The following is a 57,671-nucleotide window of genomic DNA, read 5'->3' as shown; positions in this document are numbered from 1 at the left end:
GCGTGCGGGCCGAAGGCGACCTTGATGCGCGGGTGATGCTTGAGGTCGTCGCGCAGTGCCAGGCCCTGGCGGATGGCGTCGTCGGCGTCGCGGGCGCCGGGGACCGGGAAATCCAGTACCGGCACGCTGATCTGCGCGCGAACGCCGGCCTTGTGCACCACCTCGCAGGCCACCTGCGGCAGGAAATACATGTCGGAGAAGCAGGTGATGCCGCCCTTGAGCTGCTCGGCGATGGCCAGTTCCGTGCCATCACGGACGAAGTCCTCGCTGACCCACTTGGCTTCTGCCGGCCAGATGTGCTCCTGCAGCCAGGTCATCAGTGCCAGGTCGTCCGCCAGGCCGCGGAACAGGCTCATCGCCGCATGGCCGTGGGCGTTGATCAGGCCGGGGGAGAGCAGCATGCCCGGCAGTTCGCGGGTTTCCGCCGCCGGATGGCGCAGCGCTTCGGCGCGCGGGGCGAGCAGGGCGATGCGACCGTCGCGGATGCCCAGGCCATGGTCACGCAGGACGATGCCGGCGGGCTCCACGGGGACAATCCAGGTGGGGAAGAGCAGCAGGTCGAGCGGGACTTTGGTGGTGGGCATATGGCGCATCCTGGGCGCGATAATAAAGCGCCCGAGTATAGCCGAGCGCCACCGCCGCAGGCTCGGTATACTCGGCGCTTTTACCCGCCTGCGCGGGAAGATTCCTGGGGGCCGGGAAAGGCCCGCGATTCCATTGAATTGAAGAGGTGTTCCATGCGTGAGCGACTGTTGGCGGCCGAACGGGTCACGGCCATTGATTGGCGCAAGGGCACACTCCGACTGCTGGACCAGCGCCTGCTGCCGCTGGAGGAAACCTGGCTGTCCTTTGAGACCGCCGAAGGCGTGGCCGAGGCCATCCGCCAGATGGTCGTGCGTGGCGCACCCGCCATCGGCATTGCCGCCGCCTATGGCCTGGCGCTGGGCCTGCGCGCCCGCCTGGCAGCCGGCGGCGACTGGCGTACGGCGCTGGAAGAAGATTTCACCGTGCTCGCCGAATCGCGTCCCACCGCGGTCAACCTGTTCTGGGCGCTGAACCGCATGCGTGACCGTCTGGAGCGCCTGAAGCCGGGTGAGGACCCGCTGGCGCTGCTCGAAGCCGAGGCGGTGGCGATCCACGAAAGCGACCGCGAGGCGAACCTGACCATGGCCCAATTGGGCGTGGAGCTGATCCGCAAGCACCACGGCGGCCCGCAGAAGATACTCACTCACTGCAATACCGGCGCCCTGGCCACCGGCGGCTTCGGCACCGCGCTGGGCGTGCTGCGCGCGGCGCACCTGGAAGGGTTGATCGAGCGCGTCTACGCCGACGAAACCCGCCCCTGGCTGCAGGGCGCGCGTCTGACCGCCTGGGAGCTGGCGAACGAAGGTGTGCCGGTCACCCTGAACGCGGACGCGGCCGCCGCGCACCTGATGAAGACCGAAAGCATCACCTGGGTCATCGTCGGTGCCGACCGCATCACGGCCAACGGCGATGTTGCCAACAAGATCGGGACTTATCAGCTCGCAGTCAACGCTATGCACCACGGCGTGCGCTTCATGGTGGTGGCGCCCAGTTCGACCATCGACATGGGGCTGGAAAGTGGCGAGGACATCCCGATCGAGGAGCGCGACGGTCGCGAACTCCTGGAAATCGGCGGCAAACGTGTCGCCGCTGACGTGGATGCCTACAACCCGGTGTTCGATGTAACCCCGGCGGACCTGATCGACGCCATCGTGACCGAGCGCGGCGTCGTCGAGCGTCCGGACGCCGAGCGGATGGCCCAGTTGATGAGCCGCAAGCGCCTGCATTGACGGGGCCTGCGGCAATTCATCGAGGGGCTTGGGCGAGGGTAGGGTTTGACCCTGGCTTGTGGTAAGCTCCGACGGTTCTTGATGGGGCATTTTTACGGCCCCCACAGCATCGCGGATCAACGGCCAAGTCGTTGATTTGTAGAGAGTCGGTGGCGCTTTGATAGCGCACCGCGCTCCGCCAGGCCCGGGACGGGCATGACGGAGACCCATTTGAAAAAGGAACCAGGCTTCTCATGGGCGAACTGGCCAAAGAAATCCTCCCGGTCAACATCGAAGACGAACTCCGACAGTCCTACCTCGATTACGCCATGAGCGTGATCGTCGGTCGTGCCCTGCCCGATGCGCGCGATGGCTTGAAGCCCGTGCACCGTCGCGTCCTGTACGCCATGAGCGAACTGGGCAACGACTGGAACAAGCCCTACAAGAAATCCGCCCGTGTGGTCGGTGACGTGATCGGTAAGTACCACCCGCACGGCGACACCGCGGTGTACGACACCATCGTGCGCATGGCCCAGCCCTTCTCGCTGCGCTACATGCTGGTGGACGGCCAGGGCAACTTCGGTTCGGTGGACGGCGACAACGCCGCGGCCATGCGATACACCGAAGTGCGCATGTCCAAGCTGGCCCACGAGTTGCTGGCGGACCTCGACAAGGAAACCGTCGACTGGGTGCCCAACTACGACGGCACCGAGCAGATCCCGGCGGTCATGCCGACCAAGATCCCGAACCTGCTGGTCAACGGTTCCAGCGGTATTGCCGTGGGCATGGCGACCAACATCCCGCCGCACAACCTCACCGAGGTGATCGACGGCTGCCTGGCGCTGATGGACAACCCCGAGCTGTCCGTCGACGACCTGATGCAGTACATCCCCGGCCCGGACTTCCCGACCGCCGGCATCATCAACGGTCGTGCGGGCATCATCGAGGCCTACCGCACCGGCCGTGGCCGCATCTATATCCGTGCCCGCGCCACCATCGAGGACATGGAAAAGGGCGGCAACCGCCAGCAGATCATCATCACCGAGCTGCCCTACCAGCTGAACAAGGCTCGCCTGATCGAGAAGATCGCCGAGCTGGTGAAAGAGAAGAAGATCGAAGGCATCACCGAACTGCGCGACGAGTCCGACAAGGACGGCATGCGCGTCGTGATCGAGCTGCGCCGCGGCGAAGTGGGCGAGGTCGTGCTGAACAACCTCTACGCCCAGACCCAGTTGCAGAGCGTGTTCGGCATCAACGTGGTGGCCCTGGTCGATGGTCAGCCGCGCACGATGAACCTCAAGGACATGCTCGAGGTCTTCATTCGCCACCGCCGTGAAGTGGTGACCCGCCGGACCGTCTACGAACTGCGCAAGGCCCGCGAGCGCGGCCACATCCTCGAAGGCCAGGCGGTCGCCCTGTCGAACATCGACCCGGTGATCGAGCTGATCAAGACCTCGCCGACCCCGGCCGAGGCCAAGGAACGCCTGATCGCCACGGCCTGGGAATCCAGCGCCGTGGAAGCCATGGTCGAGCGCGCCGGCGCCGATTCCTGCCGTCCGGAAGACCTGGATGAGCAGTACGGTCTGCGCGAAGGCAAGTACTACCTGTCGCCGGAACAGGCCCAGGCCATCCTGGAACTGCGCCTGCACCGCCTGACCGGCCTGGAGCACGAGAAGCTCCTGTCCGAGTACCAGGAAATCCTCACCCTGATCGGCGAGTTGATCCGCATCCTGACCAACCCCGAGCGCCTGATGGAAGTCATCCGCGAGGAGCTGGAGAAGGTCAAGGCGGAGTTCGGCGATGCCCGCCGCACCGAGATCGTCGCGTCGCAGATGGACCTGACCATCGCCGACCTGATCACCGAAGAAGAGCGCGTGGTCACCATCTCCCACGGCGGCTACGCCAAGTCCCAGCCGCTGGCCGCCTACGAGGCCCAGCGTCGCGGTGGCAAGGGCAAGTCGGCCAGTGGCGTGAAGGACGAGGACTACATCGAACACCTGCTGGTCGCCAACAGCCACGCCACCCTGCTGCTGTTCTCCAGCAAGGGCAAGGTCTACTGGCTGCGCACCTTCGAGATCCCGGAAGCCTCGCGTACCGCCCGTGGCCGTCCGCTGGTGAACCTGCTGCCGCTGGACGAAGGCGAGCGCATCACCGCGATGCTGCAGATCGACCTGGAAGCTGTGCGCGCCCAGTTCGCCGGTGACGAGAACGACGATGACGACGTGGTCGCCGAGCAGGTCGCCGAAGTGGTGGAAGCCGAAGAAGGCGAAGAGGGCGACGACGCCGACTTCAGCCAGGACGAGCCGACCGGCGCGTACATCTTCATGGCCACCATGAAAGGCACCGTGAAGAAGACCCCGCTGATCCAGTTCACCAAGCCCCGCTCCAACGGCCTGATCGCGCTGAAACTGGAGGAGGGCGATTCGCTGATCGCCGCCGCCATCACCGACGGCTCGAAGGACGTGATGATGTTCTCCGACGCCGGCAAGGTGATCCGCTTCAAGGAAAGCAAGGTGCGCATCATGGGCCGTAACGCCCGTGGCGTGCGCGGCATGCGCCTGGGCGAAGGCCAGCGGATCATTTCCATGCTGATCCCCGAGTGCCGCGAAGCGCAGATCCTCAGCGCCTCCGAGCGCGGGTACGGCAAGCGCACCCCGCTGGCCGACTACCCGCGTCGCGGTCGTGGCGGCCAGGGCGTGATCGCCATGGTGATCAACGAGCGTAACGGCAACCTGGTAGGCGCCGTGCAGGTGCTGGACGGCGAGGAGATCATGCTGATCTCCGACCAGGGCACCCTGGTGCGTACCCGCGTCGACGAAGTCCGTGGCGCTGGCCGTAACACCCAGGGCGTGATCCTCATCAAGCTGGCTGCCGACGAGACCGTCGTAGGCCTGGAGCGGGTGCAGGAGCCGACCGTCGTCGAAGGCGAAGAGATCGAAGGCGAGATCGTCGACGGCGAGACCGTCGAGGGTGAAGTAGCGGACGAGAACCAAGAAGCAGGCGAAGTCGCGGCTGAAGAAGCCCCGCAAGCCAGCGAAGACTGATAGCGAGAGTGGATGTGAGCAAGCGAGCCTTTAACTTCTGCGCCGGTCCCGCGGCGCTTCCCACCGAGGTGCTGGAGCGCGCCCGCGCCGAGCTGCTGGATTGGCAGGGCAAGGGCCTGTCGGTCATGGAGATGAGCCACCGTAGCGACGACTACGTGGCCATCGCCGAGAAGGCCGAGCAGGACCTGCGCGACCTGATGGCGATCCCGTCGAACTACAAGGTGCTGTTCCTGCAGGGCGGCGCCAGCCAGCAGTTCGCCGAGATTCCGCTGAACCTGCTGCCCGAAGACGGCGTGGCCGACTACGTGGAAACCGGCATCTGGTCGAAGAAGGCCATCGAAGAGGCTCGCCGTTACGGCAACGTCAACGTCGTCGCCAGCGCATCCAAGTACGACTACTTCGCGATCCCCGGCCAGAACGAGTGGAACCTGTCCAAGGACGCGGCCTACCTGCACTACGCGTCCAACGAGACCATCGGTGGCCTGGAATTCGACTGGATTCCGGAAGTCGGCGATGTTCCGCTGGTGGTGGACATGTCCTCGGACATCCTCTCCCGCCCGATCGACGTATCGAAGTTCGGCCTGATCTACGCCGGCGCGCAAAAGAACATCGGCCCGTCCGGCCTGGTGGTGGTCATCGTTCGCGAAGACCTGCTGGGCCGCGCCCGCAGCATCTGCCCGACCATGCTCAACTACAAGGTCGCTGCCGATAACGGCTCCATGTACAACACCCCGGCTACCTACTCCTGGTACCTCTCCGGCCTGGTCTTCCAGTGGCTGAAGGAGCAGGGCGGTGTCGACGCCATGGAACAGCGCAACCGCGCGAAGAAGGACATGCTGTACGGCTTCATCGACAGCAGCGACTTCTACACCAACCCGATCCAGCCCAGCGCTCGCTCCTGGATGAACGTGCCGTTCCGCCTGGCCGACGAGAAGCTCGACAAGGCCTTCCTCGCCGGTGCCGACGCGCGCGGTCTGCTCAACCTCAAGGGTCACCGTTCGGTAGGCGGCATGCGTGCCTCCATCTATAACGCCCTGGGCCTGGATGCCATCGAAGCCCTGGTCGGCTACATGGCCGAGTTCGAGAAGGAGCACGGCTGATGAGCGACGCTGACCAGCTCAAGGCTTTGCGCGTACGCATCGACAGCCTCGACGAGAAGATCCTCGAGCTGATCAGCGAACGCGCACGCTGCGCCACCGACGTGGCGCGCGTGAAAATGGCCGCCCTGCCCGCAGGCGAGAAGCCGGTGTTCTACCGGCCCGAGCGCGAGGCCTGGGTGCTCAAGCACATCATGGAGCTGAACAAGGGCCCGCTGGACAACGAGGAAGTCGCTCGTCTTTTCCGCGAGATCATGTCCTCCTGCCTGGCCCTGGAGCAGCCGCTGAAAGTGGCCTACCTCGGCCCGGAAGGCACCTTCACCCAGGCCGCGGCGCTCAAGCACTTCGGCCATGCGGTGATCAGCACGCCGATGGCGGCCATCGACGAAGTGTTCCGCGAAGTCGCCGCCGGCGCGGTGAACTTCGGCGTGGTGCCGGTGGAAAACTCCACCGAGGGTGCGGTCAACCACACCCTCGACAGCTTCCTCGAGCACGACCTGGTGATCTGCGGCGAGGTGGAACTGCGTATCCACCACCACCTGCTGGTGGGCGAGAACACCAAGACCAACAACATCACCCGCATCTACTCCCACGCCCAGTCCCTGGCCCAGTGCCGCAAGTGGCTGGACGCGCACTACCCGAACGTCGAGCGCGTGGCGGTCTCCAGCAATGCCGACGCCGCCAAGCGCGTGAAGAGCGAGTGGAACAGCGCGGCGATTGCCGGCGACATGGCGGCCAGCCTGTACGGCCTGGACAAGCTGCACGAGAAGATCGAGGACCGCCCGGACAACTCCACGCGCTTCCTCATGATCGGCAACCAGGAAGTGCCGCCCACGGGCGATGACAAGACTTCCATCATCGTCTCCATGCGCAACAAGCCGGGCGCGTTGCACGAGCTGCTGGTGCCGTTCCACAGCAACGGTGTCGACCTGACTCGCATCGAGACCCGCCCGTCGCGCAGCGGCAAGTGGACCTACGTGTTCTTCATCGACTTCGTCGGCCACCACAAGGACCCGCTGATCAAGGACGTGCTGGAAAAGATCAACAGCGAAGCCGTTGCCCTTAAGGTGCTGGGTTCGTACCCCAAGGCCGTGCTTTGACATGGGGCGAAATGCCCATTGGCCGTCGCAGACGGTCGATTGTGCAGGGCGCGCCGGTCTCAAGGCCCAGCGCCCCTGCCTGGTCTGGCTGACTGGGCTGAGCGGTTCCGGCAAGTCGACGCTGGCCGATGCCCTCGAGCAGCGACTGCATGCGTCCGGGCGGCACACCTACCTGCTCGATGGCGATCATCTCCGTCAGGGCTTGAATCGGGACCTCGGCTTCAGCGCTGAAGACCGCTGTGAAAATATTCGCCGCGTTGGGGAGGTGGGGGCGCTGATGGTGGATGCTGGCCTGATCACCATCGCCGCGTTCATTTCGCCCTTTCGTGCGGATCGCGACAGGGTTCGCAAGCTGTTACCCGAGCGTTTCGTGGAAGTGCATGTCTCCACGCCGCTGAAAGTGTGCGAGGAGCGCGATCCCAAAGGGCTCTACCGCAAAGCGCGAGCCGGCGAACTCAAGGAGTTCACCGGCATCGACTCTCCGTTCGAGGCGCCGCTGGCCGCCCAGGTGAGCATCGATACGTCCGTGCTGTCGGTAGAGGAATCTGTTGACCGTATCTGCGATTACATGGCTGCCGCCGGCTATATCGAGTCAGTCTGTGCGGCCCCCGTCGAGAGAGATGTCCATGAGCTGTGATTTCCTTGCCCTGGCCCAGCCGGGCGTGCAGAAACTTTCTCCCTACGTGCCCGGCAAGCCGGTCGATGAACTGGCCCGCGAGCTGAAGCTCGACCCCGCTGGCATCGTCAAGCTGGCCAGCAACGAGAACCCGCTGGGCCCAAGCCCCAAGGTCCTCGACGCCATCCGCGCCGAACTGGCCGAGCTGACCCGCTACCCCGACGGCAACGGTTTCGAGCTGAAGTCCCGCCTGGCCGCCCGCTGCGGCGTCGACACCGCACAGGTCACCCTGGGCAACGGCTCCAACGACATTCTCGACCTGGTGGCCCGCGCCTACCTGGCGCCTGGCCTGAACGCCGTGTTCAGCCAGTACGCCTTCGCCGTCTACCCGATCTCTACCCAGGCCGTCGGCGCCCAGGGCAAGGTCGTGCCGGCGAAAGACTGGGGCCACGACCTGGAAGCCATGCTGGCGGCCATCGACGCCAACACCCGCGTGGTCTTCATCGCCAACCCGAACAACCCCACCGGTACCTGGTTCGGCCCGGACGCGCTGGAGCGCTTCCTCTCGCAGGTGCCGGAGAGCGTCCTCGTGGTGCTCGACGAGGCCTACATCGAGTATGCCGAAGGCGAGGAACTGCCGGACGGCTTGAAGTACCTGGCCCGCTACCCGAACCTGCTGGTCTCCCGCACCTTCTCCAAGGCCTACGGCCTGGCCTCGCTGCGCGTCGGTTACGCGATCTCCTCGGCGCAGGTCGCCGATGTGCTCAACCGCGTTCGCCAGCCGTTCAACGTCAACAGCCTGGCCCTGGCCGCCGCCTGTGCGGCGCTGGACGATGCCGACTACCTGGCCCAAGGCAAGCGCATCAACGACGAAGGCATGGCGCAGCTGGAAAACGGCCTGCGCGCCCTGGACCTGCACTGGATTCCCTCCAAGGGCAACTTCATCGCCGTGGACCTCAAGCGTGACGCCGGCCCGGTCTACCAGGCGCTGCTCGCCGAAGGCGTGATCGTCCGTCCGGTGGGTGGCTACGGCATGCCGCAGCACCTGCGCATCTCCATCGGCCTGCCGGCCGAGAACGCGCGCTTCCTCGAAGCGCTGGCCAAGGTGCTTGCTCGTGCCTGATGTTGTTCAGCGCAAGCGCCTAGTGGTGGTGGGGCTCGGCCTGATCGGCGGCTCCTTCGCCAAGGGCATCCGCGAAAAGGGCCTGTTCGAGGAAGTGGTCGGCGTCGACCGTGACCCGCAAACCCGTCGCCTGGCGGTGGAACTGGGAGTGGTCGACCGCTGCGAGGAAAGCCTTGCTGCCGGTTGCCGCGAGGCTGACGTGATCCAGCTTGCGGTGCCGATCCTGGCCATGGAGAAGGTCCTCGGGGAACTCGCCACTCTCGACATCGGCAATGCCATCCTCACCGACGTGGGCAGCGCCAAGGGCAATGTGGTGCGCGCTGCGAAAGCCGTGTTCGGTGGCATGCCGGCGCGCTTCGTTCCCGGCCATCCCATCGCCGGTTCCGAGCAGAGCGGGGTGGAAGCGGCCAACGCGAAATTGTTCCGCCGTCATAAAGTCATCCTCACCCCGCTGGATAATGCCGAAGCGGACGCGATCCAGTGCGTCGAGAGCCTCTGGCGCGAGCTGGGCGCGGATGTCGAGCAGATGGCCGTCGAACACCACGACGAAGTTCTCGCCGCCACCAGCCACCTGCCGCACCTGCTGGCCTTCACGCTGGTCGACTCGCTGGCCAAACGCAGCGAGAATCTGGAAATCTTCCGTTATGCCGCTGGCGGCTTCCGCGACTTCACGCGGATTGCCGGCAGCGACCCGGTGATGTGGCACGACATCTTCCTCGCCAACCGCGAGGCGGTGCTGCGCATCCTCGATGTATTCCGTGACGACCTCGACGACTTGCGCGAGGCCGTCGATCAAGGGGACGGGCAACAACTGATGGGCGTCTTCACCCGCGCCCGGGTTGCCCGCGAGCATTTCAGCAAAATCCTGGCCCGCCGGGCCTATGTGGACGCCATGCACAACAATGACCTGATTTTCCTGGCCCAGCCGGGTGGCCGCCTCTCCGGGCGCGTTCGCGTACCGGGCGACAAGTCCATTTCCCACCGCTCGATCATGCTCGGCTCGTTGGCCGAAGGCACGACCGAGGTACAAGGTTTCCTCGAGGGTGAAGATGCCCTCGCCACCATCCAGGCCTTCCGCGACATGGGCGTGGTCATCGAAGGCCCGCACCACGGCCGCGTGACCGTGCACGGCGTGGGCCTGCATGGCTTGAAGACGCCGCCCGGCCCGATCTACCTGGGCAACTCCGGCACCTCCATGCGCCTGCTCAGTGGCCTGCTCGCCGCCCAGCCGTTCGACACCACCCTGACCGGCGATGCGTCGCTGTCCAAGCGCCCGATGAACCGCGTCGCCAAGCCGCTGCGCGAGATGGGCGCAGTGATCGAGACTGGCCCCGAAGGCCGTCCGCCGCTGACCATCCGTGGTGGCCAGAAGCTCACCGGCATGCACTACGACATGCCCATGGCCAGCGCCCAGGTGAAATCCTGCCTGCTGCTTGCCGGCCTCTACGCTGCCGGTGAAACCTCCACCACCGAGCCGGCCCCGACCCGCGATCATACCGAGCGCATGCTGCGCGGCTTCGGCTACCCGGTCGACGTCGAAGGCGCCACCGCTCGCGTCGAGTCCGGCCACAAGCTCACCGCCACCTCGATCGAAGTCCCGGCCGACATTTCCTCCGCCGCCTTCTTCCTGGTTGCCGCGAGCATCGCCGAAGGCTCCGACCTGACTCTGGAGCACGTCGGCATCAACCCGACCCGTACCGGCGTCATCGACATCCTCAAGCTCATGGGCGCCGACATCACCCTGGAAAACCAGCGTGAAGTGGGCGGCGAGCCGGTTGCCGACATTCGCGTGCGCTCGGCGCAGCTCAAAGGCATCGACATCCCCGAAGACCTGGTGCCGCTGGCCATCGACGAGTTCCCCGTGCTCTTCGTTGCCGCCGCCTCTGCCTCCGGCCGCACTGTGCTGCGCGGCGCGGAAGAACTGCGGGTGAAGGAATCCGACCGCATCCAGGTCATGGCCGACGGCCTGCTGGCCCTGGGCGTGAAGTGCGAGCCGACCCCGGACGGCATAATCATCGACGGCGGCAGCTATGGCGGCGGCGAAGTCTGGAGCCACGGCGACCACCGTATCGCCATGTCCTTCAGCGTGGCTTCCCTGCGTGCCGGTGCGCCTATCCGCATCCACGACTGCGCCAACGTCGCGACCTCCTTCCCGAACTTCCTCGGGCTGGCGTCCGGCGCGGGCATCCGCGTCGCCGAGGAGAAAAACTGATGAACGGCGAATGGCCGGTCCTCGCCATCGATGGCCCCAGCGGCTCGGGCAAGGGCACCGTCGCCGGCCTGCTGGCCAAGCGCCTGGGCTGGAACCTGCTGGACTCCGGCGCGTTGTATCGCCTGCTGGCGTTCGCTGCCGGTAACCACGGTATCGACCTGACCAACGAGGAAGCCCTCAAGGTTCTGGCCGCACACCTGGACGTGCAGTTCACCCATGCCAAGGGCGGACAGGGTCAGCACATCATCCTCGAAGGCGAGGATGTCACCGATACCATCCGCACGGAGCAGGTCGGCGCCGGCGCCTCGCAAGTCGCCGCGCTGCCGGCGGTGCGCGATGCGCTGCTGCAACGCCAGCGCGCCTTCCTCGAAGCCCCCGGCCTTGTCGCCGACGGCCGCGACATGGGCACCGTGGTCTTCCCCAGCGCGCCGCTGAAGATATTCCTGACAGCGTCGGCCGAAGAGCGCGCCCGTCGCCGTTACCTGCAGCTCAAGGGCAAGGGTATCGACAGCGATCAGGCGCAGCTGGCGGAAGAAATCAGCGCCCGCGACGAGCGTGACAGCCAGCGTGCCGTGGCTCCGCTCAAGCCCGCCGAAGGCGCCATCCTGGTGGACTCCACCTCGATGAGCATCGAAGAGGTCGTGGACAGTATCCTCGCCGAGGTTTCTCGTCGCGGCCTGGCGGACTAGTCGAACGGCTCATGAAAATCCCCGGCCAGCCGGGGATTTTTCTTTCCCGAGGCGGGTGCGTTGCAGGACGGATCTGACAGGCGGTCCTCCCGTCCTCCGAGGCTGGGCGAAAATGAAGGAATGAAGCTGGAGTCGTGAAGGACATCGGAAACCAGGGGCGCCGATTGACGCAACCGACGTCCGTTGCTACCATTCCAGACCTTGTATCGGGAGGGTTTCGCCCATATTGAGCGAAGCGTTCCCTTAAAATCTGAATGTGGAGCATCCGTTTCGGCGGGTGCAACAGGGGGCCGGCAGGATACCAGTCTTGATCCTGCTGGCTTCTTTTTCATCACTTGACCGTGTTCGCTGGTGGCGCGGAATCGGGCTTACAAGCCTTTGACTACAGGTATAGACATGAGCGAAAGCTTCGCAGAACTCTTTGAAGAAAGTCTTAAATCCCTCGACATGCAGCCGGGTGCAATCATCACCGGCATCGTGGTCGACATCGATGGTGACTGGGTCACCGTCCATGCCGGTCTGAAATCCGAGGGCGTCATCCCGGTCGAGCAGTTCTACAACGAACAGGGCGAGCTGACCATCAATGTGGGTGACGAAGTCCACGTTGCGCTTGACGCGGTAGAAGACGGCTTTGGTGAAACCAAGCTGTCCCGCGAAAAAGCCAAGCGTGCCGAGAGCTGGATCGTTCTGGAAGCTGCTTTCTCTGCCGACGAAGTGGTCAAAGGCGTCATCAACGGCAAGGTCAAGGGTGGCTTCACCGTCGACGTCAACGGCATCCGTGCGTTCCTGCCGGGTTCGCTGGTCGATGTGCGTCCGGTGCGCGACACCACTCACCTGGAAGGCAAAGAGCTCGAGTTCAAGGTCATCAAGCTGGACCAGAAGCGCAACAACGTTGTCGTTTCCCGCCGCAGCGTGCTGGAAGCCGAGAACAGCGCCGAGCGCGAAGCTCTGCTGGAATCCCTGCAGGAAGGCCAGCAGGTCAAAGGTATCGTCAAGAATCTCACCGACTACGGTGCGTTCGTTGACCTGGGCGGCGTCGATGGTCTGCTGCACATCACCGACATGGCCTGGAAGCGTATCAAGCATCCGTCGGAAATCGTCAACGTTGGCGACGAGATCGATGTCAAGGTTCTGAAGTTCGACCGCGAGCGCAACCGCGTATCCCTGGGCCTGAAGCAACTGGGCGAAGACCCATGGGTTGCCATCAAAGCCCGTTACCCGGAAGGCACCCGCGTTACCGCGCGCGTCACCAACCTCACCGACTACGGCTGCTTCGCCGAGCTGGAAGAGGGCGTGGAAGGCCTGGTACACGTTTCCGAAATGGACTGGACCAACAAGAACATCCACCCGTCGAAAGTCGTTCAGGTTGGCGACGAAGTGGAAGTTCAGGTTCTGGACATCGACGAAGAGCGTCGTCGTATCTCCCTGGGCATCAAGCAGTGCAAGTCCAACCCGTGGGAAGACTTCTCCAGCCGCTTCAACAAGGGCGACAAGATCTCCGGCACCATCAAGTCGATCACCGATTTCGGTATCTTCATCGGCCTGGAAGGCGGCATCGACGGTCTGGTTCACCTGTCCGACATCTCCTGGAACGAAGTTGGCGAAGAAGCCGTTCGCCGCTTCAAGAAGGGCGACGAGCTGGAAACCGTCATCCTCTCCGTTGATCCGGAGCGTGAGCGCATCTCCCTGGGCATCAAGCAGCTGGAAGACGATCCGTTCTCCAACTACGCCTCGCTCAACGAGAAAGGCACCATCGTTCGCGGCACCGTGAAAGAAGTGGACGCCAAAGGCGCTGTCATCAGCCTGGGCGGCGAAATCGAAGGCATCCTGAAAGCCTCCGAAATCAGCCGTGACCGCGTTGAAGACGCTCGCAACGTTCTGAAAGAAGGCGAAGAAGTCGAAGCCAAGATCATCAGCATCGACCGTAAGAGCCGCGTCATCTCCCTCTCCATCAAGTCGAAAGACGTTGATGACGAGAAAGATGCGATGAAAGAACTGCGTCACAAGCAAGACGTAGAAGCCACTGGTCCGACCACCATCGGTGATCTGATCCGTGCTCAGATGGAGAACCAGGGCTAATCCCTGATTCACCATCCAAGGAAAAGGGCGACTTCGGTCGCCCTTTTTCGTTTCTGCCTATCGCTGGCGCGGGCGCGCAGCGCTTTCTCCAAGCCGAGACTGGCGCTATGGTGCCCGCCCCGTTCCGGTCGCTATCTCCATGCCATATCTGCTTTTCGTCACCGTCCTCTGGGCGTTCTCCTTCAGCCTGATTGGCGAATACCTCGCCGGGCAGGTCGACAGCTATTTCGCCGTGCTGACCCGCGTGGTGCTCGCCGGCCTGGTGTTCCTGCCACTGACCCGCTGGCGCGGCGTCGAGCCACGCTTCATCGGCGGGGTGATGCTGGCAGGCGCGCTGCAGTTCGGCATTACCTACGTCTGTCTCTACCAGAGCTTCCGCGTGCTGACGGTCCCGGAGGTGCTGCTGTTCACGGTGCTGACGCCGTTGCACGTGGCGCTGATCGATGACGCGTTGAACCGGCGCTTCAATGCCTGGGCGCTGCTGGCGGCCGCGGTGGCGGTGCTGGGCGCCGGGATCATCCGCTACGACGGCGTTAGCGGCGACTACATACAGGGCTTCCTCCTGCTGCAGGTGGCCAACGCGACCTTCGCGGCGGGGCAGGTGTTCTACAAACACCTGGTACGACGCTATCCCTCGGACATCCCGCAGTACCGCCGCTTCGGCTACTTCTTCGTCGGTGCGCTGCTGGTCGCCCTGCCGGGCTGGTTGCTGTTCGGCAATCCGCAGAAGCTGCCGACCACCGACCTGCAATGGGGTGTGCTGATCTGGATGGGGCTGCTGGCCACCGCGCTCGGGCAGTTCTGGTGGAACAAGGGGGGCACCATGGTGGATGCCGGCACCCTGGCGGTGATGAACAACCTGCACGTGCCGGTGGGCCTGCTGATCAACCTGCTGATCTGGAACGAGGCCGCCGACTTGCCGCGCCTGGCGCTGGGCGGTGCGGTGATCGTTGCGTCGCTAGGCGTCAATCGCCTTGGCCTGCGTCGTCGCAAGGAGCGCTGCGCATGAATATCTCCGGACGTGGCGTAGCGCTGTCCCTGGCGTCTTCCGTGCTGTTCGTGACCCTGCCGGGTTACATCCATTCGCTGGCGCCGCTGACCAGCATCCAGGTGATCGCCCACCGGGTGGTCTGGTCGATTCCCATGGTCCTGCTGCTGGTGCTCTTCACCCGTCAGGGCGGTGTGCTGCGCGATGCGGGTCGGAGGCTGCTGCGCGAGCCATGGCTGCTGGCGTGCTTCCCGCTGACGGCGGCGATGATGCTGATCCAGTGGGGCGTGTTCATCTGGGCGCCCATGGTTGGGCGCACGCTGGAGCTGTCGCTGGGCTACTTCCTGCTGCCGCTGACCATGGTGCTCTGCGGCCGGGTGTTCTATGGCGAGCGTCTGACCACGTTGCAGGGCATTGCCGTCGCCTTCGCGCTGGCGGGTGTGCTGCACGAGTTGTGGCTCACTCGCGCGTTCTCGTGGTTCACCCTGATTACCGCGCTGGGCTATCCGCCGTACTTCATGCTGCGCCGCAAGATGGCGGTGGATTCGTTGTCCGGCTTCGTCTTCGAGATGATCGTGCTGCTGCCGTTCGCCCTGGCCGCCTTGTGGATAACTGATAGCGCCGGGGTGCTGGAAGAGGTGCCGCGCTTGTGGGCGCTGCTGCCGCTGCTGGGCCTGATCAGCGCGCTGGCGTTCGGCGCCATGATGGCGGCCAGCCGGCTGTTGCCCATGGGACTGTTCGGGATTCTGAGTTACGTCGAACCGGTGCTGCTGTTCGCCATCGCCGTGCTGTTTCTGGGCGAGGCATTCAACCCGGCGCAGATCTGGACCTACGGGCCGATCTGGATCGCTGTACTGCTGACCGGTTGGGATAGCGCGCGACTGTTGCGCCGGCAGGCGCGTCGCGGCTTGTAGATGAGGGGCAGGCGCTCTCCCGCAAGGGGAGAGCGCTCAGTATCAGTCGTAGCGACCGCCGACGTCAGCCTTGGCCAGGGTTTCCGGCAGGATGCGGCGGGCAGCGGTGTAGTGCTTCTTCCAGTAGTCGCCACTGAGGTCGGAGACACGGACCTTCTGGCCGCGGCGCGGCGCATGGACGAACTGGTTGTCACCGACGTAGATGCCGACATGGTCGACATTGCGGCGATTGTGGATGCGGAAGAACACCAGGTCGCCGGGCTGCAGATCGCCGCGGGCCACTTTCGAGTTGCCGCGCATGCTGTACATCTGCTGCGCGGTGCGCGGCAGGTCGACTTCGTCGACGTTCTGGAACACGTAGTTCACCAGGCCGCTGCAATCGAAGCCGCGCTTGGGCGAAGTGCCGCCCCAGCGGTATGGCGTGCCGATCATGCTGTAGGCACGCTGGGTGACCTGGTGCGCCTCGCTCTTGGTCGGCTTGACCGACTTGGCATTGAAGGTCAGTAGGGCACTGCCCTGGACCGGGACTCGCAGATCAACCGGTGCAGGTTGATAGGTGCGCGTGATCTTGGAGGAGGCGGTTGCCTCGGTGGCGGCCAAGAGGGTCGCCAAGCCTATGGAAAGGCATGTCAAAAGGGTACTTCGCATTCGGCATGTCTTCTTGCTGGTTGATATCGCCCAGACTCCGCTGGATCGCCATTGTTGTCGGCGTGGTTTCCTTTGGTCCGCTCAAAAATTCCACGCATTCTGAACGACTTTTCATGACAGTTCGTACCGTCTGTCGATTCTCACAATTCCCCTGTGACTTGTAGGACGCTGCGTGACATGTGTTCAGACGCATCAGTCACGGCCTGACCTTATAGCCGGAAGCCCTATAAAACGGGACTTTCGGCCACGCGACGGAAAGCTGGCGGGCTAGTAGCCAAAAGCCAGACACTTAAGGCTTCTTAAGGAAAAACCCGACGAAATGCAGGTAATTGAGCTGAAAGAATCAGCCCAGATGGGCGAGTAACGCGGGAATGACCTGTTCGCGGAGCAGCGGGGCAAGGTTTTGCGGGTAGACGCCGGTCGTGTCCAGCCAGGCGAGCTCTTCCAGCTCGGCGGCGGGTTGGACGGCATGGGGTAGGGTGGCAATGAAGACATGCGCGTCCACCCGCATATCCGGCTCGTTGGCGGCCTTGGCCTGGAAGTGGCCGAGCGGTGTCAGTGCGGAGCTTGCAAGGCGAAGGTCGAGTTCTTCGTGCAACTCGCGCAACAGGGCCTGCACGGATGTCTCGCCGGGTTCGTGCTTGCCGCCGGGCAGCATGAGGGCGCGGGTGCCACGCTTGCGTACCAGTAGCAAGCGTCCTGTGTCATCGAGCAGGCAGGCGGCGGCGATACGAATCGTGGAGCTCATGGCGAGGGCGTTTCCTTCAGAACCTGGTAGCGCATCTGTACGATGCCGCTGGGAAAGCTGCGCTGCTCCAGCAGCTGCAGGCGTTGCTCGAGCCCGATGCTGAACAGGGGAATACCGGCGCCGAGCAAGTGCGGAATGATGCTGACGATCACTTCGTCGAGCAAGCCTGCGGCGAGGAAATTGCCTGCCAGGCTACCGCCGCCTACCAGCCAGATACGCTGGCAGCCGCGTGCCTCCAGAGAGGCGAGGGCGTCTACCGGTGCATAGTGCTCAAGCTCCACCTGCGGTGCGGCCTTGGGCAGGTGGTTGGAGCGGGTCATGACCAGCGCGGGTTTGTCGGGGTACGGCCATTCGCCCTGGTTCAGGCAGAACAAGTAGGTGGCGCGCCCCATGATCAGGCCGTCGATACTGGAATAGAAGGCATGGTAGCCATGGTCATCGGTTTCGCCGCCATAGCCTTCGAGCCAATCCACGCTGCCGTCGGGGCGAGCGATGTAGCCGTCAAGGCTGGCCGCAACGTAGTAAATGAGAGATGGCACCTGTGTGCTCCTTTTTGTCAGGCTCATCAGAGCATGGCATCGCCCTTTGTAGAGCGTCGGTGCGTTTGTCGGATTATTGACGCGGCAGTGCGTCCCTGGTGGTCGGCGGCAATATTTCCAGCGAACAGGCTCGGCAAACATTAAGCTATGCAGCTATTTGGTCTTTACGTGATATCGAGGTCTGCCTTGTTCTCCCAATTCGCCCTCCACGAACGCCTGCTCAAGGCGCTCGATTCGTTGTCCTTCACCGAGCCGACTCCGGTCCAGGCCGCGGCCATTCCGAAGGCCCTGGAGGGACGCGACCTGCGGGTGACGGCGCAGACCGGCAGCGGCAAGACCGCCGCCTTCGTGTTGCCGCTGCTGCACCGTCTGCTCGCTGAGGAGAAGCCCAAGAGCGGCGCCCGCGCACTGATCCTGCTGCCCACCCGCGAGTTGGCCCAGCAGACGCTCAAGGAAGTCGAGCGTTTCGCCCAGTTCACCTTCATCAAGGCCTGCCTGATCACTGGTGGCGAAGACTTCAAGGTGCAGGGTGCGCGGCTGCGCAAAAATCCGGAAATCATCATCGGTACACCCGGCCGCCTGAACGAGCAGTTCAACGCCGGCAACCTGCCGCTGGGCGACGTGGAAGTGCTGATCCTCGACGAAGCCGACCGCATGCTCGATATGGGCTTCTCCGAGGACGTGCTCAAGCTCGCCGGGCAGTGCCCGGCCGAGCGCCAGACCCTGCTGTTCTCCGCCACCAGCGGCAACGGCCTGCACGAGATGGTCGAAAAGGTCCTGCGCGAACCGGAGAACTTGCAGCTCAACCGCGTCAGCGAGCTGAACGAGGATGTCAGCCAGCAGGTGATCCTGACCGACCACGTTGGCCACAAGGAAGAGCTGCTGCAGTGGCTGCTAGCCAACGAGATCTATGAGAAGGCCATCGTCTTCACCAACACCCGCGTCGCCGCCGACCGCCTGACCGGCCGCCTGATCGCTGCCGGGCACAAGGTCTTCGTGCTGCACGGCGAGAAGGACCAGAAGGACCGCAAGCTGGCCATCGAGCGCCTGAAGCAGGGCGCGGTGAAGATTCTCGTCGCCACTGACGTGGCTGCCCGTGGCCTGGACGTCGACGGCCTGGACCTGGTGATCAACTTCGACATCCCGCGTCGCGGTGATGAGTACGTGCACCGTATCGGCCGCACCGGCCGCGCAGGCGCCGGCGGAACCGCTATCTCGCTGGTCGGCCATGGTGACTGGAACCTGATGTCGAGCATCGAGCGCTACCTCAAGCTGCGCTTCGAGCTGCGCACCATCAAGGAACTCAAGGGCACCTACAAGGGGCCGAAGAAGGTCAAGGCATCCGGCAAGGCCGCCGGTACCAAGAAGAAAAAGGATGATGCGAAGAAGACCGGCAGCAAGTCACCGGCGAAGAAGAAGCCCGCAGCCAAGCCCAGGTCTGGCCCATCCAAGGTCGTGAGCCAGGATGGCCTGGCGCCGCTCAAACGCAAGAAGCCGGCGGCGGAGTAAGCCTTCCGCGTCACTGGAAACGCCTCTCCTGACCGAGAGGCGTTTTTGTTCGTGCGCCGCTAGCCCAGCGTTTCCGGCGGCGCCTCGTAGCTGCCGGATTCGTAGCTCACCCCGTGGCGAATCACCGGTGGCGTATCGCCGGCGTGCAGGCTAGTGACGTTGTCGATGATGGTCTTGTCCTCGAGGGTGAGACGGTCGAGCATGCGCAGGTGGCCGATCCAGTTGTCCACCAGGAACAGTTCCTGCCAGATTTCCGGGTTGCTCACGTCGCGATACAGTGCCCAGCGTTCCGCGCCGTTGCGCAACCGCAGGCGGCGCAGCGGCTTGGCGGCGCGGACGAAGTCGCGGGTGCGCTCGGCGGGAATCCGGTACTCGATGGACACCAGGACCGAGCCGCGCTCGGGGTTGAACACGAAGGTCGGCTGGCCCGGCACGCCGCCCGGTGCACGGGCGATGCTGGCGGAGTTCAGCTCCGGCAGGCGCGAGTTGTAGAGCAGTGCCACGGAGATCAGCAGCAGGCACCCGGCGGCGATCAATGCGCCTTGTACGCCCATGGTTTCGGCAAAGTGGCCCCAGAGGAAGGAGCCCGCCGCCAGCCCGCCATAGATCGCGGTCTGGTAGAGCGCCAGGGCCCGCGCCTTGACCCAGTCGGGCACAAGGATCTGCACGGCCGAGTTGTAGGTGGCCACCGCGGCGATCCAGCAGGCGCCGCCCAGCACCAGCGCGGGGAAGATCACCCAGAGGTTGTCGACCCAGCCCAGGGTCAGCATGACCAGCGCCAGGGTGGCGGCGGCGAAGCTGATCAACCGACTGCTGCCGAGCCACTGGCGAGCCTTGCTCACCACGGTGCTGGCGACGATGGCGCCCAGCCCGAGTGCCCCCAGCATGTAGCCGTAGACCGAGGCGCTACCGTCCGGGTTGCGGTGCGCCAGCAGCGGCAGCAGGGCCCAGATGGCGCTGGCCGATAGGCCGAACACCGCCGAGCGCAGCATCACCAGCCGGGTGACACTGGAGTATTGGGTGAAACGCAGCGCGGCGATCACGCCTTCGAAGATGTGTTCTGGCGGCAAGGTGCGTTTGGGTACGTCGCGGCGCCATTGCCAGATCGCCCAGATCAGCGAGGCGTAGCAGATGCAGTTGAACAGGAATACCCAGGAAGCGCCGGTGGCCGACAGCAGCAGACCACCAATGGCCGGCCCGACGGCGCGGGCGACGTTGTAGTTGACGCTGTTGAGCAGCACTGCATCGCCGAGCATGCGCGGTGGTACCTGCTCGTTGACCGCCGCCTGCCAGGCGGGAATGGTGATCGAACTGCCCAGGGACAGCCAGAGGATCGACACGATCAGCATCAGCGGGTCGAGATAGCCCATGAAGGCCAGCACCGTCACCAGTGCGGCACCGGAAAGTTCGACGCTCAAGCCCACCAGCATGATCTTGCGGCGGTCGTGGTTGTCGGCCAGCACGCCGGACATGATCGACAGCAGCACCAGCGGCAATGCCGAGGCGACCTGGATCATCGCAACCATCAGTGGGCTGGCGTGGGCCTCGGTGACCACCCAGGCAGCGGCGACCGACTGCGCCCAGGTGCCCAGGTTGGCGAACAGGTTGCAGATCCAGATGATGCGGAACGCGGCGATGCTGAAGGGGGCGAGTACGCCACTGCGAGGTTCGGCTGGATCGGGCTTGAGGGGGAGGTCGTGCTTGGGTGAAACGGACTGCAGCATGGGGACGCCCTTATTTCAAGTGGTCGGCACGCGTGTGGAACCGGTGCCTGTCCATGCCGGGCAAGTGTAGTGGCTGGGGCCGTATGCGCCATTGATGATGGTCAGGCGTGGCGTTATCGGTGACTTGTGCTGGCAAGCTTCGACAGTGCCGGCAGGGCTTTGTGTTGTTAGTCTGCGTCGGAATTTTCCGCATTGCATTGCCAAATAAGAGCGAAAAGCCGATGAAGCGTCTTTCCACCTGCCTGCTGGCTGGCCTGCTGGTCCTGCCGCAAAGTCTCTGGGCCTGGTCCAATCACACCCTGGGCAGCTACATCGCCCTGCAGCAGTTGCCAGCCGTCGTCCACGCGCCGGACGTCGAGGTCGAGCCGTTGGAGAGCTTCATCAGCCAGCAGCGTGCCGGCCTGGTGAAGCTGCTGGACGAGCAGGAAGCCTATGCGCGCGAACATTTCCGCGAGTATCCGCCGCGTCCGGATGACCTGCGCTTCACCGAAGATGGCCGCGACGATCTGCGCCAGGCCTTCCTCATGGCGCTGCGCCTGAATCCGGAGATCAAACTGGCCACCGCCGTGCAGCCTCCGCCTGGTGGTGAGTTGCCGAATCATGTGGCGTTGCAGCCGGCCGAGGTGCTGGTGTTCCGCAACCTGTCCGGCTGGAACCAGTGGCGCTTCGTGCAGTTGCAGGCTGGCGAAAAGATTCCGGCCATCGACGTGCTGGCCAGCGCCGCCGACGAGCCGGACTTCGGTCACGACATCAACCTGTTCAGCGACAACCCTGGCGAAGCCGGCCAGCGCTACGGCTTCGGCACCCAGCCGTTCGGCGACCCGCGCTACGAGTTCAGCTCCCAGGCGCCGTTCCACATGGGCTTCTACCACGAGGACGCGATCATCTTCACCGGCGCACCGTACCTGGAGCGCAACTGGCCGGAGTGGCGCGCGTACCAGTTCTTCGGCCTGGCCCGTTTTGCCTTCGACAAGGGGCACCCGTACTGGGGCTACCGCTTCCTTGGCTGGGCGATGCACTACATCCAGGACATGACCCAGCCCTATCACTCGACGCCGCTGCCGGGCGAGACCACCGCCAGCATGCTGTGGACGGCGGGCAAGTCCATGGCGGGCTTTGACGCCGACAAGCAGGCGGCGATCCGGCGCGTGGCGGACCGGCATACGGGCGTGGAGCGTTATCAGGTGGACTGGCTGCGCGAGACGCTGCGCCTGGGCGGGCAGTCGCCGTTGCTGAAGGCCTATGCGGATATCAGTACCGACGGCACCTATCCACCGTACTCGACGGAGTACCTGCGTGAGGTGGTAGCGAGTGAATCCCATGCCCATGCGGCGGCGTTCGATGCAGCGATCGGCCATTGGCTGGAAAACGAGAAGGCGCCGGCGGGGGATTTCAGCGCGGGGAACTCACCGGAGCCGTTCCGGCACGATGAGGCGTTGGATGAGCAGATTCTGCAATTGATCCGGCACTTCGGCGCACACAGTCGCAACATTGCGAAGGCGGCCCTGCAGCCGTAAAAGAGGGCTGGCCGTTGCGCCGGGGCTGCGTGGGCCCCGGCGCAACGGCACAAGTCGCTTAGCCGCCGGAGCAGCCGTTGCCCCACACCTGGTATTCGACGGTGTGGCGCTGACCCTGGGTATCTTCGTAGGTCATGCGCGCCGGCACGATGCCGCACTCGTTGGACACGTCGGTGGTCGAGATCACGTGGGCGACGTCCAGTTTCATGTCGTAGGTGTACTGCTCCACGGCCGCGCTTGGCGCCTGGTCGGCGGCGTTCACCTGCTCGGCGAGGGCGAGCGAAGAGAAGCCCAGCATGGCCAGGATGACTACAGCTTTCATGAATTTACCTGCCTTGTTCCCGGTGTCCGGACGTGACGGGTCCGTGACGTTCAGCGGATGGCTGCGTCGGGAATCGTTGGGGTTGATTACGGGTCTTGGGTGGTGTTGCGGCGCGCGCTGTAACAGCACGGAAATAATAGGATTTGCCTGACCTGAGTCATATATCCAGGCGCCAACAAGACTTCGTACTCAGAGGCAACAATCCAGGATTGACGCGGGTTGCAGGGGTGTTCTTGCGGCGGGTCGTCGCAGTTTCGGTCAAGTTTGGGACGTGGTTGCAGGGCGGGTAGGAGCAACTGTCTTAGCCAGGTGAGTCCGGTGCCTGCGCATTCCCCTCACCCCAGCCCTCTCCCCAGGGAGAGGGAGCCGTACGTGCCGGCGGACACCAGGGTTTCATCCTGCACGAATGGTCCCCTCTCCCGCTTGCGGGAGAGGGTTAGGGTGAGGGGCCCTTGATCTTGTTAGGGTGGGCTTCGGTGCGATGGTGACGACTCAATCGCGCAGCGGCGACTGCGGATCGAGCAGTGACGTGCGGATGAAGTGCAGGTAGCTGCACACGCGGCGCAAGGGTGAGGAGTCGAAGTGCGGCGGGCGGCGGTCATCGGTGTTGCGGGTTGCGTGGATCGCGTGTTCCACCGCGGCCAGCGCGCGTTGGCGGTTGCTCTCGCTGGGCTGGATGAACAGCCGGATCAGCGCGCGGCCCAGGGCGCGAATGGCCCGGCGCCAGGGCATGCGCTCGGCGTACCAGGGCTCTTTCGGCAGGGCCTCCTGCTCGCGGCGCAACTCGATGATCGACAGGCCGATCTCCTGCACCTGGAAGGTCCAGCGCAGTAGCCGGCGCTGTACGTCCGGGCGGCCTGTGGATAACCCATACGCCTGGTTCAACAGGTCGCGGGTGCCGCTCTCGAAGCTGGACGACAGGCCCTTCAGCGGATCGCTGATCACCCGTACCACGCGCAGGCGCAGCTCGGCTTCCAGGCGCTCCCACAACCATGGCCGGTTGGGTGGCAGGATGACGATCGCTGCGACCACCGCCATGCCCATGGACAGCAGCATCGCCAGGTATTCGTTGATGAAGGTGTAAGCGTCGTAGCGCGCCAGGTTCGCCGGCAGCGAGGCGATGCAGAACCACACCAGCAGGCCGACGCCGTAGCCGCTCCACTTCGGCCGGGTGATCAGGAAGGCGCCGAGGGCGAACACCGGGGCGAGCACGAAGCACAGCAGCGGGAAGCCGTCGATGTGCGGCAGCACGCGGAAGGTCAGGATGAAGCCCAGCGTGGCGCCCAGCAGCGTGCCGAGGGTCAGTTGCAGCGACAGGCGCTTGGGATTGGGTGAGGCGGAGGAGAGCGCTGCGATCAGTACCGAGGTCAGCGCGAAGGTGGCGCCGCTGAGCCAGGATGTTTCGATCCAGAACACACCGCCGACTATCACCAGCAGCGCGCAACGGAAGCCCGCGACGGCGGCGGCAAGCGCATTCGCCTTGGGCGTGAAGCGCTCCTTCCACTGCTCGCGCTCGTGCTTGTGCGCGGCGAGCGAGGCGTGGGTCTGCGCATAGTTGTGCATGTCGTCGACGAAGCGGAAGAGCAGCTCGGCGGCGGTCTCGAAATCCAACTGGTCGGCCTCCCGCGGGCAGGTGTGGCCGAGGCTGGCGCGTGCTTCGCGGATGCGCGGCATGAGGTGATGCTTGCACAGTTCGAGCTGCACGCTCAGGCGCTCGGCATCCGCTTCGGCGAGTGGCCGGCCGTGCCAGCTGGCGAGCAGTTCGCTGACATCGATCAGGCAGGGCATCAGCACTTCCAGTACATTGCTGGCCTGCCGCTCGCGCAGGCGGTCGAGCAGGCGCTGCAAGGCGTGGAAGCGTGTCGTCAGCTGCATGAACTCGCTGTTCAGCCGCGCCAGGCGGCCACTGCGCAGACGCATGTGCGGGTCTTCGAAGGCAGTGACGTTGCGCAGGCTTTCCAGGCCCACCACTTCGGCGGCAATGCGCGCACTGGCCTGCTCGAAACGCTCGCGCTCCAGCGTTCCATTGAGGCCGGCGCTGGCAAGACCGGCGAAGTCACCGAAGCGGGTGTTCAGCGCATTGCGCAGGGCGGCGGTACTGGTCTGCGGCAGGACGATGGCGCTGACCACGCCGGTGCAGAGAATCCCCAGGGTGATCTCGATCACCCGCCACAGCGCCTGCATGAAGGCGCCTTCGGGATGCAGCGTAGCGGGGATGCCGATCATCACCGCCGTATAGCCGGCCAGCAGACAGGCGTAGGCGCGAAAATCCCGATAACGCGCGGCGCCCGCGGTGCACAGGCCGACCCAGATCGCCACGCAGAGCAGGAACAGTACGCGCTCCTGGGCGAACAGGGCGATGAAGGTGACCATCACCGTGAGCCCGGCCAGGGTGCCGAGGATGCGGTAGAAACTCTTCGCCAGTACCTGGCCGCTCTGCGGCTGCAGCACGATGAAGGCGCTCACCAGCACGGTGTTGGGCTGCGGCAGTTCCAGGCGATAGGCCAGCCACAAGGCCGTGAAGGCGGTGATCAACGTCTTGACGATGAACATCCAGGTGACGCCGTCGGTGTGCGCCCAGTCGGACAGGGCGAAGCGCACCGCGGCGGCCTTGGGCAGGCGCACGGACAGACTGCTCATCAGGCTTATCTCGGCAGGCGGTGGTCGGGCTGGGCCGGGTTTTCAGAACCCTGTAGTTCGAAGGCGGAGCGAAGGGCTGGAAGCACGTTGCACGAAAGGCGGAGCACGGGTGCGAATCCTGGGGTGTCGCGGCAGGCCGCGTTGGGGAGGGCGATTCTAGAAGTGCGTCGGGGGCAGGATAAGCTGACGGATGGGCGAATTATTGTTACCTGAAAGTACAATAATCCCTGCGCCGCACCTGTGCGACAATTCGCCGCCTGTCATGAATCTGTAACAAGGCGTTGCTCGGTCGAGCGCCGTTGCAGAGGCCGCCCGCCGTGGCGCCGGGACAGGCTCTTCAGGAGAAATGATGGACCTGCTGCACAACATGCGTGCTTTCGTCTGTGTCGCCGAGACCGGCAGCTTCACTGCCGCCGCCCAGCGCATGGACCTCACCACCGCCTACGTTTCGCGGACGGTGGCCAAACTCGAAGCGCACCTGCGCACCCGATTGCTGCACCGCACCACCCGCCGCATCGCGCTCACCGAAGCCGGCCAGCGCTACCTGCAGCGCTGCCAGCAGATCCTCGGCTACATCGAGGAGGCCGAGGCCGAGGCGGGCGACGCCCACGCCCGGCCCCACGGCAAGGTGAAGGTGCATGCCATGACCGGTATCGGCCAGCACTACCTGATCCGCGCAATCTCGCAATACTGCGAGATCTATCCGGAGGTCACCTTCGACCTGACGCTGGCCAACCGTATCACCGACATCCTCGACGAGGGCTACGACATCTCCGTGGTCATCGCCCAGGAGCTGCCGGATTCGGGCTTCGTTTCCAAGCGCATCGGCAAGACCTACAGCGTGCTCTGCGCATCCCCCGAGTACGTGGCGCGGCACGGCATGCCCAAGAAGCTCGCAGAGCTCACCGATCACCGCTGCCTGCGCCTGGTGAATTCGGTGATGTCGCTGGACAAGTGGCTGTTCGATGGTCCCGACGGCCAGGAAATGGTCGGCATCAACCATAGCCACTTCCAGGTCAACACCGCTGACGCGATGACCGAAGCGGTACGCGCCGGCATGGGCATCGGTGCGCTGCCGGTGTACTCCGCCGTGCAGGGCCTGAAGGACGGCAGCCTGGTGCGCGTGCTGCCGGACTACAGCCTGTTCCACCTCAACGTCTATGCGCTGTATCCGTCGCGTCAGTACCTCGATGCGAAAATCCGTACCTGGGTGGAGTTCCTCCGTGACTGCGTGCCGGGCATGCTCGAAGAGCACGAGCGGATGATGCTCGACCACCGGACGCGGGTAACCGGCTGACGCGTCATCTCGCAGACTTGAGCTTCTGAATCTTTTCGCGCCCGGCATCTGCCGGGCGCCTCTTTTTGCTTTTTGCGTTCCGCTCTGGCGAACGCTGCTTTGGGAAAAGATGAATTCTCCGAACGCCAACATTTACGTCAGTCTCCCTGCGAGCCTGCCGCCAGGCTCACCTCGCAAGCACAAGAACAAATTGAGGGTGACGCGATGTTTGGAACCATGGGGCGGGCGATGCTCGCCGTCCTGGCGTTGGCCTGCGCTACTGCCACGCAGGCTGCCGATGAACCGCAAACTGCCAATGATCCGACTATCCATGAACCCATAGTGATCAAGTTCGCCCACGTGGTCGCGGAGAACACGCCCAAGGGGCAGGGTGCGCTGATGTTCAAGCGCCTGGCCGAAGAGCGCCTGCCCGGCCGGGTGCGCGTGGAGGTCTACCCGAACTCCTCGCTGTTCGGCGACGGCAAGGAGATGGAAGCACTGCTGCTGGGTGACGTGCAGATGCTCGCGCCGTCTCTGGCCAAGTTCGAGCAGTACACCAAGAAGGTGCAGATATTCGACCTGCCATTCCTCTTCGACGACATCCAGGCTGTCGACAATTTCCAGCGCAGCCCGCAGGGCCAGAGCCTGCTGACCAGCATGCAGGGCAAGGGCATCCTTGGCCTGGCCTATTGGCACAACGGGATGAAGCAGCTGTCGGCCAACCGCTTGTTGCTGGAGCCGGGCGATGCGCGGGGGCTGAAGTTCCGCGTGCAGGCCTCGGATGTGCTCAACGAGCAGTTCCGCACGCTACGTGCCATCTCCCGCAAGATGTCCTTCGCCGAGGTCTACCAGGGCCTGCAGACCGGTGTGGTGAATGGCACCGAGAACACCTGGTCGAACTACGAGAGCCAGAAGGTCAACGAGGTGCAGAAGTACTTCACCGAGTCCAACCATGGGCTGGTGGATTACATGGTGATCACCAACGCGACCTTCTGGAATGGCCTGCCGCGGGACATCCGCGCCCAGCTGCAGAAGATCATGGCCGAGGTCACCGTGCAGGTGAACCTGGAAGCCGAGCGCCTGAACCGTGACGCCCGCCAGCGCATCCTCGCCAGCGGCGGCAGCGAGATCCACACGCTTACCGCGCAGCAGCGCGCCGATTGGCGCGAGGCGATGCAGCCGGTGTGGCAGAAATTCCGCGACAACGTCGGCGCCGATTTTCTCCAGGCCGCCGAAGCCTCCAACCGCCCCCATTGATCCGTCCGGCTCCGCCGGATGGCGGGGCTTTCTGGAGCTTATTCCATGAATCGACTCGTGCGCGTCTGGAACCACTTCGAGGAGGGCGCCATCGCCTTCCTGCTGGCGGCCATGACGCTGGTGACCTTCGTCTACGTGGTGATGACCAACGTCTTCACCCTGTTCTATGACCTGGGCGACCGCGTGCCCTCGCTGCAAGGAGTGTTTTACGCCATCGGTGACGCCATCCTCGGCGTCGCCCAGGACATGTCCTGGAGCAACGCCCTGACCAAGGCGCTGTTCGGCTGGCTGATCTTCTTCGGCATCGCTTATGGCGTGCGCACCGCCGGCCACCTGGGCGTGGATGCGCTGGTGAAGCTGGCGCCGCGTCCGCTGCAGCGGTTCATCGGTGTGCTCGCCTGCCTCTGCTGCCTGGGTTATGCCGGGCTGTTCATGGTCGCGAGCTTCGACTGGGTTAAGACGTTGTTCATCGCCGGCATCGGCGCCGAAGACCTCGACCACTTCGGCATCCTCCAGGCCTACATCGCGGTGATCGTGCCCGTCGGCTTCGGCCTGGTGCTCCTGCGTTACCTGGAAATCCTCGTCAACCTGTTGCGCGGCCGCCAGCTCGGCCTGGGCCTTGCCGACGAGGCTGCGGAGGCCTCGAAACTGGCTGGCGAAGAAGCCGCGGAGAATCGTCCATGACCGTGATGATGCTGTTCCTCCTGCTGTTCGTCTTCATGTTCATCGGCGTGCCCATAGCCATTTCCCTGGGGCTTTCCGGGGCGCTGACGATCCTGCTGTTCAGCCCGGACTCGGTGCGCTCGCTGGCGATCAAGCTGTTCGAGACCTCCGAGGCCTACACGCTGCTGGCGATTCCGTTCTTCCTGCTCTCCGGCGCCTTCATGACCACCGGTGGCGTGGCGCGCCGGCTGATCGATTTCGCCAACGCCTGCGTCGGCCACATCCGTGGCGGCCTGGCGATTGCCGCAGTGCTGGCGTGCATGCTGTTCGCCGCGTTGTCTGGTTCGTCGCCGGCAACGGTGGCGGCGGTGGGTTCGATTGCCGTGGCTGGGATGGTGCGCTCGGGCTACCCGCGCGAGTTCGGCGCCGGGATCATCTGCAATGCCGGGACCCTGGGCATCCTGATCCCGCCGTCGATCGTCATGGTGGTGTACTCCGCCGCCACCGAGACTTCGGTGGGCAAGCTGTTCGTCGCCGGCGTGGTGCCGGGCCTGCTGCTGGGCGTGATCCTGATGGTGGTGATCTACATCGTCGCGCGGGTGAAGAATCTCCCGGCACAACCGCGCGCCAGCCTGCGCGAATGGCTGGCCGCTGCACGCCGTGCCGGCTGGGGGTTGCTGCTGCTGGTGATCATCCTCGGCGGCATCTACTCCGGCCTGTTCACGCCAACCGAGGCGGCGGCGGTGGCGGCGGTCTACTCGGCCTTCGTCGCGCTGTTCGTCTACAAGGACATGCGCCTGCGCGACTGCCCCAAGGTGCTGGTGGAGTCGGGGCGGCTGAGCATCATGCTGATGTTCATCATCGCCAACGCCATGCTCTTCGCCCACGTGCTGACCACCGAGCAGATTCCCCAGCAGATCACCGAGTGGGTGATGCAGGAGGGGCTGACGCCAATCGGCTTCCTGCTGATGGTCAACATCGTGCTGCTGGTAGCCGGCAGCTTCATGGAGCCGTCGGCCATCGTGCTGATCCTGGCGCCGATCTTCTTCCCCATCGCCATGCGCCTGGGGATCGACCCGATCCACCTGGGAATAGTCATGGTGGTGAACATGGAGATCGGCCTGGTGCACCCGCCAGTGGGGCTCAACCTGTTCGTCACCTCGGCGGTCACCGGCCTGCCGCTGGGCTCGACCATCCGCGCCGCGCTGCCGTGGCTGATGATCCTGCTGCTGTTCCTGATCCTGGTGACCTACGTGCCCTACATCTCGCTGGCGCTGCCGCACGCGCTGGGCATGTGACAGGTTGTCGCGGCCCCATGGCAGTAGGAGTTATGGGGCCCATCACTACGACTAAGGATTGGTAAGACCATGGTCGTATGGTTCGGGGAAGGGTGTCGCCGTTACAACTTAGGGCAACAAAAACAACACTCTTCACCGAGGTAAAACGCCATGACAGCGGCATCCGTGTACCCCGTGCGTCCCGAAGTGGCCGCGACCACTCTGACCGACGAGGCCACCTACAAGAAGCTGTACCAGCAGTCGGTGGTCAACCCCGACGGCTTCTGGCGCGAACAGGCCCAGCGCATCGACTGGATCAAGCCGTTCACCAAGGTCAAGCAGACCTCGTTCGACGACCATCACGTCGACATCAAGTGGTTTGCCGACGGCACCCTGAACCTCTCCTACAACTGCCTCGACCGTCACCTGGCCGAGCGCGGCGACCAACTCGCCATCATCTGGGAAGGCGACGATCCTTCCGAGCACAAGGAAATCACCTACCGCGAACTGCACGAGCAGGTCTGCAAGTTCGCCAACGCCCTGCGTGGCCAGGACGTGCACCGTGGCGACGTGGTGACCATCTACATGCCGATGATCCCGGAAGCCGTGGTCGCCATGCTGGCCTGCGCCCGCATCGGTGCGATCCACTCCGTGGTATTCGGCGGCTTCTCCCCCGAAGCACTGGCCGGGCGCATCATCGACTGCCGTTCCAAGGTAGTGATCACCGCCGACGAAGGTCTGCGCGGCGGCAAGAAGACCCCGCTCAAGGCCAACGTCGACGACGCGCTGACCAACCCGGAAACCAACAGCGTGCAGAAGATCATCGTCTGCAAGCGCACCGGTTCGAACATCAAGTGGAACCAGCACCGCGACGTGTGGTTCGAGGACCTGATGAAGGTCGCCGGCACCACCTGCGCGCCGAAGGAAATGGGCGCCGAGGATCCGCTGTTCATCCTCTACACCTCCGGCTCCACCGGCAAACCCAAGGGCGTGCTGCACACCACCGGCGGCTATCTGGTCTACGCCTCGCTGACCCATGAGCGCGTGTTCGACTACCGTCCGGGCGAGGTCTTCTGGTGCACCGCCGACATCGGCTGGGTCACCGGCCACACCTATGTCGTCTACGGCCCGCTGGCCAACGGCGCGACCACCGTGCTGTTCGAGGGTGTGCCGAACTACCCGGACATCTCCCGCGTGGCGAAGATCGTCGACAAGCACAAGGTCAACATCCTCTACACCGCACCGACCGCCATCCGCGCCATGATGGCCGAGGGAAAGGCGGCAGTCGAAGGCGCCGACGGCTCCAGCCTGCGCCTGCTGGGGTCGGTCGGCGAGCCGATCAACCCGGAAGCCTGGCAGTGGTACTACGAGACTGTCGGCCAGTCGCGCTGCCCGATCGTCGACACCTGGTGGCAGACCGAAACGGGTGCCTGCCTGATGACACCGCTGCCGGGCGCCCACGGCCTGAAGCCGGGCTCCGCCGCCAAGCCGTTCTTCGGCGTGGTGCCGGCGCTGGTGGACAACCTGGGCAACATCCTGGAAGGGGCCACCGAGGGCAACCTGGTGATCCTCGATTCCTGGCCGGGCCAGGCGCGTACCCTCTACGGCGACCACGACCGCTACGTGGACACCTACTTCAAGACCTTCAAGGGCATGTACTTCACAGGCGACGGTGCTCGTCGCGACGAGGACGGCTATTACTGGATCACCGGTCGCGTCGATGACGTGCTGAACGTCTCCGGCCACCGCATGGGCACCGCCGAGATCGAGAGCGCGCTGGTCGCCCACCCGAAAGTCGCCGAAGCCGCGGTGGTTGGCGTACCGCACGACATCAAGGGACAAGGCATCTATGTCTACGTCACCCTGAATGCCGGCGAGGAATCCAGCGAGCAATTGCGCCAGGAGCTCAAGGCCTGGGTACGCAAGGAGATCGGCCCGATCGCTACCCCGGACGTGATCCAGTGGGCGCCCGGCCTGCCGAAGACCCGCTCGGGCAAGATCATGCGCCGCATACTGCGCAAGATCGCCACGGCCGAGTACGACACCCTGGGAGATATCTCCACCCTGGCCGATCCAGGTGTGGTACAGCACCTGATCGACACGCACCAGGCCATGCGCGCGGCCTGATCTGCCAGCCGATGAAAACGCCCCGCTTGCCGGGGCGTTTTCATTTCTGCGTTTTGGCTTTTCGTAGGAGCGAGCTTGCTCGCGAACGCATGACGCCGAGCCAATCCGGTTCGCGCGCCAGCTCGCTCCTACAGTGTGCTTCCTGCCCACCGGTAACATTTCCCTGCAACAAAATGAGGCGTCAGGAAACAATTCGCACAGCTTGGGAGTGTCTTTTCTGTCAGTGCGGAATGAGTCAATATCGCGCACCCCGCGCAGTGTCAGGGTATGGGTGTTTATGGCCCAATAACTGCAAGTAAATTAGGTTTTACTCCCCGCTTTAAGATCACGTAAAATCCGCGCCGTCAAGCCGCCGGGGCTCTGTCTCCGGCGCTTCTATAATTAGTTGTCGCATTGAAGAAATAACCGCTTCGGGGCTGTCGCTAGAATGCCGCTCACCCCGGTAGGCGCGCTTTTCACAAGAATCGCGCCGGCAATGCGCAGACGAACAATAACCTTCACTTCTGCACGGGCAGCCTGGGCCAACCCCTTTCTCCTGCCAATCGAAGTCCTACCCTCGAAGGAGTTACTGATGAAGAAGTTTGCACTTCTCGGTGCGCTGGCCCTGTCCGCGCTTTCCCTGGTTGCCCACGCTGACGACAAGCCGGTCCGCATCGGCATCGAAGCCGGTTATCCGCCTTTCTCCTTCAAGACGCCCGATGGCAAGCTCGCCGGTTTCGACGTGGATATCGGCAACGCCCTGTGCGAAGAGATGAAGGTCAAGTGCACCTGGGTCGAGCAGGAGTTCGATGGCCTGATCCCGGCGCTGAAGGTTCGCAAGATCGACGCCATCCTCTCGTCGATGACCATCACCGACGAGCGCAAGAAGTCCGTCGACTTCACCAACAAGTACTACCACACCCCTGCGCGCTTCGTGATGAAGGCAGGCGTGACCCTGAATGACCCGCTGGTCGACCTGAAGGGCAAGAAGGTCGGTGTGCTGCGCGCCTCCACCCACGACCGCTACGCCACCGACGTCCTGGCCCCGGCCGGCATCGAAGTGGTGCGCTACAACTCGCAGAACGAAGCCAACATGGACCTGGTCTCCGGCCGCATCGACGCGACCATGGCCGACTCGGTCAACCTCGACGACGGCTTCCTGAAAACCGACGCCGGCAAGGGCTACGCCTTCGTAGGTCCGGAATACAACGATCCGAAGTACTTCGGTGGTGGCGCCGGCATCGCCGTGCGCAAGGGCGATACCGCCCTGGCCGAGAAATTCAACGCGGCCATCGCCGGCATCCGTGCCAACGGCAAGTACAAGGAAGTACAGGACAAGTACTTCAAGTTCGACGTCTACGGCGAGAACTGATCCACGTCCGGAAGTGGCGCAAACCCAGGCCTGACCCTGAAGTTTGTGCCACTTTTTTATTGGGGGTGAGCCTGCAATGGCGCTCGCCCTGAGCGTCCGTGTCGTTGCGGGCGGCGTCCGGTTTCATGAGGTAGGAAATTATGCTCAATGGCTACGGAGCCACCATCGTCGATGGTGCCTGGCTGACGCTTCAGCTCTCCCTGCTGTCGATGGCGCTGGCGATCGCGCTGGGTCTGCTCGGTGCGGCCATCCGCCTGTCGCCGGTGAAATGGCTGGCCTGGTGCGGCGACCTCTATTCCACCGTGATCCGCGGCGTACCGGACCTGGTGCTGATCCTGCTGATCTTCTACGGCGGCCAGGCCGCGGTGAACTGGGTCGCGCCGATGGTCGGCTATGACGACTACATCGACCTCAACCCGTTCGCCTCCGGTGTCGGCACCCTGGGCTTCATCTTCGGCGCGTACCTCTCCGAGACCTTCCGTGGCGCCTTCATGGCCATCCCGAAAGGGCAGGGCGAGGCCGGCTTCGCCTACGGCATGAGCGGGCTTCAGGTGTTCTTCCGCATTCAGGTACCGCAGATGATCCGCCTGGCCATTCCGGGCTTCACCAACAACTGGCTGGTGCTGGTCAAGGCCACCGCGCTGATCTCCGTGGTCGGCCTGCAGGACATGATGTTCAAGGCGAAGCAGGCCTCGGACGCCACCCGCGAACCCTTCACCTACTTCCTCGCCGTGGCGGCGTTGTACCTGGTGGTCACCAGCGTTTCCCTGGTGCTGCTGCGCATGCTCGAACGCCGCTATTCGGTCGGCGTGAAAGTTGCCGAGCTTTGAGTCAGAGGACGCCATCGTGATATTCGACTTCTCCGTCATCTGGGACAGCCTGCCGCTCTACTTCAGTGGCCTGCTGGTGACCCTCAAGCTGCTGGCGATCTCGCTGTTCTTCGGCCTCGTGGCGGCGGTGCCGCTGGCGCTGATGCGCTGCTCGAAGAACCCGGCGGTGAACCTGCCCGCGTGGCTCTACACCTACGTGATCCGCGGCACCCCGATGCTGGTGCAGCTGTTCCTCATCTACTACGGTCTGGCGCAGTTCGAGTTCGTGCGTGAAAGCGCGATGTGGCCGCTGTTGTCCAACGCCACCTTCTGCGCCTGCGCCGCGTTCGCCATCAACACCAGCGCCTACACCGCCGAGATCCTCGCCGGCAGCATTCGCGCCACGCCGCATGGCGAAATCGAAGCGGCCAAGGCCATGGGCATGTCGCGCCTGAAGATGTATCGCCGCATCCTGCTGCCCTCGGCGCTGCGCCGCGCGCTGCCGCAGTACAGCAACGAAGTGATCATGATGCTGCAGACCACCAGCCTGGCGTCCATCGTCACCCTGGTGGATATCACCGGCGCCGCGCGCACCGTGTACTCGCAGTACTACCTGCCGTTCGAGGCGTTCATCACCGCCGGCATCTTCTACCTGATCATGACCTTCACCCTGGTGCGCCTGTTCAAGCTGGCCGAGCGCCGCTGGCTGGCCTATCTCGCGCCGCGCAAGCACTGAGGAAACGACTGTGGAACGTATCGATCATCCGCTACCGTGGAGCAGCCTGGGCAGTGAGCGCCGCCTGAGCGTGTTCCGCTACGGCAAGGGCCCGCGCAAGGTCTATATCCAGTCCAGCCTGCACGCCGACGAGTTGCCGGGCATGCGCACTGCCTGGGAACTCAAGCAGCGCCTGGCCGACCTCGAGTCGCGCGGGCAACTGAACTGCGTTGTCGAACTGGTGCCGGTAGCCAACCCCATCGGCCTGGGCCAGACCCTGCAGGCCAGCCACCTGGGCCGTTTCGAGTTCGCCAGCGGGAAGAACTTCAACCGCGATTTCGTCGAGCTGAGCGCTCTGGTTGCCGAGCGTGTCGGCGAAAAGCTGGGCGCTGACGAAGCCGCCAACGTCGAGCTGATCCGCCAGGCCATGCGCGACGGCCTCGACGCGCTGCCGCCGGCCTCGTCCGAGCTGCAGGGCATGCAGCGCATCCTGCTGCGCCACGCCTGTGATGCCGAGGTCGTACTCGACCTGCACTGCGACTTCGATGCCGTCATCCATGTCTACGCGATCCCGCAGCACTGGCCGCGCTGGAAGTCCCTGGCCGCGCGCCTGAAGGCCGGCGTGGCGCTGCTCGCCGAAGACTCCGGTGGCAGTTCCTTTGATGAATCCTGCTCGCTGCCCTGGCTGCGCCTGGCGCAAGCATTCCCGCAGGCGGCGATTCCGCTGGCGTGCCTGGCGACCACCGTCGAGCTGGGCGGCGTAGGCGATACCCGCGTCGACCAGGCGCAGGACAATTGCGAAGCCATCCTCGGCTTCCTGGCCGAGCAGGGCCTGATCGCCGGCGACTGGCCGGCGGCCCCGGCCGAGTGCTGCGAAGGCATGCCCTTCGAAGGTACCGAATACCTCTACGCGCCCCACGTCGGTGTCGTGAGCTACCTGCGCAAGGCGGGGGAGTGGGTGGAGAAGGGCGACGCGCTGTTCGAAGTGGTCGACCCGCTGAACGACAAGGTCAGCACTGTACGTGCCGGAACCTCCGGCGTGCTGTTCGCCATCGAGCGTGGGCGCTATGCCCAGCCAGGGCTTTGGCTGGCCAAGGTGGCCGGGCGTGAGCCGTTCCGCAAGGGCCGGCTGATCAACGACTGAATTCGAGAACCGACACCATGTACAAACTTGAAATCCAGGACCTGCACAAGCGCTATGGCACCCACGAAGTGCTCAAGGGCGTCTCCATGGCGGCCAAGGCAGGCGACGTGATCAGCATCATCGGCTCCTCCGGCTCGGGCAAGAGCACCTTCCTGCGCTGCATCAACCTGCTGGAGCAGCCCCACGCCGGCAAGATCCTGCTCAACGGCGAAGAGCTCAAGCTCACCCCGAACAAGGACGGTGCGCTCAAGGCCGCCGACGCCAAGCAGCTGCAGCGCATGCGCTCGCGCCTGTCGATGGTGTTCCAGCACTTCAACCTGTGGTCGCACATGAGCGCCCTGGAGAACGTCATCGAAGCGCCGGTCCATGTGCTCGGCGTGTCGAAGAAAGAGGCGCTGGAGAAGGCCGAGCACTACCTGGCGAAAGTCGGCGTGGCGCACCGCAAGGATGCCTATCCCGCACACATGTCCGGCGGCGAGCAGCAGCGCGTGGCGATTGCCCGTGCCCTTGCGGTCGAGCCGGAAGTGATGCTGTTCGACGAGCCGACCTCGGCGCTCGACCCCGAGCTGGTTGGCGAAGTGCTGAAGGTCATGCAGGACCTGGCGCAGGAAGGCCGCACCATGGTGGTGGTGACTCATGAGATGGGCTTCGCCCGCGAGGTCTCCAACCAGCTGGTGTTCCTGCACAAGGGCCTGGTGGAAGAGACGGGCTGCCCGAGGGAAGTCCTCGCCAATCCGCAATCGGAACGGCTCAAGCAGTTCCTTTCCGGCAGCTTGAAGTAAGCTGTCTGTTATTCGCACCGTTGGGTGAACCTGCCGCATGACCGCACAACGCATCGGATTCCTGCTCTGGCCGCACACGCGGGCGCTGACCCTCGCGCTGGCCGAGGAGGCCCTGCGGGTCGCCCGCCGGCTGCACCCTGAAGCGCTCTACGAACCAGTGTTCATGAGTGCCGAACCGGTGGCCGAAGCGGACGGCTGGCGCCTGCCGGGGCAGTCCTGGAACGGTGTGCTGGAACAGTGCCAGCGTATTTTCCTGGTCGCTGACGAGATTCCCCAGACGGTCTCCGCGCCGCTGGGCGCCGTGCTCAAGCAGCTGTCGCGCAGTGGCGTGAGCATCGGCGCGCTGTCCGCCGGCATCTACCCGCTGGCGCAGCTGGGCCTGCTCGATGGTTACCGCGCCGCCGTGCACTGGCGCTGGCACGACGACTTCACCGAGCGTTACCCGAAGGTCATCGCCACCAATCACCTGTTCGAGTGGGATCGCGACCGCCTGAGCGCCTGCGGCGGCATGGCGGTGCTCGACCTGCTGCTGGCCGTGCTGTCCCGCGACCACGGTGCGGAACTGGCAGGCGCGGTTTCCGAAGAGCTGGTGGTGGAGCGCATCCGCGAAGGCTCCGAGCGCCAGCGTATCCCGCTGAAGAACCGCCTCGGCTCCAGCCACCCGAAGCTCACCCAGGCGGTGCTGCTGATGGAGGCGAACATCGAGGAGCCGCTGACTACCGACGAGATCGCCCAGCACGTGTGCGTCTCGCGCCGCCAGCTGGAGCGCATCTTCAAGCAGTACCTGACCCGCGTGCCCAGCCAGTACTACCTGGAGCTGCGCCTGAACCGCGCGCGGCAGATGCTCATGCAGACCAGCAAGTCGATCATCCAGATCGGCTTGTCCTGCGGCTTCTCCAGCGGCCCGCACTTCTCCAGCGCCTACCGCAACTTCTTCGGCGTGACCCCGCGCGAAGACCGCAACCAGCGCCGCGGCCAGGGCGCCGCCGAAGCCGCTCCGGTGGTCGCCGAGCGCGGTTGACGGCTCATTCTGTAGCGCCGTAGGGCGAATAACCTGGAACAGGTTATCCGCCGTTCCGGGCACGGCGGATAACGCTGGCGCGTTATGCGCCCTACGACTCTCTCGCCGGATACGTTGGCGTCATGCGGTTCGCGAGCAAGCTCGCTCCTACAGAATTACCCTCTCTGTCTTATTCCTGACCGTTCGTTCGCCGTGCGAACAAATTCCACGCCCTCTTGTACCCGCAGCAGTCCGCAAGCCTTACACTGCGCCTTCCCGACGCTTTCTGTCGCATTTCCGTAAGCCTCGGCAATTCGCGGGTTGGCGCTATAACAAGTTGTCGCATGGCGGCAATGCCGGCCCGTTGTTCGTCCCTACAATCCATCCATCGATAGCCGCCTCAACCAGGCAGGAGAACACCGATGTCCGCTCCGCAAGCTCAGGTCCAACGCTCCGACTTCGACCAGGTCATGGTTCCCAACTACTCGCCGGCTGCCTTCATTCCGGTGCGTGGCCAGGGTTCCCGAGTCTGGGATCAGAGCGGTCGAGAGCTGGTGGACTTCGCCGGCGGCATCGCAGTCAGTTCCTTGGGGCACACCCATCCGGCGCTGATGCAGGCGCTGACCGAGCAGGCCGGCAAGATCTGGCACGTCTCCAACGTCTTCACCAACGAGCCGGCCCTGCGCCTGGCCAAGAAGCTGATCGATGCCACCTTCGCCGAGCGCGTGTTCTTCGCCAACTCCGGCGCCGAGGCCAACGAGGCCGCGCTGAAACTGGCACGCCGCTATGCCCATGACGTATATGGCCCCGAGAAGTACGAGATCATCTCGATGGTCAACAGCTTCCATGGGCGCACCCTGTTCACCGTCAACGTCGGCGGCCAGGCCAAGTATTCCGACGGTTTCGGCCCGAAGGTCGAAGGCATCACCCACATTCCGTTCAACGACCTGGAAGCCCTCAAGGCAGCCATCTCCGACAAGACCTGCGCCGTGATCATCGAGCCGGTGCAGGGCGAGAGCGGCGTGCTGCCGGCCGACAAGGCGTACCTGGAAGGCGTGCGCAAGCTGTGCGACGAGAACAACGCGCTGCTGATCTTCGATGAAGTGCAGAGCGGCTTCGGTCGTATCGGCTACCTCTACGCCCACCAGTACTACGGCGTGAACCCGGACATCCTCTCCAGCGCCAAGGGCCTGGGCGGCGGCTTCCCGATCGGCGCCATGCTGACCACCGCGAAGATCGCCGAGCACCTAGTCGTCGGCACCCACGGCACCACCTACGGCGGCAACCCGCTGGCGTGTGCGGTCGCTGGCGCCGCCTTCGACGTGATCAACACCCCGGAAGTGCTCGAAGGCGTGAAAGCCAAGCACGAACGCTTCAAGGTCCGCCTGGAGAAGATCGCCGCCGAGTACGGCATCTTCACCCAGGTGCGCGGCATGGGCATGCTGATCGGCGCGGTGCTCAACGACGCCTTCAAGGGCAAGGCCAAGGACGTGCTCAACGCCGCCGAGAAGGAAGGCGTGATGGTCCTGCAGGCCGGCCCGGACGTGGTGCGTTTCGCGCCCAGCCTGGTGATCCCGGACGCCGACATCGACGAAGGCCTGGATCGCCTCGAGCGCGCCATCGCCAAGCTGACCCGCGGCTGATCCCCCGGCTACGCTGAAGCGGCGGGGCACGCGCCTCGCCGCCTGACCGGCCGGGTCGTCCCGGCTGGTGCTTTCGAATGCCCTGATGAGTGCGGCACGGGTTGTGTCGCGCCTGCCAATCACGAATTTTGTCTGGTTAGAGGAGTGACGCCATGCTGGTGATGCGCCCCGCCCAAGTGGCCGACCTGCAGCAAGTGCAGCGTCTCGCCGCGGACAGCCCGGTCGGCGTCACGTCGCTGCCGGACGACGCGGAACGCCTGCGCGAGAAGATCCTTGCCTCGGAGGCCTCGTTCGCCGCCGAAGTGAGCTTCAACGGTGAAGAGAGCTATTTCTTCGTGCTCGAGGACACCGACACCGGCCGGCTGGTCGGCTGCTCGGCCATCGTCGCCTCGGCCGGTTTCTCCGAACCGTTCTACAGCTTCCGCAACGAGACCTTCGTGCACGCCTCCCGCGAGCTGAAGATTCACAACAAGATTCATGTTCTCTCGCTCTGCCACGACCTGACCGGCAACAGCCTGTTGACCAGTTTCTACGTCGAGCGCGAGCTGGTGAACACGCCGATCGCCGAGCTCAACTCCCGCGGCCGCCTGCTGTTCATGGCCAGCCACCCGGAGCGCTTCGCCGACGCGGTGGTGGTGGAGATCGTCGGCTACAGCGACGAGCAGGGCCAGTCGCCGTTCTGGAACGCCATCGGGCGCAACTTCTTCGACCTCGACTACACCGAGGCCGAGAAGCTCTCGGGGCTGAAGAGCCGCACCTTCCTCGCCGAACTGATGCCGCATTACCCGATCTACGTGCCGCTGCTGCCGGATGACGCGCAGGAGGCCATGGGCCAGGTGCATCCGCGCGCGCAGATCACCTTCGACATTCTGATGCGCGACGGCTTCGAATCCGACAACTACGTCGACATCTTCGACGGCGGCCCGGCGCTGCACGCGCGCACCTCGGGTATCCGTTCCATCGCCCAGAGTCGCCAGGTGCCGGTGCGCATCGGCGAGGGCGGCAAGGGCAATCGCGGTTACCTGGTGACCAACGGCCAGTTGCAGGATTTCCGCGCCATCGTTGTCGAACTCGATTGGGTACCGGGCAAGCCCGTGACTCTGAACCAGCAAGCCGCCGAAGCCCTGGGCATCGGCGAGGGCGCCAGCGTGCGCCTGGTTGCGATCTGAGGGGAGAGAGCATGATCGTCCGTCCCGTAACCAGCGCCGACCTGCCGGCTCTTTTCGATCTGGCGCGCAGCACCGGCACTGGCCTGACCACACTGCCGGCCAACGAGCAGCGTCTGCAGCACCGCGTGAACTGGGCCGAAAAAGCCTTCCGCGGTGAGGCCGAGCGCGCCGACGCCGACTACCTGTTCGTCCTCGAAAACGATGACGGCAAGGTGGTGGGGATTTCCGCCGTCGCCGGTGCTGTCGGCCTGCGCGAGCCCTGGTACAACTACCGCGTCGGCCTGACCGTCAGCGCCTCGCAAGAGCTGGGTATCCACCGCGAAATTCCCACGCTGTTCCTGGCCAACGACCTCACCGGCCAGTCCGAGCTGTGCTCGCTGTTCCTGCATGCCGACCACCGCGCCGGCCTGAACGGTCGTCTGCTGTCCAAGGCGCGCTTCCTGTTCATCGCCGAGTTCCGCGAGCTGTTCGGCGACAAGGTGATTGCCGAGATGCGCGGCATGTCCGACGCGGCTGGCCGTTCGCCGTTCTGGGAAAGCCTGGGCCGGCACTTCTTCAAGATGGAGTTCAGCCAGGCCGATTACCTGACCGGCGTGGGCAACAAGGCCTTCATCGCCGAGCTGATGCCCAAGTTCCCGCTCTACAGCTGCTTCCTCTCCGAGGATGCGCGTGAAGTGATCGGCCGTGTCCACCCGGACACCGAGCCGGCGCTGGCCATGCTCAAGGCCGAGGGCTTCAGCTACCAGGGCTACGTCGACATCTTCGATGCCGGCCCCGCCATCGAGGCGCCGACCGAGAAGATCCGCGCCATCGCCGACAGCCAGAACCTGGTGCTGGCCATCGGCACGCCGGGCGATGACGCCGAGCCCTTCCTGATCCACAACCGCAAGCGCGAGGAGTGCCGCATCACCGCCGCGCCCGCGCGCCTGGCCGCTGGTTCGCTGGTGGTCGATGCGCAGACTGCCAAGCGCCTGCGCCTGTCCGCCGGGGCCTCGGTCCGCGCGGTGCCTCTCTCCGGAAAACGCAACTGACGCCGCCCGGCGTCAGGGGAGCCTGATGATGAATACCCACTACATTGCCGGCCAGTGGCTGGCAGGCGAAGGCGAGCCGCTGGAATCGCTCTGCCCGGTCAGCCAGGCCGTTGTCTGGTCCGGCCGTGCTGCCTCCGAGCAGCAGGTCGCCGCTGCTGTCGCTGCCGCACGCAACGCCTTCCCGGCCTGGGCGCGCCGCCCGGTGGAAGAGCGCATCGCCGTGCTGGAGCGCTTCGCTGCTACGCTGAAAGGCCGTTCCGAGGAACTGGCCCGCGCCATCGGCGAGGAAACCGGCAAGCCGTTGTGGGAAGCTGCCACCGAAGTGACCAGCATGGTCAACAAGGTCGCCATCTCGGTCCAGGCCTTCCGTGAGCGCACCGGCGAGAAAAGCGGCCCGCTGGCCGACGCGACCGCCGTGCTGCGCCACAAGCCGCACGGCGTGGTTGCCGTGTTCGGCCCGTACAACTTCCCCGGCCACCTGCCCAACGGCCATATCGTGCCGGCGCTGCTGGCAGGCAACGCCGTGGTGTTCAAGCCCAGTGAGCTGACTCCGAAAGTGGCCGAGCTGACCCTGCAGGCCTGGGTCGAGGCGGGCATTCCCGCTGGCGTGATCAACCTGGTCCAGGGCGCCCGCGATACCGGCGTGGCGCTGGCAAGCAACGACGACATCGACGGCCTGTTCTTCACCGGCTCCAGCCGCACCGGCAACCTGCTGCACAGCCAGTTCGGCGGTCGCCCGCAGAAGATCCTCGCGCTGGAGATGGGCGGCAACAACCCGCTGGTGGTCGACGAAGTGAAAGACGTCGACGCCGCCGTCTACACCATCATCCAGTCCGCCTTCATTTCCGCCGGCCAGCGCTGCACCTGTGCCCGCCGCCTGCTGGTGCCGCAGGGGGCCTGGGGCGACGCGCTGCTGGAGCGCCTGGTCGCCGTGGCCTCGACCATCAAGGTCGGCCGCTTCGACGAGCAGCCGGCGCCCTTCATGGGGTCGGTGATTTCCCTTGCCGCCGCCGAGCATCTGATCAAGGCCCAGGACAATCTGCTGGCCAAGGGCGCCAAGTCGCTGCTGGCGATGACCCAGCCGCTGGCTACCGCCGCGCTGCTGACCCCCGGCATCCTCGATGTGACTGCCGTGGCCGAGCGACCGGACGAGGAGTTCTTCGGCCCGCTGCTGCAGGTGATCCGCTACGCCGACTTCGACGCCGCCGTGCGCGAAGCCAACGCCACCCAGTACGGTCTGGCTGCCGGCTTGCTGTCGGACTCGCGCGAGCGCTACGAGGACTTCCTCATCGAGAGCCGCGCCGGCATCGTCAACTGGAACAAACAGCTGACCGGCGCGGCCAGCAGCGCGCCATTCGGCGGCATCGGCGCCTCCGGTAACCACCGCCCGAGCGCCTACTACGCAGCCGACTACTGCGCGTACCCGGTCGCCTCGCTGGAGAGCGACAGCCTGAGCCTGCCTGCAACCCTGACTCCGGGAGTGAGCCTGTGATGACCGCCTATGAAATGAACTTTGACGGTCTGGTCGGACCGACGCACAACTACGGCGGCCTGTCCTACGGCAACGTCGCTTCGCAGAGCAACAGCCAGGCGGCGTCCAACCCGCGCGAAGCGGCGAAGCAGGGCCTGTCGAAGATGAAGGCGCTGATGGAACTGGGCTTCAAGCAGGGCGTGTTCGCCCCGCAAGAGCGCCCGGCGGTTGCGTCCCTGCGCGCCCTGGGTTTCTCCGGTACTGATGCGGACGTCATCGCCAAGGCTGCCAAGGAGGCCATGCCGCTGCTGGCCGCGGTCAGCTCGGCGTCCTGCATGTGGACGGCCAACGCCGCCACCGTCAGTCCCAGTGCCGACACCGCCGATGGTCGCGTGCACTTCACTGCGGCCAACCTGAACTGCAAGTTCCATCGTTCCATCGAGCATCCGCAGACCAGCCGCATCCTCGCGGCGATGTTCAACGACGAGCAGCGCTTCGCCCACCACGCCGCATTGCCGGCGGTCGCCCAGTTCGGCGACGAGGGCGCGGCCAACCACACGCGCTTCTGCAAGTCATACGGCGAAGCCGGCGTGGAGTTCTTCGTGTTCGGCCGCAGCGCTTTCGACAGCCGCTTCCCGGCGCCGCAGCGCTACCCGGCGCGGCAGACCCTGGAAGCCTGCCAGGCGGTGGCCCGCCTGCACGGCCTGGGCGACGACGGCGTGGTGTACGCCCAGCAGAACCCGGCGGTGATCGACCAGGGCGTGTTCCATAACGATGTGATTGCCGTGGGCAACGGCGAAGTGCTGTTCCACCACGAAGACGCCTTCCTCGACACCGAGCGCGTCCTCGCCGAACTGCACGACAAGCTGGGCCGCCGTGGCGGCCGCTTCCGCGCCGTGTGCGTGCCGCGCGACCAGGTCACGGTCGAGGACGCGGTGAAGTCCTACCTGTTCAACAGCCAGCTGCTCACCCGCGCCGACGGTAACATGCTGCTGATCGTCCCGGAGGAGTGCCGCAAGAACGAGCGCGTGTGGAACTACCTGTCGCGCCTGACGGCCGAGGACGGCCCGATCCGCGAGGTGAAGGTGTTCGACCTCAAGCAGAGCATGCAGAACGGCGGCGGCCCCGCTTGCCTGCGCCTGCGCGTGGCGCTGAACGACACCGAACTGGCGGCGGTCAATCCCGGCGTGATCATGACCCCGACCCTGCACGACACCCTGGTCACCTGGGTCGACAAGCACTACCGCGATCGCCTGGCCGAGTCCGATCTGGCCGACCCGCAACTGCTGGTCGAGTGCCGGACGGCGTTGGATGAATTGAGCCAGATCCTTAAACTGGGCTCGGTTTATCCGTTCCAGCAGAACTGACGACCCGCCCACTGCCTGCCTGCGCTTGCTCATGCAGCGTTAGGAACAGGCTCAAGATGCTCATTTACAGCGCGTAAACTGCGCTCTTTCGCCTGTTCTTGCCTGGCCTGAGCTACGCTCGGCGAGGTATTGAACGGGTCAGGTGAACGACATGACCGAAAGCCTTCCGCTGATTCTCGAAGACAACCAGGGCGAACGCCGCGAGACCCACACCGCGCGCCTGGCCATCCGCCTGGAAGGGCGCGAGCTGTGGCTGGAAGCCGACGGCAAGGGCGGCCTGGTGATCTACGCCGACTCCCATGAGGACGATGCCGAGATCCCGCTGCTGGTGGTGCGCCCGCAGGCGGTGAACCAGTTGGGCCTGAGCCTGGAGCTGGAAGCCGCCGAAGTCCACGAACATGGTCCAGACTGTGGATGTGACCACCACCACTGACCGCGGAGTCCACGGCCGGCCAGGCCGCAGGACATGATGGAGGCGTCCGCATGCTAGCCCTGGGCAAACTGCTCGAACTGACCCTCGCCGGCCGTGAGCCGACGGAAAAGATTCAGCTCACCGCAGACGGCACCCGTTTGCACTGGCTGGCCGAAGGCGCCCTTGAAATTACTCCGCCGGTGGCGCGGGACAATGGCCGCGACCTGCTGCTCTCGGCCGGTATCCATGGCAATGAGACCGCGCCCATCGAGCTGCTCGACCGCCTGGTGCACCGCATCGCCCGCGGCGAGCTGAAGCCGTCGGCGCGAGTGCTGTTCCTGCTCGGCAACCCCGAGGCCATGCGCCGTGGCGAGCGCTACCTGGAACAGGACATCAACCGCCTGTTCTGCGGTCGCCATGAAGAGGGCAGCGGCAACGAGGCCCTGCGCGCAGCCGAGCTCGAGCGCCTGGCCGCCGCGTTCTTCGCCCGCGAAGGCCGCCCGCGCCTGCACTACGACCTGCACACCGCGATCCGCGGCTCGAAGATCGAGCAGTTCGCGCTCTACCCCTGGGCCAGCGGCCGCGAACATTCCCGCGAGGAGCTGGCGCGCCTGCGCAGCGCCGGCATCGACGCCGTGCTGTTGCAGAGCAAGCCGGGCATTACCTTCAGCGCCTACACCTACAGCCACCTGGGCGCCGAGGCCTTTACCCTGGAGCTGGGCAAGGCACGGCCGTTCGGGCAGAACCAGGCGGTGAACCTGGATCGCCTGGAAGCCATGCTCGAAGCCGTGATCAGCGGCCAGGAGGCAGACGGTGCGCAGATCGACGGCCTGCAGCTGTTCGCCGTTTCCCGCGAAGTGATCAAGCACAGCGACCACTTCCGCCTGCACCTGGACGACGCGGTGGACAACTTCACCGAGCTGGACCATGGCTTCCTGTTGGCCGAGGACATCGGCGGAACGCGCTGGATCGTGGAAGAGCAGGGTGCACGAATCATCTTCCCCAATCCGCGGGTGAAGAACGGCCTGCGCGCCGGCATCCTGGTCGTTCCCACCGAGCTCTGATCTCCCCGGCGCGCGCCCATCGCGCGCCTTGTTTCCCCACTGGCGAGCGCTTAGCATCGGCTCTTTGTGCCTGATGCCCGAGGAGCCTTGCCATGTCCATCATCGACCTTCGCAGCGACACCGTGACCCTGCCCACCGCCGGCATGCGCGAGGCGATGGCACGGGCCGAGCTGGGCGATGACGTCTACGGCGAAGACCCGACGGTCAATCGCCTGGAAGCGACCCTGGCCGAGCGCCTGGGATTCGCTGCCGCGCTGTTCGTCCCCACCGGCACCATGAGCAACCTGCTCGGCCTGATGGCCCATTGCGGCCGCGGCGACGAATACATCGTCGGCCAGCAGGCGCACACCTATAAATATGAAGGTGGCGGCGCCGCCGTGCTGGGCTCGATCCAGCCGCAGCCCATCGATGGCGAAGCCGATGGTTCGCTGGATCTGACCAAGGTCGAGGCAGCGATCAAACAGGACGATTTCCACTTCGCCCGCACCCGCCTGCTGGCGCTGGAAAACACCATGCAGGGCAAGGTCCTGCCGCTGACCTACCTGGCGGCTGCGCGCGAAATGACCCGCCGTCGCGGCCTGGCGCTGCACCTCGACGGCGCGCGCCTGTACAACGCGGCGGTGAAGCTGGGCGTGGACGCCCGTGAGATCACCCGCCACTTCGACTCCGTTTCGGTCTGCCTGTCCAAGGGCCTGGGTGCGCCGGTGGGCTCGGTGCTCTGCGGCGATGCCGAGCTGATCGGCCGCGCGCGCCGCCTGCGCAAGATGGTCGGTGGTGGCATGCGCCAGGCCGGCGGCCTGGCAGCGGCTGCAATTTACGCGCTGGACCATCAGGTCGAGCGCCTGGCCGATGACCATGCCAATGCCGAAGCGCTGGGCCGTGGCCTCGCTGAGCTGGGCTACAGCATCGAGCCGGTACAGACCAACATGGTCTACGTTGGCATCGGCGAGCAGGCCGGCGTGCTGGGCGAGCACCTGGCCGAGCGCGGCATCCGCGTCAGCCCGGCAGCGCGCCTGCGCCTGGTCACCCACCTCGATGTGAAAAGCACCGATATCCCGCGTATCGTCGAAGCTTTTGCCGCCTTTCGTCGTTCCTGACAGAAATTATTGCGCGATAGGGGTTAACTATCGCGCAAAGACACTACAACCTTGATGCGGGGCCGATATAATGCGGCCCTTTGCCGGCGATTCGTGGCCGCATTTTTCCGTGGAAGAACCTATGAAAAGCGCTGAAATCCGTGAAGCCTTCCTCCGCTTCTTCGAAGAGAAGGGGCACACCCGCGTAGCGTCCAGCTCGCTGATCCCCGCGAACGACCCGACCCTGCTGTTCACCAACGCAGGCATGAACCAGTTCAAGGACTGCTTCCTGGGCCTGGAAAAGCGCGCCTACACCCGCGCCACCACCAGCCAGAAGTGCGTGCGTGCCGGCGGCAAGCACAACGACCTGGAAAACGTCGGCTACACCGCGCGCCACCACACCTTCTTCGAAATGCTGGGAAACTTCAGCTTCGGCGACTATTTCAAGCGCGATGCCATTACCTATGCCTGGGAATTCCTCACCTCGGACAAGTGGCTGAACCTGCCCAAGGACAAGCTCTGGGTCACCGTCTACGCCACCGATGACGAGGCCTACGATATCTGGACCAAGGAAGTCGGCATTCCGGCCGAGCGCATGGTCCGTATCGGCGACAACAAGGGCGCGCCATACGCCTCCGACAACTTCTGGGCGATGGGCGACACCGGTCCGTGCGGCCCCTGCACCGAGATCTTCTTCGACCACGGCGCCGACATCTGGGGCGGCCCGCCCGGCTCGCCGGAAGAAGATGGCGACCGCTACATCGAGATCTGGAACAACGTCTTCATGCAGTTCAACCGCACCGCGGACGGCGTCATGCACGCGCTGCCGGCGCCGAGCGTGGACACTGGCATGGGCCTGGAACGCATCAGCGCCGTGCTGCAGCACGTCCACTCGAACTACGAGATCGACCTGTTCCAGAGCCTGCTGAAGGCGTCGGCCGACGCCATCGGCTGCGCCAACGACGACGCCCCGTCGCTGAAAGTGGTGGCCGACCACATCCGTTCCTGCGGCTTCCTGATCGCCGACGGCGTACTGCCGTCCAACGAAGGCCGTGGCTATGTGCTGCGCCGCATCATCCGTCGCGCCTGCCGCCACGGTAACAAGCTGGGCGCCAAGGGCACCTTCTTCCACAAGATCGTGGCCGCGCTGGTCGGCGAGATGGGCGAAGCCTTCCCCGAGCTCAAGCAGCAGCAGGCGCACATCGAGCGCGTGCTGAAGACCGAGGAAGAACAGTTCGCCAAGACTCTGGAGCAGGGCCTGAAGATCCTCGAGCAGGACCTGTCCGAGCTCAAGGGCAGCGTCATCCCCGGTAACGTGGTGTTCAAGCTGTACGACACTTACGGCTTCCCGGTGGACCTGACCAACGACATCGCCCGCGAGCGCAGCCTGACCCTCGACGAGGAAGGCTTCGAGCGCGAGATGGAGGCCCAGCGCGAGCGTGCCCGCTCCGCCAGCGCCTTCGGCATGGACTACAACAGCCTGGTGAAAGTCGACGGCGACACCCGCTTCCTCGGCTACCAGGGCGTTTCCGGTGCCGGCCAGATCATCGCCCTGTTCAAGGACGGCAAGGCCGTCGAGCAACTGAACGAAGGCGAGGAGGGCGTCGTCGTCCTCGACCAGACCCCGTTCTACGCCGAGTCCGGCGGCCAGGTCGGTGACAGCGGCTACCTGCAGGGTGCCGGCGTGCGCTTCGACGTGCGCGACACCACCAAGGCCGGCGGCGCGCACCTGCACCACGGTGTGGTTGCCCAGGGCAGCCTGAGCGTTGGCGCGGCTGTCAAAGCCGAAGTCGACGCCTCCGTGCGCCAGGCCACTGCGCTGAATCACTCCGCTACCCACCTGCTGCACGCCGCGCTGCGCCAGGTGCTGGGCGATCACGTCCAGCAGAAAGGCTCGCTGGTCGACAGCCAGCGCCTGCGCTTCGACTTCAGCCACTTCGAGGCGATCAAGCCCGAGCAGCTGAAACAGCTGGAAGACATCGTCAACACCGAGATCCGCAAGAACTCCGAGGTGGAGACCGAAGAGACCGACATCGAATCCGCCAAGAACAAGGGCGCCATGGCGCTGTTCGGCGAGAAGTACGGTGATCAGGTGCGCGTGCTGAGCATGGGTGGCAGCTTCTCCGTCGAACTGTGCGGCGGCACCCACGTGTCCCGTACCGGCGACATCGGCCTGTTCAAGATCACCAGCGAAGGCGGTGTGGCCTCCGGCGTGCGCCGTATCGAAGCGGTCACCGGCGCTGCTGCGCTGGCTTACCTGAATGGCGCCGAAGAGCAACTCAAGGAAGCGGCCGGCCTGGTCAAGGGCAGCCGCGACAACCTGCTGGACAAGCTGTCCGGCCTGATCGAGCGCAACCGTCAGCTGGAAAAGGAGCTGGAGCAGCTCAAGGCCAAGGCCGCCAGCGCAGCCGGTGACGACCTGGCGGGTTCCGCCGTGGACGTCGGTGGCGTGAAGGTGCTGTCCTCGCGTCTCGACGGCCTCGATGGCAAGGCGCTGCTGGCGCTGGTCGACCAACTGAAGAACAAGCTGGGCAGCGGTGTGATCCTGCTGGGCGGCGTGTTCGAAGAGAAGGTCGTACTGGTCGCCGGCGTGACCCAGGACCTGACCGCCAAGCTCAAGGCTGGCGATCTGATGAAGCAGGCCGCTGCGGCCGTGGGCGGGAAGGGCGGTGGTCGCCCGGACATGGCCCAGGGCGGTGGCGTGGATGCCGGCAAGCTGGACGAAGCGCTGGCGCTGGCAGTGACATTTGTCGAACAGGGCCTCTAAAGGCCCTGAAATACGGGGCCCGCAGCGCGTCCGGCGGGCCTTGGCAGCATGCGGTGATGCATGTTTAATGGGCGCCCTTCAGGAATCAGGCGGCTTTTGAAATGGCTTTGATCGTACAGAAGTTTGGAGGGACCTCCGTCGGCACCGTCGAGAGAATCGAGCAGGTAGCCGAGAAGGTGAAGAAATTCCGTGAAGCGGGCGACGACATCGTCGTAGTGGTGTCCGCCATGAGCGGCGAGACCAACCGCCTGATTGGTCTGGCCAAACAGATCATGGATCAGCCGATCCCGCGCGAGCTGGACGTCATGGTCTCCACCGGCGAGCAGGTGACCATCGCCCTGCTGAGCATGGCGCTGATGAAGCGTGGCGTGCCGGCGGTGTCCTACACCGGTAACCAGGTTCGTATCCTGACCGACAGTTCCCACACCAAGGCGCGTATCCTGAGCATCGACGATGCGAACATTCGCGCAGATCTGAAGGCTGGCCGCGTGGTCGTGGTCGCCGGCTTCCAGGGTGTGGACGAGCACGGCAATATCACCACCCTCGGCCGTGGCGGTTCCGACACCACGGGCGTGGCCCTGGCGGCGGCGCTGAAGGCCGATGAGTGCCAGATCTACACCGACGTCGATGGCGTCTACACCACCGACCCGCGCGTCGTGCCGCAGGCCCGCCGCCTGGACAAGATCACCTTCGAAGAGATGCTGGAAATGGCCAGCCTCGGTTCCAAGGTGCTGCAGATCCGTTCGGTGGAATTCGCCGGCAAGTACAACGTCCCGCTGCGCGTGCTGCACAGCTTCCAGGAGGGTCCGGGCACCCTCATTACCCTTGATGAAGAGGAATCCATGGAACAGCCGATCATCTCCGGCATCGCCTTCAACCGCGACGAAGCCAAGCTGACCATCCGTGGCGTACCGGATACCCCCGGCGTTGCTTTCAAGATTCTCGGCCCGATCAGTGCCGCCAATGTAGAAGTCGACATGATCGTGCAGAATGTCGCGCACGATAACACCACCGACTTCACCTTCACCGTGCACCGCAACGACTACCAGGCCGCTCTGGAAATCCTCAAGCAGACCGCCGCCAGCATCGGTGCGCGCGAAGCCACCGGCGACACCAACATCGCCAAGGTTTCCATCGTCGGCGTCGGCATGCGTTCCCACGCCGGTGTGGCCAGCCGCATGTTCGAAGCCCTGGCCAAGGAGACCATTAATATCCAGATGATCTCCACCTCGGAAATCAAGGTTTCCGTGGTCATCGAAGAGAAGTACCTCGAGTTGGCGGTCCGTGCCCTGCACACCGCTTTCGAACTCGACGCCCCGGCCCGACAGGGCGAGTAAGGCGAGAACTACCGAAAGGCGCGGCTACCCCGCGCCTTTTGTCGTTTTTGACTGTCTGACAGGAACTTTCTTTCCGGCAGGACTGGTCAATACTTGGGTGAAGGATTCGTGCACTTGATCTATACGAATCTGCCACCATTTCTTTTTTTGCAGACTGCTTATCCCGTAACACGTAAGGAGAAAGGAATGCTGATTCTGACTCGCCGGGTCGGAGAGACCCTGATGGTCGGTGATGACGTCACCGTGACTGTACTGGGCGTCAAAGGAAATCAGGTGCGTATCGGTGTGAATGCGCCGAAGGAAGTTGCTGTGCACCGTGAGGAAATCTACCAGCGCATCCAGAAAGAGAAAGACCAAGAACCAAACCATTAATTTTTCTAAAATTTTTCTTTGCAAACGGGGAAAACATGGATATCATGCGCCCCGTGTTGCGGAGAGGTGGCCGAGTGGCCGAAGGCGCTCCCCTGCTAAGGGAGTACACCTCAAAAGGGTGTCGGGGGTTCGAATCCCCCCCTCTCCGCCATTGCATCCTCTGGTGCGATGGTTTGTCAGGTAACGTAAGTTACTGAAAAGATTGAAAAATCTTGTTGACGAATCAGAAAAATCGCTCTAGAATTTGCGCCCTCATCAGCGCACTCATAGCTCAGCTGGATAGAGTACTCGGCTACGAACCGAGCGGTCGGAGGTTCGAATCCTCCTGAGTGCGCCATATACGAGGCAACGCGAAAGCGGGGCTTCAGTGGCGAAAGGGCTGAAAGGCCATTAGCTGCAACCAGTTGGTGAATCTGGTTAAACTTTACCAACGACGCACTCATAGCTCAGCTGGATAGAGTACTCGGCTACGAACCGAGCGGTCGGAGGTTCGAATCCTCCTGAGTGCGCCATATACCGGAAGGGCCTGCAGAAATGCAGGCCCTTTTTCTTTGCTCTCGAAAAAGTCTTCGCAGCGTGCTCAGCGCTTTGCCTTGCCCGTCACGCAGCCGTCCTCGTCGAATGTCACGGTACGCGCGCCGTGCCTCTTGTTCGCGTCATAGTGATAGCGCAGCGTCTCGTTGTGCTGGCTGACCTTATCCGGCTTTCCGAACGCGCTCTCGACGTCGCTGCGGGTCATGCCTGTCTTGATCCTGCCTTCGATGATCGCCTTGCGCCGCGCGCTGCCAGTAACGCGGTTGCCGCAACCGTTCTGCTGCTCTCCCACGATAACCAGTGAGTGATCTTCGAGTTCCCCGCCTTTGCCCTTGCTGCGTGCAGGAGCCTTCTGTGGTGCCGGCGCTTTTACTGCGGCCATGGGAACTGGCTCGCCCGAGCCGGGTGTTTGATTACTGGCTTCCTGGATTTCCTGCTGCCGTTCGGTTGGGCAGCCATACTGACTGAACAGCACGCTGCCATCGGCTGCGGTGCAGCGGAACACAGAGGCCGCTTGGCTGGTCGGTACTTGTGAAATCAGGAGCAAATAGAGCAGGGCAGACAGGCGCATGGTTCCTCCATGATGGCGGGCCTGCCTGCAGACTAGGAGTGGAATTTGTCAGTCGGAGCCGGGTGTCCTGTGGGAGCTTTCGGGCGTCGAACCGGGCAGTGATTCGGCAGTGAACTTTCACCTGCAAGCGATTGTTCTAGCCGCCATTTTGTAACGCGCAATACACCCCGGAGTGTTATCATTTCCCGCATCTGCCCTCGATGGGCGCATGGGACACCACCATGGACTTACCCAGTAGTTACTCAGAACCCCGATTGCGTACACACGACCTGATGTATTGATCCCCTCTGGCCCGTTCTGCCACTGGGGGTGGAGCGTGCTATGACCGAAGTAGAAGCCAAGAAGCCGCAGGAAAGCCTGCAGGACCGCCTCAACCAGGTGGTCGACCTGCTGCACAAGCACAAGCTGGTGGAAGACCTGACGCACCGTCAGGAAGGCCAGCATCAAGACCTCGTCGAAAACCTCGTGCACCGCCAGAACCTTGCCGAATTGCAGCGCAAGATGGACGAGTTGCACCCGGCCGACATCGCCCACATCCTCGAATCGCTGCCGCTGGATGACCGTCTGACGGTCTGGCAACTGGTCAAGGCCGAGCGCGACGGCGACATCCTCCTCGAAGTATCCGACTCCGTGCGGGAAACCCTGATCGCCGACATGGACGATCACGAGATTCTCGCCGCGGCTCGGGACATGGACGCCGACGAACTCGCCGACCTTGCGCCGGAATTGCCGCGCGATGTGGTCCACGAGCTGATGGAAACCCTCGATGCGCAGCAGCGCGAGCGCGTGCGCTCGGCACTGTCCTACGAGGAAGACCAGGTCGGCGCGCTGATGGACTTCGAGATGGTCACCATCCGCGACGATGTCAGCCTGGAAGTGGTATTGCGCTACCTGCGCCGCCTGAAGGAGCTGCCGGGCCATACCGACAAGCTCTTCGTGGTCGATTATGACGGCGTGCTCAAGGGCGTGCTGCCGATCAAGCGCCTGCTGGTGAACGATCCGGACAAGGACGTGGCGGAAGTCATGGCCACCGACCCTGTGACTTTCAGCCCTGATGAGGACGGCTATGACGCCGCCCAGGCGTTCGAGCGTTACGACCTGATTTCCGCCCCCGTGGTGGACAAGAACGGCAAGCTCATCGGCCGTCTGACCATCGACGAGATGGTCGACCTGATCCGTGAGGAAAGCGAAAGCGAAGTCCTGAACATGGCCGGTCTGCGTGAAGAGGAAGATATCTTCGCCTCGGTCTGGAAGTCGGTCGGTAACCGCTGGGCCTGGCTGGCCACCAATCTGGTCACCGCCTTCATCGCCTCGCGGGTGATCGGCCTCTTCGAAGGCTCCATCGAGAAGCTGGTGGCACTCGCGGCGCTGATGCCCATCGTGGCCGGCATCGGCGGCAATTCCGGCAACCAGACCATCACCATGATCGTCCGCGCCATGGCTCTGGACCAGATCCAGACCAGCAGCGCCAACCGCCTGCTGCGCAAGGAGCTGGGCGTAGCGTTGGTGAACGGCCTGGTGTGGGGTGGGGTGATCGGCCTGGTCGCCTTCTACCTCTACGGCAACTGGGAGCTGGGCGCCGTCATGACCGGCGCCATGACGCTGAACCTGTTGCTTGCTGCATTGATGGGGGTGCTGATTCCGATGACGCTGCTGCGCCTGGGGCGCGATCCCGCGATGGGCTCCAGCGTGATGATTACCGCCATGACCGACAGCGGCGGCTTCTTCATCTTCCTCGGGTTGGCCACGCTGTTCCTGATGTAGTGCCCGCCCCGCCGAAAAGGCCGCCCGCGAGGCGGCTTTTTTGTGTCCGTCATGCGGATTTGGAGGGCACGAAAGCACGGGCATGAAAAAGCCGGCTCAAGGCCGGCTGTTTCGGTTATCGCGAACGAATCAGGCTTCGTTCTGCGCCATCTCGGCATCGTGCGCGATGAGGGCGATCAAAGCGTTCTGCTGACGATGGGTCAGCTGGCGGAAACGCTGCAGCAGTTCGCGTTCGTGCAGGCTGAGTTCCGGGCTGTCCAGGCGGATGCCCAGGTTGTCCTGCAGGGCACCTTCCTGCAGCAGGCTCTGTTCGAGACGCGCGATGATCTCGGAGTTCATGCTGCGGTGGTGGCTGCGGGCGACGTCGGCGATACGCTCACGCATGCCTTCGGGCAGGCGTACGACGAATTTGTCAGCGGTACGGCTGGAGTAGGTGGGGGTTGCCTGTTTCAATGGGCGCATACTTTAAACCTGTAAGTCAGGGAGGCCGATGCCATGGGTCAGCGTTCGTTCAGGCCCTTTGACAGCGATTTCCAATGGCCGTTCAGCGCGTCGTCAAAGCTTTTGTGAAAATATCCAATAACTTGACGTCAAACCTTCGGCATATTGTGTCTTGGGTGAAGGCTAAATGCCAGCACCAATCGTCCGAAATGAGACCGCCTAGGCAGACCCTTCTTTAGATGGGAGTTAAGGGGAAAGCTGGCGATGTGCCCATATCCGTCAGCGTAGTCGATATGTCGTCCGTGGCTGCCTGCCGTTGGGCGGCCCGATACTCCCGCTTCGACGCAGGCTTTCATGATGGCACAGCGCCCGGCGGCGAGTCAGCGGATGCCCGCTTCAGGGGGCTTTCATCACGAGTTTCACTGGTATCCCACAAGGCTCGGCGTATTATCCGGCCCGCGGATCAGAATTGAAGTAGCGCCGAGCCGCCGGTGCACCGAGAGTCTTATGAGCCCAGGTAGACTGATTTTCCTGATGGGCCCTTCGGGATCCGGCAAGGACAGCGTATTGCAGGCTGCCAGCGTTCCCCTGGCCGCAATGGATTGCCGGATCGTCCGGCGCGTCATCACGCGTTCCGCGGAAGCGCGTGGCGAGGAAGCGCTTTCGGTGAGCGTCGAGGAGTTCAGCCGCCTGGAGCGTTCCGGTGCTTTCGCCATGAGCTGGCGTGCCAATGGCCTGCACTACGGAATTCCCCGCGAGATCGATGACTGGCTTGCCGCCGGTCACGACGTGCTGGTCAATGGTTCACGCAAATACCTGCCCGAAGCCCGCCGTCGCTATCCACAGCTGATCGCGGTGCTGCTGAAGGTCGACACCGGTGTGCTGCGCCAGCGCCTGCTCAAGCGTGGGCGGGAGACGCCGACGGAAATCGAGGAGCGCCTGGCGCGCAATGCGCACTTCGCCGATGGCCTGCCGGGCCCGCTGGTGGAGTTGGACAACTCGGTGTCCCTGGAGGTGACGGTCGGCCATCTGCTGGACCTGCTCGCCCCGCCGGATGCCCAGGCCAGCTGAGGTCAGTCCAGGCTCAGCGACAGGCTGACACCGTGGGGCGCAAAGCCCATCGCTGCGTAGAAGCGGTGTGCCATTTCCCGGTCCTGGTGGCTGGAGAGCGCCAGCTTGTAGCACTTCCAGTCCCGCGCCCACTCCACGGCTCGGCCGATCAGCGCCTGGCCGATACCCTGGCCGCGCGCACGGCTGTCCACCACCATGTCTTCGAGAATTGCCGAGCGGGCGAAGCCATGGGCGATGTGTTCGATCAGGTGCAGGGTGCAGGTGCCCAGCAAGGCTCCATCACGCTCGGCGATGAGTGTCACTCGTGACGGTAGCTGGTTGCCCAGGGCCAGCGCGAGCAGCGCGGTGTCGGGCAGCGGGTCGCGGGTTCCCAGTTGCTGCAGTAGCGGAGCGAGGGCCGCAGCGTCCTCGACCGTGGCGACGCGTACATCGAAGGTGGCGAAGGGGGAGTCGGGCAGGGCGCCGTCTACTGAGGTCATGGTGATTCTCCGGCTGACGGCAAAATTATGGACCGCGCCGGTGGCGGTGGCATGACAAATCGCTTGTCGGTGGTTAACATGCCGACCCGATTGTCCCGGTAGCTCAATTGGATAGAGCGTCCCCCTCCTAAGGGGAAGGTTGGAGGTTCGACCCCTCTCCGGGACACCATTCAGATCGGCAGCGATTCTGTCATCCGCTAAGTACCTACGCAGCGAGCATGCCCGAGCGTCCTGCTCATCTCGCTGCGGTATGTATCGCCAGATAAGAGAGTGATCTCTAATCGCTGAGCGAATGCCGCCTGGCATCTGCAAGCTCGGCCAGCGGCACCCACGCAGCTTGGGTTTCCAGCAAACTGGTGGTGTGCCCAATCGCACTCTACTGCGCTACGTGTGTACGGCTGTTCTCGCTGAATTTCTTGTCGCGTAGTCTGAGTATTTTGGCTTCGAAGAACTTGTAGACCAAGGCTGAGACTAGGAAGGTGAGGAATATGAATGCCAAAAATAGGGCGATGCAGGACAGGCCATCTGTCGCCGGAACTTTGAATTTCATTAGCAACATCAGGACTGGCAGATTGGCCAGATAGGCGGAATAAGACCATCTGGATATCCTTTCGGTGACGAAGGAAATATCCCATCGTGTTTTACTGGCCATCCCCAGCAAGATGAATCCCACTCCCCCGAGCGATGCCATTGTGAAAATGCTCGAACGTATCGCATAGCTTTCATTCAGGCTGTTGTCTGGCCAAGAGGCTACGTAGCCGCATGCGAGAAACAGAACGGAAAGCCCCACTGCCAGCCGGAAAACCGCTGCCTGCTCCTTATAGCGTTTCATGAGAAGTGCCGCGAGTACGCCGAACATAATCGAGTCGAGTCGGAAGAAGGTGATCTTTCTCAGGCCTTCGTCCATTGTCGGATTGTTCAGGAATAGCGCAAGAAGCCGTAGTGACGTACTGGCGAGTATTACCAATACGGCAGTTCTCAGCATCGCCTTTTCTGCCGTGGCCCCGAAATACATGAAGACTGCGATCAGCAACGGGCTCAACAAATAAAATATTTCCTCGACAGCCAGGCTCCATGCCTCACCGAAAAAGGGTGGATGCTGCCAGGCCAGACTTTGGGTGAAAGTGAGGTAATAGAAAATGTTGGGTAGTTCGGCAGGGCGAATCGAATGCGCCAATGCAATGTTGATGATGAGAAAAAGCAGGTAGTTCGGTAGTGTTCTCAGCCATCGCCGCGTCCAGAATAGAGGTACCCAGGATGCGGCAGAGCGAGACTCTTCGGCCGAGCGCAGAATGATACCGGGCGGCCGCAAAAACTGAGTGCAACACCCGACCATTTCGGTAAGGTGTTGCCCCATGTCCTATCACGAACTCAGCGCCACAGAGCGCGTCACGATCCA

General features: G+C 64.0%; 48 protein-coding genes and 4 tRNA genes (1 of these 52 running past the window's edge). 41 read left to right on the top strand and 11 right to left on the bottom strand.

The window, feature by feature from the left end; all coding sequences use genetic code 11:
- Nucleotides 1-584, bottom strand: the beginning of a protein-coding gene (locus A9513_RS27565; RefSeq protein WP_038803316.1) for a TRZ/ATZ family hydrolase. The gene continues 742 nt to the left of window position 1, outside the view; 584 of the gene's 1,326 nt are visible here — the first part of the coding sequence; it begins with the start codon at nt 582-584; its stop codon lies beyond the left edge, outside the window.
- A gap of 153 nt (nt 585-737) precedes the next feature.
- Between A9513_RS27565 and mtnA the strand changes: the two genes are divergently transcribed.
- From mtnA to rarD, 11 genes are all read left to right on the top strand, one after another.
- Nucleotides 738-1,814, top strand: a complete 1,077-nt coding sequence (gene mtnA, locus A9513_RS27560) for an S-methyl-5-thioribose-1-phosphate isomerase (protein WP_024767044.1) — start codon at nt 738-740, stop codon at nt 1,812-1,814.
- Between the two features lie 233 nt (nt 1,815-2,047).
- Complete coding sequence (gene gyrA, locus A9513_RS27555) at nt 2,048-4,837, top strand: DNA gyrase subunit A (protein WP_024767045.1); 2,790 nt, start codon at nt 2,048-2,050, stop codon at nt 4,835-4,837.
- 14 nt (nt 4,838-4,851) lie between these two features.
- Nucleotides 4,852-5,937: a 3-phosphoserine/phosphohydroxythreonine transaminase gene (gene serC, locus A9513_RS27550; RefSeq protein ID WP_024767046.1), complete on the top strand. Its 1,086-nt coding sequence runs from the start codon at nt 4,852-4,854 to the stop codon at nt 5,935-5,937.
- Nucleotides 5,937-7,034, top strand: coding sequence for a prephenate dehydratase (gene pheA, locus A9513_RS27545; protein WP_024767047.1), 1,098 nt, complete (start codon nt 5,937-5,939; stop codon nt 7,032-7,034). Before serC ends, pheA begins: the two co-directional genes overlap by 1 nt.
- Before the next feature lies 1 nt (nt 7,035).
- Nucleotides 7,036-7,671 carry an adenylyl-sulfate kinase gene (cysC, locus tag A9513_RS27540; protein ID WP_024767048.1) on the top strand — a complete coding sequence of 212 codons (636 nt, stop codon included), beginning with the start codon at nt 7,036-7,038 and terminating at the stop codon, nt 7,669-7,671.
- Nucleotides 7,661-8,773 (top strand): histidinol-phosphate transaminase, encoded by a 1,113-nt coding sequence (gene hisC, locus A9513_RS27535; RefSeq protein ID WP_065327880.1) that lies wholly within the window; start codon nt 7,661-7,663, stop codon nt 8,771-8,773. Before cysC ends, hisC begins: the two co-directional genes overlap by 11 nt.
- Entirely contained in the window at nt 8,766-10,985 is a 2,220-nt protein-coding gene (locus A9513_RS27530; RefSeq protein ID WP_024767050.1) for a bifunctional prephenate dehydrogenase/3-phosphoshikimate 1-carboxyvinyltransferase, read from the top strand. The genes hisC and A9513_RS27530 overlap by 8 nt, the downstream gene beginning before the upstream one ends.
- Complete coding sequence (gene cmk / locus A9513_RS27525; protein WP_024767051.1) at nt 10,985-11,674, top strand: (d)CMP kinase; 690 nt, start codon at nt 10,985-10,987, stop codon at nt 11,672-11,674. Before A9513_RS27530 ends, cmk begins: the two co-directional genes overlap by 1 nt.
- Before the next feature lie 396 nt (nt 11,675-12,070).
- Complete coding sequence (gene rpsA / locus A9513_RS27520) at nt 12,071-13,753, top strand: 30S ribosomal protein S1 (protein WP_038803317.1); 1,683 nt, start codon at nt 12,071-12,073, stop codon at nt 13,751-13,753.
- Between the two features lie 139 nt (nt 13,754-13,892).
- On the top strand, nt 13,893-14,762 hold the full coding sequence (locus tag A9513_RS27515) for a carboxylate/amino acid/amine transporter (protein ID WP_024766316.1): 870 nt from the start codon (nt 13,893-13,895) through the stop codon (nt 14,760-14,762).
- Complete coding sequence (rarD, locus tag A9513_RS27510; protein WP_024766317.1) at nt 14,759-15,655, top strand: EamA family transporter RarD; 897 nt, start codon at nt 14,759-14,761, stop codon at nt 15,653-15,655. Before A9513_RS27515 ends, rarD begins: the two co-directional genes overlap by 4 nt.
- 42 nt (nt 15,656-15,697) lie before the next feature.
- Here the strand turns inward: rarD and A9513_RS27505 are convergent, their stop codons facing one another.
- The 3 genes from A9513_RS27505 to A9513_RS27495 form a co-directional block, all read right to left on the bottom strand.
- Nucleotides 15,698-16,303 carry a C40 family peptidase gene (locus A9513_RS27505; RefSeq protein WP_024766318.1) on the bottom strand — a complete coding sequence of 202 codons (606 nt, stop codon included), beginning with the start codon at nt 16,301-16,303 and terminating at the stop codon, nt 15,698-15,700.
- A gap of 343 nt (nt 16,304-16,646) precedes the next feature.
- Nucleotides 16,647-17,051 (bottom strand): NUDIX domain-containing protein, encoded by a 405-nt coding sequence (locus A9513_RS27500; RefSeq protein ID WP_024766319.1) that lies wholly within the window; start codon nt 17,049-17,051, stop codon nt 16,647-16,649.
- A complete protein-coding gene (locus A9513_RS27495) occupies nt 17,048-17,590 on the bottom strand; it encodes a dihydrofolate reductase family protein (protein ID WP_024766320.1) in 543 nt (180 codons plus the stop codon). Before A9513_RS27495 ends, A9513_RS27500 begins: the two co-directional genes overlap by 4 nt.
- A gap of 171 nt (nt 17,591-17,761) precedes the next feature.
- On the opposite strand from A9513_RS27495, the gene A9513_RS27490 reads away from it, so the two are divergent.
- Nucleotides 17,762-19,099 (top strand): DEAD/DEAH box helicase, encoded by a 1,338-nt coding sequence (locus tag A9513_RS27490; protein WP_141678538.1) that lies wholly within the window; start codon nt 17,762-17,764, stop codon nt 19,097-19,099.
- 59 nt (nt 19,100-19,158) lie between these two features.
- Here A9513_RS27490 and A9513_RS27485 read toward each other — a convergent pair whose 3' ends face one another.
- The gene (locus A9513_RS27485) at nt 19,159-20,823 is read right to left on the bottom strand and encodes an MFS transporter (RefSeq protein WP_024766322.1); all 1,665 of its coding nucleotides are present in this window, start codon (nt 20,821-20,823) and stop codon (nt 19,159-19,161) included.
- 221 nt (nt 20,824-21,044) lie between these two features.
- Between A9513_RS27485 and A9513_RS27480 the strand changes: the two genes are divergently transcribed.
- Nucleotides 21,045-22,340 carry a phospholipase gene (locus A9513_RS27480; RefSeq protein WP_065327878.1) on the top strand — a complete coding sequence of 432 codons (1,296 nt, stop codon included), beginning with the start codon at nt 21,045-21,047 and terminating at the stop codon, nt 22,338-22,340.
- Nucleotides 22,341-22,398: 58 nt separating this feature from the next.
- Here the strand turns inward: A9513_RS27480 and A9513_RS27475 are convergent, their stop codons facing one another.
- A complete protein-coding gene (locus tag A9513_RS27475; RefSeq protein WP_024766324.1) occupies nt 22,399-22,662 on the bottom strand; it encodes a DUF2790 domain-containing protein in 264 nt (87 codons plus the stop codon).
- A gap of 492 nt (nt 22,663-23,154) precedes the next feature.
- The gene (locus A9513_RS27470) at nt 23,155-25,302 is read right to left on the bottom strand and encodes an FUSC family protein (protein ID WP_065327877.1); all 2,148 of its coding nucleotides are present in this window, start codon (nt 25,300-25,302) and stop codon (nt 23,155-23,157) included.
- 349 nt (nt 25,303-25,651) lie between these two features.
- On the opposite strand from A9513_RS27470, the gene A9513_RS27465 reads away from it, so the two are divergent.
- The 25 genes from A9513_RS27465 (at nt 25,652) to A9513_RS27345 (ending at nt 51,924) form a co-directional block, all read left to right on the top strand.
- Nucleotides 25,652-26,599 carry a LysR family transcriptional regulator gene (locus A9513_RS27465; RefSeq protein WP_024766326.1) on the top strand — a complete coding sequence of 316 codons (948 nt, stop codon included), beginning with the start codon at nt 25,652-25,654 and terminating at the stop codon, nt 26,597-26,599.
- 204 nt (nt 26,600-26,803) lie between these two features.
- Nucleotides 26,804-27,835 (top strand): TRAP transporter substrate-binding protein, encoded by a 1,032-nt coding sequence (locus A9513_RS27460; protein ID WP_024766327.1) that lies wholly within the window; start codon nt 26,804-26,806, stop codon nt 27,833-27,835.
- A gap of 45 nt (nt 27,836-27,880) precedes the next feature.
- On the top strand, nt 27,881-28,519 hold the full coding sequence (locus A9513_RS27455; protein WP_065327876.1) for a TRAP transporter small permease: 639 nt from the start codon (nt 27,881-27,883) through the stop codon (nt 28,517-28,519).
- Nucleotides 28,516-29,796 (top strand): C4-dicarboxylate TRAP transporter large permease protein DctM, encoded by a 1,281-nt coding sequence (gene dctM, locus A9513_RS27450; protein ID WP_038803318.1) that lies wholly within the window; start codon nt 28,516-28,518, stop codon nt 29,794-29,796. The genes A9513_RS27455 and dctM overlap by 4 nt, the downstream gene beginning before the upstream one ends.
- Before the next feature lie 150 nt (nt 29,797-29,946).
- Nucleotides 29,947-31,902: an acetate--CoA ligase gene (gene acs, locus A9513_RS27445; RefSeq protein WP_065327875.1), complete on the top strand. Its 1,956-nt coding sequence runs from the start codon at nt 29,947-29,949 to the stop codon at nt 31,900-31,902.
- A 571-nt stretch (nt 31,903-32,473) separates the two neighbouring features.
- Nucleotides 32,474-33,253 (top strand): ABC transporter substrate-binding protein, encoded by a 780-nt coding sequence (locus tag A9513_RS27440; RefSeq protein ID WP_024766330.1) that lies wholly within the window; start codon nt 32,474-32,476, stop codon nt 33,251-33,253.
- Between the two features lie 140 nt (nt 33,254-33,393).
- Nucleotides 33,394-34,083 carry an ABC transporter permease gene (locus A9513_RS27435; RefSeq protein ID WP_065327874.1) on the top strand — a complete coding sequence of 230 codons (690 nt, stop codon included), beginning with the start codon at nt 33,394-33,396 and terminating at the stop codon, nt 34,081-34,083.
- A gap of 16 nt (nt 34,084-34,099) precedes the next feature.
- A complete protein-coding gene (locus A9513_RS27430) occupies nt 34,100-34,798 on the top strand; it encodes an ABC transporter permease (RefSeq protein WP_024766332.1) in 699 nt (232 codons plus the stop codon).
- Nucleotides 34,799-34,808: 10 nt separating this feature from the next.
- Nucleotides 34,809-35,921 carry a succinylglutamate desuccinylase/aspartoacylase family protein gene (locus A9513_RS27425; protein ID WP_038803319.1) on the top strand — a complete coding sequence of 371 codons (1,113 nt, stop codon included), beginning with the start codon at nt 34,809-34,811 and terminating at the stop codon, nt 35,919-35,921.
- 17 nt (nt 35,922-35,938) lie between these two features.
- Nucleotides 35,939-36,703: an arginine/ornithine transport ATP-binding protein AotP gene (gene aotP, locus A9513_RS27420; protein WP_024766334.1), complete on the top strand. Its 765-nt coding sequence runs from the start codon at nt 35,939-35,941 to the stop codon at nt 36,701-36,703.
- A gap of 37 nt (nt 36,704-36,740) precedes the next feature.
- On the top strand, nt 36,741-37,724 hold the full coding sequence (gene argR / locus A9513_RS27415) for a transcriptional regulator ArgR (RefSeq protein ID WP_038803320.1): 984 nt from the start codon (nt 36,741-36,743) through the stop codon (nt 37,722-37,724).
- Nucleotides 37,725-38,125: 401 nt separating this feature from the next.
- Entirely contained in the window at nt 38,126-39,346 is a 1,221-nt protein-coding gene (locus A9513_RS27410; protein WP_024766335.1) for an aspartate aminotransferase family protein, read from the top strand.
- Between the two features lie 152 nt (nt 39,347-39,498).
- Nucleotides 39,499-40,515 carry an arginine/ornithine succinyltransferase subunit alpha gene (gene aruF, locus A9513_RS27405; RefSeq protein WP_054907242.1) on the top strand — a complete coding sequence of 339 codons (1,017 nt, stop codon included), beginning with the start codon at nt 39,499-39,501 and terminating at the stop codon, nt 40,513-40,515.
- Between the two features lie 11 nt (nt 40,516-40,526).
- Nucleotides 40,527-41,546 (top strand): arginine N-succinyltransferase, encoded by a 1,020-nt coding sequence (astA, locus tag A9513_RS27400; protein ID WP_024766337.1) that lies wholly within the window; start codon nt 40,527-40,529, stop codon nt 41,544-41,546.
- 25 nt (nt 41,547-41,571) lie between these two features.
- Nucleotides 41,572-43,038 (top strand): succinylglutamate-semialdehyde dehydrogenase, encoded by a 1,467-nt coding sequence (gene astD, locus A9513_RS27395; protein ID WP_024766338.1) that lies wholly within the window; start codon nt 41,572-41,574, stop codon nt 43,036-43,038.
- Entirely contained in the window at nt 43,038-44,384 is a 1,347-nt protein-coding gene (astB, locus tag A9513_RS27390; protein WP_038803321.1) for an N-succinylarginine dihydrolase, read from the top strand. Before astD ends, astB begins: the two co-directional genes overlap by 1 nt.
- A 151-nt stretch (nt 44,385-44,535) precedes the next feature.
- Nucleotides 44,536-44,817 (top strand): GTPase, encoded by a 282-nt coding sequence (locus A9513_RS27385; protein ID WP_024766339.1) that lies wholly within the window; start codon nt 44,536-44,538, stop codon nt 44,815-44,817.
- 50 nt (nt 44,818-44,867) lie between these two features.
- Nucleotides 44,868-45,860: a succinylglutamate desuccinylase gene (gene astE / locus A9513_RS27380; RefSeq protein WP_024766340.1), complete on the top strand. Its 993-nt coding sequence runs from the start codon at nt 44,868-44,870 to the stop codon at nt 45,858-45,860.
- A gap of 92 nt (nt 45,861-45,952) precedes the next feature.
- Nucleotides 45,953-46,957 carry a low-specificity L-threonine aldolase gene (ltaE, locus tag A9513_RS27375; RefSeq protein ID WP_024766341.1) on the top strand — a complete coding sequence of 335 codons (1,005 nt, stop codon included), beginning with the start codon at nt 45,953-45,955 and terminating at the stop codon, nt 46,955-46,957.
- Between the two features lie 121 nt (nt 46,958-47,078).
- On the top strand, nt 47,079-49,703 hold the full coding sequence (gene alaS / locus A9513_RS27370; RefSeq protein WP_065327873.1) for an alanine--tRNA ligase: 2,625 nt from the start codon (nt 47,079-47,081) through the stop codon (nt 49,701-49,703).
- Between the two features lie 101 nt (nt 49,704-49,804).
- Nucleotides 49,805-51,040, top strand: coding sequence for an aspartate kinase (locus A9513_RS27365; protein ID WP_037011532.1), 1,236 nt, complete (start codon nt 49,805-49,807; stop codon nt 51,038-51,040).
- Nucleotides 51,041-51,226: 186 nt separating this feature from the next.
- Nucleotides 51,227-51,412, top strand: coding sequence for a carbon storage regulator CsrA (csrA, locus tag A9513_RS27360; RefSeq protein WP_003085981.1), 186 nt, complete (start codon nt 51,227-51,229; stop codon nt 51,410-51,412).
- A gap of 60 nt (nt 51,413-51,472) precedes the next feature.
- Nucleotides 51,473-51,563 (top strand) — tRNA-Ser (locus tag A9513_RS27355).
- A gap of 109 nt (nt 51,564-51,672) precedes the next feature.
- Nucleotides 51,673-51,749, top strand: a tRNA-Arg gene (locus A9513_RS27350).
- A gap of 98 nt (nt 51,750-51,847) precedes the next feature.
- A tRNA-Arg gene (locus A9513_RS27345) sits at nt 51,848-51,924 on the top strand.
- 68 nt (nt 51,925-51,992) lie between these two features.
- On the opposite strand, the gene bamE is transcribed toward A9513_RS27345, so the two are convergent.
- Nucleotides 51,993-52,517, bottom strand: a complete 525-nt coding sequence (gene bamE / locus A9513_RS27340) for an outer membrane protein assembly factor BamE (RefSeq protein WP_065327872.1) — start codon at nt 52,515-52,517, stop codon at nt 51,993-51,995.
- Between the two features lie 321 nt (nt 52,518-52,838).
- Between bamE and mgtE the strand changes: the two genes are divergently transcribed.
- On the top strand, nt 52,839-54,281 hold the full coding sequence (gene mgtE, locus A9513_RS27335; RefSeq protein WP_038803637.1) for a magnesium transporter: 1,443 nt from the start codon (nt 52,839-52,841) through the stop codon (nt 54,279-54,281).
- Between the two features lie 129 nt (nt 54,282-54,410).
- Here the strand turns inward: mgtE and amrZ are convergent, their stop codons facing one another.
- Entirely contained in the window at nt 54,411-54,743 is a 333-nt protein-coding gene (amrZ, locus tag A9513_RS27330) for a transcriptional regulator AmrZ (protein WP_024764908.1), read from the bottom strand.
- Nucleotides 54,744-55,229: 486 nt separating this feature from the next.
- Here amrZ and phnN point away from each other — a divergent pair, with 486 nt between their 5' ends.
- Nucleotides 55,230-55,793, top strand: a complete 564-nt coding sequence (gene phnN, locus A9513_RS27325) for a phosphonate metabolism protein/1,5-bisphosphokinase (PRPP-forming) PhnN (RefSeq protein WP_065327871.1) — start codon at nt 55,230-55,232, stop codon at nt 55,791-55,793.
- Nucleotides 55,794-55,795: 2 nt separating this feature from the next.
- Here the strand turns inward: phnN and A9513_RS27320 are convergent, their stop codons facing one another.
- The gene (locus A9513_RS27320; protein ID WP_054907252.1) at nt 55,796-56,272 is read right to left on the bottom strand and encodes a GNAT family N-acetyltransferase; all 477 of its coding nucleotides are present in this window, start codon (nt 56,270-56,272) and stop codon (nt 55,796-55,798) included.
- Between the two features lie 92 nt (nt 56,273-56,364).
- Between A9513_RS27320 and A9513_RS27315 the strand changes: the two genes are divergently transcribed.
- Nucleotides 56,365-56,441: transfer RNA gene (locus A9513_RS27315), tRNA-Arg, on the top strand.
- Between the two features lie 207 nt (nt 56,442-56,648).
- On the opposite strand, the gene A9513_RS27310 is transcribed toward A9513_RS27315, so the two are convergent.
- Nucleotides 56,649-57,629: an acyltransferase gene (locus A9513_RS27310; protein WP_065327870.1), complete on the bottom strand. Its 981-nt coding sequence runs from the start codon at nt 57,627-57,629 to the stop codon at nt 56,649-56,651.
- Between the last annotated feature and the right edge of the window lie 42 nt (nt 57,630-57,671).

It is taken from the genome of Pseudomonas sp. AU12215, from assembly GCF_001675465.2.
In the GTDB taxonomy this organism is placed as follows: domain Bacteria; phylum Pseudomonadota; class Gammaproteobacteria; order Pseudomonadales; family Pseudomonadaceae; genus Pseudomonas; species Pseudomonas nitroreducens.
This window is presented reverse-complemented; position numbering and strand designations above follow the sequence as displayed.

What these genes read in the sequence shown, in the direction of transcription:
- mtnA (WP_024767044.1), top strand. Translation starts at nt 738, where the DNA reads ATGCGTGAGCGACTGTTGGCGGCCGAACGGGTCACGGCCATTGATTGG.
- gyrA (WP_024767045.1), top strand. Translation starts at nt 2,048, where the DNA reads ATGGGCGAACTGGCCAAAGAAATCCTCCCGGTCAACATCGAAGACGAA.
- pheA (WP_024767047.1), top strand. Translation starts at nt 5,937, where the DNA reads ATGAGCGACGCTGACCAGCTCAAGGCTTTGCGCGTACGCATCGACAGC.
- cysC (WP_024767048.1), top strand. Translation starts at nt 7,036, where the DNA reads ATGGGGCGAAATGCCCATTGGCCGTCGCAGACGGTCGATTGTGCAGGG.
- hisC (WP_065327880.1), top strand. Translation starts at nt 7,661, where the DNA reads ATGAGCTGTGATTTCCTTGCCCTGGCCCAGCCGGGCGTGCAGAAACTT.
- cmk (WP_024767051.1), top strand. Translation starts at nt 10,985, where the DNA reads ATGAACGGCGAATGGCCGGTCCTCGCCATCGATGGCCCCAGCGGCTCG.
- rpsA (WP_038803317.1), top strand. Translation starts at nt 12,071, where the DNA reads ATGAGCGAAAGCTTCGCAGAACTCTTTGAAGAAAGTCTTAAATCCCTC.
- A9513_RS27515 (WP_024766316.1), top strand. Translation starts at nt 13,893, where the DNA reads ATGCCATATCTGCTTTTCGTCACCGTCCTCTGGGCGTTCTCCTTCAGC.
- rarD (WP_024766317.1), top strand. Translation starts at nt 14,759, where the DNA reads ATGAATATCTCCGGACGTGGCGTAGCGCTGTCCCTGGCGTCTTCCGTG.
- A9513_RS27505 (WP_024766318.1), bottom strand. Translation starts at nt 16,303, where the DNA reads ATGCGAAGTACCCTTTTGACATGCCTTTCCATAGGCTTGGCGACCCTC.
- A9513_RS27500 (WP_024766319.1), bottom strand. Translation starts at nt 17,051, where the DNA reads ATGAGCTCCACGATTCGTATCGCCGCCGCCTGCCTGCTCGATGACACA.
- A9513_RS27485 (WP_024766322.1), bottom strand. Translation starts at nt 20,823, where the DNA reads ATGCTGCAGTCCGTTTCACCCAAGCACGACCTCCCCCTCAAGCCCGAT.
- A9513_RS27480 (WP_065327878.1), top strand. Translation starts at nt 21,045, where the DNA reads ATGAAGCGTCTTTCCACCTGCCTGCTGGCTGGCCTGCTGGTCCTGCCG.
- A9513_RS27475 (WP_024766324.1), bottom strand. Translation starts at nt 22,662, where the DNA reads ATGAAAGCTGTAGTCATCCTGGCCATGCTGGGCTTCTCTTCGCTCGCC.
- A9513_RS27470 (WP_065327877.1), bottom strand. Translation starts at nt 25,302, where the DNA reads ATGAGCAGTCTGTCCGTGCGCCTGCCCAAGGCCGCCGCGGTGCGCTTC.
- A9513_RS27465 (WP_024766326.1), top strand. Translation starts at nt 25,652, where the DNA reads ATGGACCTGCTGCACAACATGCGTGCTTTCGTCTGTGTCGCCGAGACC.
- A9513_RS27460 (WP_024766327.1), top strand. Translation starts at nt 26,804, where the DNA reads ATGTTTGGAACCATGGGGCGGGCGATGCTCGCCGTCCTGGCGTTGGCC.
- A9513_RS27455 (WP_065327876.1), top strand. Translation starts at nt 27,881, where the DNA reads ATGAATCGACTCGTGCGCGTCTGGAACCACTTCGAGGAGGGCGCCATC.
- dctM (WP_038803318.1), top strand. Translation starts at nt 28,516, where the DNA reads ATGACCGTGATGATGCTGTTCCTCCTGCTGTTCGTCTTCATGTTCATC.
- acs (WP_065327875.1), top strand. Translation starts at nt 29,947, where the DNA reads ATGACAGCGGCATCCGTGTACCCCGTGCGTCCCGAAGTGGCCGCGACC.
- A9513_RS27440 (WP_024766330.1), top strand. Translation starts at nt 32,474, where the DNA reads ATGAAGAAGTTTGCACTTCTCGGTGCGCTGGCCCTGTCCGCGCTTTCC.
- A9513_RS27435 (WP_065327874.1), top strand. Translation starts at nt 33,394, where the DNA reads ATGCTCAATGGCTACGGAGCCACCATCGTCGATGGTGCCTGGCTGACG.
- aotP (WP_024766334.1), top strand. Translation starts at nt 35,939, where the DNA reads ATGTACAAACTTGAAATCCAGGACCTGCACAAGCGCTATGGCACCCAC.
- argR (WP_038803320.1), top strand. Translation starts at nt 36,741, where the DNA reads ATGACCGCACAACGCATCGGATTCCTGCTCTGGCCGCACACGCGGGCG.
- A9513_RS27410 (WP_024766335.1), top strand. Translation starts at nt 38,126, where the DNA reads ATGTCCGCTCCGCAAGCTCAGGTCCAACGCTCCGACTTCGACCAGGTC.
- aruF (WP_054907242.1), top strand. Translation starts at nt 39,499, where the DNA reads ATGCTGGTGATGCGCCCCGCCCAAGTGGCCGACCTGCAGCAAGTGCAG.
- astA (WP_024766337.1), top strand. Translation starts at nt 40,527, where the DNA reads ATGATCGTCCGTCCCGTAACCAGCGCCGACCTGCCGGCTCTTTTCGAT.
- astD (WP_024766338.1), top strand. Translation starts at nt 41,572, where the DNA reads ATGATGAATACCCACTACATTGCCGGCCAGTGGCTGGCAGGCGAAGGC.
- astB (WP_038803321.1), top strand. Translation starts at nt 43,038, where the DNA reads ATGACCGCCTATGAAATGAACTTTGACGGTCTGGTCGGACCGACGCAC.
- A9513_RS27385 (WP_024766339.1), top strand. Translation starts at nt 44,536, where the DNA reads ATGACCGAAAGCCTTCCGCTGATTCTCGAAGACAACCAGGGCGAACGC.
- astE (WP_024766340.1), top strand. Translation starts at nt 44,868, where the DNA reads ATGCTAGCCCTGGGCAAACTGCTCGAACTGACCCTCGCCGGCCGTGAG.
- ltaE (WP_024766341.1), top strand. Translation starts at nt 45,953, where the DNA reads ATGTCCATCATCGACCTTCGCAGCGACACCGTGACCCTGCCCACCGCC.
- alaS (WP_065327873.1), top strand. Translation starts at nt 47,079, where the DNA reads ATGAAAAGCGCTGAAATCCGTGAAGCCTTCCTCCGCTTCTTCGAAGAG.
- A9513_RS27365 (WP_037011532.1), top strand. Translation starts at nt 49,805, where the DNA reads ATGGCTTTGATCGTACAGAAGTTTGGAGGGACCTCCGTCGGCACCGTC.
- csrA (WP_003085981.1), top strand. Translation starts at nt 51,227, where the DNA reads ATGCTGATTCTGACTCGCCGGGTCGGAGAGACCCTGATGGTCGGTGAT.
- bamE (WP_065327872.1), bottom strand. Translation starts at nt 52,517, where the DNA reads ATGCGCCTGTCTGCCCTGCTCTATTTGCTCCTGATTTCACAAGTACCG.
- mgtE (WP_038803637.1), top strand. Translation starts at nt 52,839, where the DNA reads ATGACCGAAGTAGAAGCCAAGAAGCCGCAGGAAAGCCTGCAGGACCGC.
- amrZ (WP_024764908.1), bottom strand. Translation starts at nt 54,743, where the DNA reads ATGCGCCCATTGAAACAGGCAACCCCCACCTACTCCAGCCGTACCGCT.
- phnN (WP_065327871.1), top strand. Translation starts at nt 55,230, where the DNA reads ATGAGCCCAGGTAGACTGATTTTCCTGATGGGCCCTTCGGGATCCGGC.
- A9513_RS27320 (WP_054907252.1), bottom strand. Translation starts at nt 56,272, where the DNA reads ATGACCTCAGTAGACGGCGCCCTGCCCGACTCCCCCTTCGCCACCTTC.
- A9513_RS27310 (WP_065327870.1), bottom strand. Translation starts at nt 57,629, where the DNA reads ATGGGGCAACACCTTACCGAAATGGTCGGGTGTTGCACTCAGTTTTTG.